Annotated in this window: 54 protein-coding genes and 1 pseudogene (2 of these 55 only partly in view); 37 read left to right on the top strand and 18 right to left on the bottom strand. The window is 68.3% G+C overall.

Going from position 1 to position 57,014, the window contains the following annotated elements:
- Positions 1–155, top strand: partial view of a ScyD/ScyE family protein gene (locus EV643_RS18285; RefSeq protein WP_166665484.1) — the end only. The gene continues 928 nt to the left of window position 1, outside the view; the window shows 155 of its 1,083 coding nt (coding positions 929–1,083); its start codon lies off the left edge, out of view; it ends in the stop codon at positions 153–155.
- A gap of 71 nt (positions 156–226) precedes the next feature.
- On the opposite strand, the gene EV643_RS18280 is transcribed toward EV643_RS18285, so the two are convergent.
- From EV643_RS18280 to EV643_RS18270, 3 genes are read right to left on the bottom strand one after another with little or no spacing between them, the layout of a single operon-like run.
- The gene (locus EV643_RS18280; protein WP_133801498.1) at positions 227–1,153 is read right to left on the bottom strand and encodes a COX15/CtaA family protein; all 927 of its coding nucleotides are present in this window, start codon (positions 1,151–1,153) and stop codon (positions 227–229) included.
- Between the two features lie 28 nt (positions 1,154–1,181).
- On the bottom strand, positions 1,182–1,961 hold the full coding sequence (locus EV643_RS18275; protein ID WP_133801289.1) for an ABC transporter permease: 780 nt from the start codon (positions 1,959–1,961) through the stop codon (positions 1,182–1,184).
- Positions 1,958–2,671, bottom strand: coding sequence for an ABC transporter ATP-binding protein (locus EV643_RS18270; RefSeq protein WP_133801497.1), 714 nt, complete (start codon positions 2,669–2,671; stop codon positions 1,958–1,960). The genes EV643_RS18275 and EV643_RS18270 overlap by 4 nt, the downstream gene beginning before the upstream one ends.
- Before the next feature lie 150 nt (positions 2,672–2,821).
- Here EV643_RS18270 and EV643_RS18265 point away from each other — a divergent pair, with 150 nt between their 5' ends.
- From EV643_RS18265 to EV643_RS18225, 9 genes are all read left to right on the top strand, one after another.
- Complete coding sequence (locus EV643_RS18265; protein ID WP_238165654.1) at positions 2,822–3,547, top strand: helix-turn-helix transcriptional regulator; 726 nt, start codon at positions 2,822–2,824, stop codon at positions 3,545–3,547.
- The gene (sufB, locus tag EV643_RS18260; RefSeq protein ID WP_133801288.1) at positions 3,544–4,956 is read left to right on the top strand and encodes a Fe-S cluster assembly protein SufB; all 1,413 of its coding nucleotides are present in this window, start codon (positions 3,544–3,546) and stop codon (positions 4,954–4,956) included. Before EV643_RS18265 ends, sufB begins: the two co-directional genes overlap by 4 nt.
- Positions 4,956–6,149 carry a Fe-S cluster assembly protein SufD gene (sufD, locus tag EV643_RS18255; RefSeq protein WP_133801287.1) on the top strand — a complete coding sequence of 398 codons (1,194 nt, stop codon included), beginning with the start codon at positions 4,956–4,958 and terminating at the stop codon, positions 6,147–6,149. The genes sufB and sufD overlap by 1 nt, the downstream gene beginning before the upstream one ends.
- Positions 6,146–6,481: a non-heme iron oxygenase ferredoxin subunit gene (locus EV643_RS18250; RefSeq protein ID WP_133801286.1), complete on the top strand. Its 336-nt coding sequence runs from the start codon at positions 6,146–6,148 to the stop codon at positions 6,479–6,481. Before sufD ends, EV643_RS18250 begins: the two co-directional genes overlap by 4 nt.
- 24 nt (positions 6,482–6,505) lie before the next feature.
- On the top strand, positions 6,506–7,270 hold the full coding sequence (gene sufC, locus EV643_RS18245) for a Fe-S cluster assembly ATPase SufC (RefSeq protein WP_133801285.1): 765 nt from the start codon (positions 6,506–6,508) through the stop codon (positions 7,268–7,270).
- Complete coding sequence (locus EV643_RS18240) at positions 7,267–8,526, top strand: cysteine desulfurase (RefSeq protein ID WP_133801284.1); 1,260 nt, start codon at positions 7,267–7,269, stop codon at positions 8,524–8,526. Before sufC ends, EV643_RS18240 begins: the two co-directional genes overlap by 4 nt.
- Positions 8,526–8,984, top strand: coding sequence for a Fe-S cluster assembly sulfur transfer protein SufU (gene sufU, locus EV643_RS18235; protein ID WP_133801283.1), 459 nt, complete (start codon positions 8,526–8,528; stop codon positions 8,982–8,984). Before EV643_RS18240 ends, sufU begins: the two co-directional genes overlap by 1 nt.
- Entirely contained in the window at positions 8,977–9,366 is a 390-nt protein-coding gene (locus tag EV643_RS18230) for a metal-sulfur cluster assembly factor (protein ID WP_133801282.1), read from the top strand. Before sufU ends, EV643_RS18230 begins: the two co-directional genes overlap by 8 nt.
- 431 nt (positions 9,367–9,797) lie before the next feature.
- Positions 9,798–10,415, top strand: a complete 618-nt coding sequence (locus EV643_RS18225) for an acVLRF1 family peptidyl-tRNA hydrolase (protein ID WP_202869606.1) — start codon at positions 9,798–9,800, stop codon at positions 10,413–10,415.
- Positions 10,416–10,478: 63 nt separating this feature from the next.
- On the opposite strand, the gene EV643_RS18220 is transcribed toward EV643_RS18225, so the two are convergent.
- Genes EV643_RS18220 through EV643_RS18205 form a run of 4 tightly spaced genes read right to left on the bottom strand, consistent with a single transcriptional unit; the run spans position 10,479 to position 18,848 of the window.
- Positions 10,479–11,024 carry a hypothetical protein gene (locus tag EV643_RS18220; protein WP_133801281.1) on the bottom strand — a complete coding sequence of 182 codons (546 nt, stop codon included), beginning with the start codon at positions 11,022–11,024 and terminating at the stop codon, positions 10,479–10,481.
- On the bottom strand, positions 11,024–11,563 hold the full coding sequence (locus tag EV643_RS18215) for a hypothetical protein (protein ID WP_133801280.1): 540 nt from the start codon (positions 11,561–11,563) through the stop codon (positions 11,024–11,026). Before EV643_RS18215 ends, EV643_RS18220 begins: the two co-directional genes overlap by 1 nt.
- Entirely contained in the window at positions 11,560–18,654 is a 7,095-nt protein-coding gene (locus tag EV643_RS18210; protein ID WP_133801279.1) for a hypothetical protein, read from the bottom strand. Before EV643_RS18210 ends, EV643_RS18215 begins: the two co-directional genes overlap by 4 nt.
- Positions 18,651–18,848: a hypothetical protein gene (locus tag EV643_RS18205; RefSeq protein WP_133801278.1), complete on the bottom strand. Its 198-nt coding sequence runs from the start codon at positions 18,846–18,848 to the stop codon at positions 18,651–18,653. The genes EV643_RS18210 and EV643_RS18205 overlap by 4 nt, the downstream gene beginning before the upstream one ends.
- 163 nt (positions 18,849–19,011) lie before the next feature.
- Here EV643_RS18205 and EV643_RS18200 point away from each other — a divergent pair, with 163 nt between their 5' ends.
- From EV643_RS18200 to EV643_RS18140, 13 genes are all read left to right on the top strand, one after another.
- Positions 19,012–19,530, top strand: coding sequence for a hypothetical protein (locus EV643_RS18200; RefSeq protein ID WP_133801277.1), 519 nt, complete (start codon positions 19,012–19,014; stop codon positions 19,528–19,530).
- A 78-nt stretch (positions 19,531–19,608) separates the two neighbouring features.
- Positions 19,609–20,334, top strand: a complete 726-nt coding sequence (locus EV643_RS18195) for a hypothetical protein (RefSeq protein WP_133801276.1) — start codon at positions 19,609–19,611, stop codon at positions 20,332–20,334.
- Positions 20,334–21,206, top strand: a complete 873-nt coding sequence (locus EV643_RS18190; RefSeq protein WP_133801275.1) for a CpaE/TadZ family protein — start codon at positions 20,334–20,336, stop codon at positions 21,204–21,206. The genes EV643_RS18195 and EV643_RS18190 overlap by 1 nt, the downstream gene beginning before the upstream one ends.
- A complete protein-coding gene (locus EV643_RS18185; RefSeq protein ID WP_133801274.1) occupies positions 21,203–22,513 on the top strand; it encodes a TadA family conjugal transfer-associated ATPase in 1,311 nt (436 codons plus the stop codon). Before EV643_RS18190 ends, EV643_RS18185 begins: the two co-directional genes overlap by 4 nt.
- Before the next feature lies 1 nt (position 22,514).
- Positions 22,515–23,420 (top strand): type II secretion system F family protein, encoded by a 906-nt coding sequence (locus tag EV643_RS18180; RefSeq protein WP_133801273.1) that lies wholly within the window; start codon positions 22,515–22,517, stop codon positions 23,418–23,420.
- Positions 23,417–24,337 carry a type II secretion system F family protein gene (locus EV643_RS18175; RefSeq protein ID WP_133801272.1) on the top strand — a complete coding sequence of 307 codons (921 nt, stop codon included), beginning with the start codon at positions 23,417–23,419 and terminating at the stop codon, positions 24,335–24,337. The genes EV643_RS18180 and EV643_RS18175 overlap by 4 nt, the downstream gene beginning before the upstream one ends.
- A 101-nt stretch (positions 24,338–24,438) precedes the next feature.
- Entirely contained in the window at positions 24,439–24,651 is a 213-nt protein-coding gene (locus EV643_RS18170) for a hypothetical protein (RefSeq protein WP_133801271.1), read from the top strand.
- Between the two features lie 4 nt (positions 24,652–24,655).
- A complete protein-coding gene (locus EV643_RS18165) occupies positions 24,656–25,096 on the top strand; it encodes a TadE family protein (protein ID WP_133801270.1) in 441 nt (146 codons plus the stop codon).
- A 7-nt stretch (positions 25,097–25,103) separates the two neighbouring features.
- Positions 25,104–25,556, top strand: a complete 453-nt coding sequence (locus EV643_RS18160; RefSeq protein WP_133801269.1) for a TadE/TadG family type IV pilus assembly protein — start codon at positions 25,104–25,106, stop codon at positions 25,554–25,556.
- Positions 25,540–26,274, top strand: a complete 735-nt coding sequence (locus tag EV643_RS18155; RefSeq protein WP_133801268.1) for a TadE/TadG family type IV pilus assembly protein — start codon at positions 25,540–25,542, stop codon at positions 26,272–26,274. The genes EV643_RS18160 and EV643_RS18155 overlap by 17 nt, the downstream gene beginning before the upstream one ends.
- A 32-nt stretch (positions 26,275–26,306) precedes the next feature.
- The gene (locus EV643_RS18150; protein ID WP_238165653.1) at positions 26,307–26,963 is read left to right on the top strand and encodes a hypothetical protein; all 657 of its coding nucleotides are present in this window, start codon (positions 26,307–26,309) and stop codon (positions 26,961–26,963) included.
- A 100-nt stretch (positions 26,964–27,063) separates the two neighbouring features.
- On the top strand, positions 27,064–27,996 hold the full coding sequence (locus tag EV643_RS18145; protein ID WP_133801266.1) for a hypothetical protein: 933 nt from the start codon (positions 27,064–27,066) through the stop codon (positions 27,994–27,996).
- A gap of 27 nt (positions 27,997–28,023) precedes the next feature.
- Positions 28,024–31,014, top strand: coding sequence for an AfsR/SARP family transcriptional regulator (locus EV643_RS18140; RefSeq protein ID WP_133801265.1), 2,991 nt, complete (start codon positions 28,024–28,026; stop codon positions 31,012–31,014).
- A gap of 62 nt (positions 31,015–31,076) precedes the next feature.
- On the opposite strand, the gene ypfJ is transcribed toward EV643_RS18140, so the two are convergent.
- A complete protein-coding gene (ypfJ, locus tag EV643_RS18135) occupies positions 31,077–31,985 on the bottom strand; it encodes a KPN_02809 family neutral zinc metallopeptidase (protein ID WP_133801264.1) in 909 nt (302 codons plus the stop codon).
- A gap of 105 nt (positions 31,986–32,090) precedes the next feature.
- On the opposite strand from ypfJ, the gene EV643_RS18130 reads away from it, so the two are divergent.
- The 4 genes from EV643_RS18130 (at position 32,091) to EV643_RS44185 (ending at position 36,767) form a co-directional block, all read left to right on the top strand.
- A complete protein-coding gene (locus tag EV643_RS18130; protein WP_133801263.1) occupies positions 32,091–33,689 on the top strand; it encodes an ABC-F family ATP-binding cassette domain-containing protein in 1,599 nt (532 codons plus the stop codon).
- Between the two features lie 81 nt (positions 33,690–33,770).
- Positions 33,771–34,541, top strand: coding sequence for an enoyl-CoA hydratase/isomerase family protein (locus tag EV643_RS18125; RefSeq protein WP_202869605.1), 771 nt, complete (start codon positions 33,771–33,773; stop codon positions 34,539–34,541).
- A gap of 49 nt (positions 34,542–34,590) precedes the next feature.
- Positions 34,591–36,504 (top strand): ABC transporter ATP-binding protein, encoded by a 1,914-nt coding sequence (locus EV643_RS18120; RefSeq protein WP_238165652.1) that lies wholly within the window; start codon positions 34,591–34,593, stop codon positions 36,502–36,504.
- Between the two features lie 86 nt (positions 36,505–36,590).
- Positions 36,591–36,767 (top strand): hypothetical protein, encoded by a 177-nt coding sequence (locus tag EV643_RS44185; RefSeq protein WP_166665483.1) that lies wholly within the window; start codon positions 36,591–36,593, stop codon positions 36,765–36,767.
- A 75-nt stretch (positions 36,768–36,842) separates the two neighbouring features.
- Here EV643_RS44185 and EV643_RS18115 read toward each other — a convergent pair whose 3' ends face one another.
- A complete protein-coding gene (locus EV643_RS18115; protein WP_133801261.1) occupies positions 36,843–37,346 on the bottom strand; it encodes a hypothetical protein in 504 nt (167 codons plus the stop codon).
- A 148-nt stretch (positions 37,347–37,494) separates the two neighbouring features.
- On the opposite strand from EV643_RS18115, the gene EV643_RS18110 reads away from it, so the two are divergent.
- Complete coding sequence (locus tag EV643_RS18110; RefSeq protein ID WP_133801260.1) at positions 37,495–38,559, top strand: ATP-dependent DNA ligase; 1,065 nt, start codon at positions 37,495–37,497, stop codon at positions 38,557–38,559.
- Between the two features lie 143 nt (positions 38,560–38,702).
- On the top strand, positions 38,703–39,236 hold the full coding sequence (locus tag EV643_RS18105) for an FHA domain-containing protein (protein WP_133801259.1): 534 nt from the start codon (positions 38,703–38,705) through the stop codon (positions 39,234–39,236).
- A gap of 66 nt (positions 39,237–39,302) precedes the next feature.
- On the opposite strand, the gene hemB is transcribed toward EV643_RS18105, so the two are convergent.
- The 5 genes from hemB to EV643_RS18080 form a co-directional block, all read right to left on the bottom strand.
- Complete coding sequence (gene hemB / locus EV643_RS18100) at positions 39,303–40,298, bottom strand: porphobilinogen synthase (RefSeq protein ID WP_440589968.1); 996 nt, start codon at positions 40,296–40,298, stop codon at positions 39,303–39,305.
- Positions 40,299–40,510: 212 nt separating this feature from the next.
- A complete protein-coding gene (locus EV643_RS18095; RefSeq protein ID WP_133801257.1) occupies positions 40,511–40,927 on the bottom strand; it encodes an excisionase in 417 nt (138 codons plus the stop codon).
- A gap of 40 nt (positions 40,928–40,967) precedes the next feature.
- Entirely contained in the window at positions 40,968–41,540 is a 573-nt protein-coding gene (locus EV643_RS18090) for a PIN domain-containing protein (RefSeq protein WP_133801256.1), read from the bottom strand.
- A gap of 13 nt (positions 41,541–41,553) precedes the next feature.
- On the bottom strand, positions 41,554–41,979 hold the full coding sequence (locus tag EV643_RS18085) for a hypothetical protein (protein ID WP_133801255.1): 426 nt from the start codon (positions 41,977–41,979) through the stop codon (positions 41,554–41,556).
- Positions 41,980–42,018: 39 nt separating this feature from the next.
- Positions 42,019–42,987, bottom strand: coding sequence for a LysR family transcriptional regulator (locus EV643_RS18080; RefSeq protein WP_238165651.1), 969 nt, complete (start codon positions 42,985–42,987; stop codon positions 42,019–42,021).
- A gap of 202 nt (positions 42,988–43,189) precedes the next feature.
- Between EV643_RS18080 and EV643_RS18075 the strand changes: the two genes are divergently transcribed.
- Positions 43,190–46,501, top strand: a complete 3,312-nt coding sequence (locus EV643_RS18075; RefSeq protein ID WP_133801254.1) for a M20/M25/M40 family metallo-hydrolase — start codon at positions 43,190–43,192, stop codon at positions 46,499–46,501.
- A 58-nt stretch (positions 46,502–46,559) separates the two neighbouring features.
- Here the strand turns inward: EV643_RS18075 and EV643_RS18070 are convergent, their stop codons facing one another.
- Positions 46,560–47,534, bottom strand: a complete 975-nt coding sequence (locus EV643_RS18070; RefSeq protein ID WP_133801253.1) for a zinc-binding dehydrogenase — start codon at positions 47,532–47,534, stop codon at positions 46,560–46,562.
- 145 nt (positions 47,535–47,679) lie between these two features.
- Between EV643_RS18070 and EV643_RS18065 the strand changes: the two genes are divergently transcribed.
- Positions 47,680–48,909 carry an ROK family transcriptional regulator gene (locus EV643_RS18065; RefSeq protein WP_133801252.1) on the top strand — a complete coding sequence of 410 codons (1,230 nt, stop codon included), beginning with the start codon at positions 47,680–47,682 and terminating at the stop codon, positions 48,907–48,909.
- A gap of 41 nt (positions 48,910–48,950) precedes the next feature.
- Here EV643_RS18065 and EV643_RS18060 read toward each other — a convergent pair.
- Positions 48,951–50,285, bottom strand: a pseudogene (locus EV643_RS18060) (GH1 family beta-glucosidase); the annotation flags it as partial.
- Positions 50,286–50,574: 289 nt separating this feature from the next.
- On the opposite strand from EV643_RS18060, the gene zapE reads away from it, so the two are divergent.
- The 5 genes from zapE (at position 50,575) to EV643_RS18035 (ending at position 55,055) form a co-directional block, all read left to right on the top strand.
- A complete protein-coding gene (gene zapE / locus EV643_RS18055; RefSeq protein WP_133801251.1) occupies positions 50,575–51,603 on the top strand; it encodes a cell division protein ZapE in 1,029 nt (342 codons plus the stop codon).
- Positions 51,604–51,793: 190 nt separating this feature from the next.
- A complete protein-coding gene (locus EV643_RS18050) occupies positions 51,794–52,324 on the top strand; it encodes a hypothetical protein (RefSeq protein ID WP_133801250.1) in 531 nt (176 codons plus the stop codon).
- A gap of 161 nt (positions 52,325–52,485) precedes the next feature.
- The gene (locus EV643_RS18045) at positions 52,486–53,211 is read left to right on the top strand and encodes a hypothetical protein (protein WP_133801249.1); all 726 of its coding nucleotides are present in this window, start codon (positions 52,486–52,488) and stop codon (positions 53,209–53,211) included.
- Positions 53,212–53,279: 68 nt separating this feature from the next.
- Positions 53,280–54,149, top strand: coding sequence for a PPK2 family polyphosphate kinase (locus tag EV643_RS18040; protein WP_133801248.1), 870 nt, complete (start codon positions 53,280–53,282; stop codon positions 54,147–54,149).
- Between the two features lie 105 nt (positions 54,150–54,254).
- Positions 54,255–55,055, top strand: a complete 801-nt coding sequence (locus EV643_RS18035; RefSeq protein ID WP_133801247.1) for a hypothetical protein — start codon at positions 54,255–54,257, stop codon at positions 55,053–55,055.
- Positions 55,056–55,147: 92 nt separating this feature from the next.
- Here the strand turns inward: EV643_RS18035 and EV643_RS46915 are convergent, their stop codons facing one another.
- Both EV643_RS46915 and EV643_RS18025 read right to left on the bottom strand, forming a co-directional pair.
- Positions 55,148–56,239, bottom strand: coding sequence for a Clp protease N-terminal domain-containing protein (locus EV643_RS46915; protein WP_370452302.1), 1,092 nt, complete (start codon positions 56,237–56,239; stop codon positions 55,148–55,150).
- The gene (locus EV643_RS18025) at positions 56,239–56,466 is read right to left on the bottom strand and encodes a ribbon-helix-helix protein, CopG family (RefSeq protein WP_202869604.1); all 228 of its coding nucleotides are present in this window, start codon (positions 56,464–56,466) and stop codon (positions 56,239–56,241) included. Before EV643_RS18025 ends, EV643_RS46915 begins: the two co-directional genes overlap by 1 nt.
- Positions 56,467–56,712: 246 nt before the next feature.
- Here EV643_RS18025 and EV643_RS18020 point away from each other — a divergent pair, with 246 nt between their 5' ends.
- Positions 56,713–57,014, top strand: partial view of a hypothetical protein gene (locus EV643_RS18020; protein ID WP_133801246.1) — the 5' portion only. 67 nt of this gene lie beyond the right edge of the window; the window shows 302 of its 369 coding nt (coding positions 1–302); its start codon is at positions 56,713–56,715; the stop codon falls past the right edge of the window.

Here is a 57,014-nt window from a genome sequence, read left to right as displayed (position 1 = left end):
TCCAGTGGCCCGGCAAGTGGCACAAGGCCGGTCCGCGGAAGGAACTGGCCCGCGGCAAGCTGACGCTGCCGGCCGGTACCGCGATCAGCAAGTCGGGTCGGATCTACGTCTCCTCGCCGATCTTCGGTCCAGGGGCCGTCTATCGGGTCTGGTGAGGTAACCCGGTCAACCCGGGGCGTCCGGTCGTCTCACCCGGCCGGGCGTCCCGGGTCTTCACTGCCCTGTACTACGTTGCGGGCGTGCCGCGTTCGCCGTACACGGCGGTGACGAGCGCGATCAGTACCGCGGCGAAGAACATGTGGATCAGCACCAGCACCCAGGGGAGCCCGGTGAAGTACTGCGTGAAGCCCACCACGCCCTGCATCAACTCCGCCGCCAGCAACCACGCGGCCAGCTTCCGCAGCGTGCGCGAGGTCGCCGTCACCCGGGTCGCGATCACCAGGGCGATCGTCACTCCGAGCAGCGCGAACACCACATCCGCGTGCAGCTGACTGATCACCGTCTCGTCGAATCCGTTCCGCCCGGTGTCCGGATCACCCGAGTGCGGCCCGGCCCCGGTGACAAGGGTGCCGAGGGCAACGGCAAGCCAAACGGCTACCACCGAAGCGGTTGCCAGCGCGCGGACCACCGGGGGAGTGTGTGGATAAGGGCTGGTCCGGGACCGCCGCATCATCGCCACGGTCAGCGTGATGATGACCGGTGACACCAGGAAGTGTGCCGAAACGATCCACGGGTTCAGGCCGGTCAGCACGCTGACTCCGCCGATCACGGCCTGCAGCGGTACGCCGAGCGCGGCCGCGGTCGCGAGTCGGCGCAGGTCCCGGCGCACCGGCCGGTAGCGCATCACCGCGAGCCAGGTGCCGATCGCGATCACCGCGACCACGAACCCGAGCATCCGGTTGCCGAACTCGATCGCGCCGTGGATCCCGAGCTCGCTGTGCGGCACGTACGACGAATCGGTGCACTGCGGCCAGGTCGGGCAACCCAGGCCTGACCCCGTCAGCCGGACCAGCCCACCGGTCACCACGATGGCGATGTTCGCCACCACGGACGCCCAGCCCCAGCGCCGAACCACGTCCAGGCTCGGTTCGGGCACCAGTCGCCAGAATCCGGTGACGGGTTCGGTCTCGTGGGGCGGAGTTTCGGTGGTCATCACCGGCACACTCTAAAGAAGGCCTCGCTCAGTCCCATCGGAAGGTCCGGGAGACCAGGTAGCCGAGCACGCCCGCCCACAGCGCCAGGGACAGCGCGGCCGCCCACGGTACGACGCCCTCCAGGGTCGCGTTCGCCAGTCCGTTCGCCAACGCCGCACTGGGCAGCAGCCGTACGACGCCTTGCAGGCCGTCGGGGTACTCCTCGACCGGAGTCATGATCGCGCCGCCGACCAACAGCAACAGGTACAAGAGGTTCGCGGCGGCCAGCGTCGCCTCGGCGCGTAGTACGCCGGCCATCAGCAACCCGAGCGAGGCGAACGCCGCGGTCCCGCACACCACCATCAGGATCACGCCGAAGACCGTGTCGAAGCCGCCGGCCGGATCCCAGCCCAGCGCGAACCCCGTGCCGATCAGCACGGCCAGCTGGATCAACTGGATCGCGAGCACCGAGCCGATCTTCCCGGCGAGCAGCCCGGTCCGGGACAACGGTGACGCGCCCAGCCGCTTGATCACGCCGTACCGCCGCTCGAACCCGGTCGCAATCGCGAGCGACGTGAACGAGGTCGACAGGATCGCCAGCGCCAGCACCCGCGGAACCGCCAGATCCACGGCCGGCCCGTCACCCAGCGGCAGCCGATCGCCCAGACCGGTCCCGCCCAGCAACAACAGCAGCCCGAGCGGGATCACCAGGGCAAGGAGGAGCTGTTCGCCGTTCCGCAGCAGGAGACGGAATTCCATCCGGGCGTGCGCGAGCACCTTCCGTGGCCACGGCGCCGATCCCGGCTGCGGGGCGTACGTCGTACTCATCTGGTCTCCCGGGCGGGGGGCGCCGTCAGCGCAAGGTAGACATCCTCGAGCGACTTGGTGCCGTGCTCGGTGAGTACGTCGGGGCTGCCGGCCGCGATCACCTTGCCGGCCGAGACCACGAACACCTGGTCGGAGAGCTGTTCGGCCTCGTCCATCCCGTGCGTGGTCAGCACCACGGTGACGCCGTCGTCGCGCAGGTCGCGGATCAGCTGCCAGATCTCCCGCCGGCCGTGCGGGTCCAGCCCGGTGGTCGGCTCGTCCAGGAACGCGATCTCCGGCCGACCGACGATCGCCAGCGCGAACGACAGCCGCTGCTTCTGCCCACCCGACAACCGCCGGTACGGCGTCCGCCCGCAGCTGCCCAGATCGAGCCGGTCGATCAGGCCCGGCAGATCCAGTGGGTGCGCGTGCAGTGTCGCCACGTAGCGCAACATCTCCAGCGCGCGGACCCCCGACCAGGCTCCGCCCTCCTGCAGCATCACCCCGATCCTGGGCATCAGCCGCTCGTGGTCCGCGACCGGGTCGAGCCCGAGCACCCGGACCCGTCCGGAATCCGGCCGGCGGAAGCCTTCGCAGCTCTCGACGGTGGTGGTCTTGCCGGCTCCGTTGGGGCCGAGCACGGACGTCACTGTTCCGCCGGTTACGGTGAGACTCAGCCCGTCGACCGCGGCCTTCTCGCCGTACCGCACGACGAGGTTGTCGATCTCCACCGCGACTGGCACGGGAGCAGTCTACGAACGGACCCGACGTGACGCTGCTCACGGTCCCGCTCGGGTTCAGGCGGGGACGGCGCGGAAAGCGATTGTCGGGTTAGGTGAGCCTTATTTGAAGGCCTCGGTGAATTACGCGACACTGATGTTGTGAAAACTCCTGCGTCGACCGATCGGGTGCCTACGGGTGCCCATGTCGCGCGGGACGAGTCCACCCGGGACCGGGTAGCCCGCTCGATTCTGACCAACGGCCCGTCCAGTGCGGCGGTGCTCGCTGAGCGGCTTGAGCTGACCCCGGCGGCGGTCCGCCGGCACCTTGACCACCTGCTGGACGAGGGGCTGGTCGAAGCGCGCGAAGAGCGGGTCTACGGCCCGCGCGGCCGCGGCCGCCCGGCCAAGGTCTTCGTGCTGACCGACACCGGCCGGCACGCGTTCCACCAGGCGTACGACGCCCTGGCGACCACGGCGTTGCGCTTCATTGCCGAGGCCGGCGGGGAGCAGGCCGTGGCGGACTTCGCCCGGCGCCGCATCGCCGAGGTGGAGGAGCGGTACCGGGCGCTCGTGGACGCGGCACCCGAGGGTAAGAAGGCAGAGGCACTCGCCCAGGCGTTGACCACGGACGGGTACGCCGCTTCCACCCAGCAAGCCGGTACCGGCGAGCAGCTGTGCCAGCACCACTGCCCGGTCGCGCACGTGGCCGAGCAGTTCCCCCAGTTGTGCGAGGCCGAAACCGAGGTGTTCGCCCGGGTGCTCGGCAAGCACGTCCAGAGATTGGCCACCATCGCCCACGGCGACGGTGTCTGCACGACGCACATTCCTGGCCACACGCCAGTTACCCCTGTATCCGACGGCGAATCTGCGAGGACTGCACGATGACGCAAACCGCTCACCCCGAGCTCGAAGGCCTCGGCACGTACAAGTTCGGCTGGTCCGACAGTGACGCTGCCGGTTCCGTCGCGAAGCGCGGGCTCAGCACCGATGTGGTGCGGGGTATCTCGACGCTGAAGAACGAGCCGGAGTGGATGCTGGACCTGCGGCTGAAGGGCCTGAAGCTGTTCGACCGCAAGCCGATGCCGTCCTGGGGTGCCGACCTGTCGGGGATCGACTTCGACAACATCAAGTACTTCGTCCGCTCCACCGAGAAGCAGGCCACGAGCTGGGACGAGCTGCCCGCGGACATCAAGAACACCTACGACAAGCTCGGTATCCCGGAGGCGGAGAAGCAGCGGCTGGTCGCGGGTGTCGCCGCTCAGTACGAGTCCGAGGTCGTCTACCACCAGATCCGCGAGGACCTGGAGGCGCAGGGCGTCATCTTCCTGGACACCGATACCGGCCTGCGCGAGCACCCGGATCTGTTCAAGGAGTACTTCGGCTCAGTGATCCCGGTCGGCGACAACAAGTTCGCCTCGCTCAACACGGCGGTCTGGTCCGGCGGCTCGTTCATCTATGTGCCCAAGGGCGTCAAGGTGGACATCCCGCTGCAGGCCTACTTCCGGATCAACACCGAGAACATGGGCCAGTTCGAGCGGACCCTGATCATCGTCGACGAGGACGCCTACGTGCACTACGTCGAGGGCTGCACTGCGCCGATCTACAAGTCGGACTCGCTGCACTCCGCGGTGGTCGAGATCATCGTGAAGAAGGGCGCCCGCTGCCGCTACACGACGATCCAGAACTGGTCGAACAACGTCTACAACCTGGTCACCAAGCGCGCCACCTGCGAGGCCGGCGCGACGATGGAGTGGATCGACGGCAACATCGGTTCGAAGGTGACCATGAAGTACCCCTCCGTCTACCTGATGGGTGAGCACGCCAAGGGCGAGACCCTGTCGGTCGCGTTCGCCGGCGAGGGCCAGCACCAGGACGCAGGCTCGAAGATGGTGCACAACGCGCCGTATACGTCCAGCTCGATCATCTCCAAGTCGGTCGCCCGCGGCGGTGGCCGGACGTCGTACCGGGGGCTGGTCGAGGTGGCGCCGGGTTCGCATCACAGCAAGTCCACGGTGCGCTGTGACGCGCTGCTGGTCGACACCATCAGCCGATCGGACACCTACCCGTACGTCGACGTCCGCGAGGACGACGTGGCGATGGGGCACGAGGCGACCGTGTCCAAGGTCAGCGACGACCAGCTCTTCTACCTGATGAGCCGGGGCATGGCCGAGGACGAGGCGATGGCGATGATCGTCCGCGGCTTCATCGAGCCGATCGCCCGCGAACTCCCGATGGAGTACGCGCTGGAACTGAACCGACTGATCGAGCTTCAGATGGAAGGGGCCGTCGGCTGATGACCGCCACCGAGACCCTGGTTGCCGCCGGCAACCGGGCGCACTCCCACGGACCGGGTTCGCCGGTGCCGTTGCAGGCCCGGAGCGAGCGCACCACGTCGTACGACGTGGCCGACTTCGCGGTGCCGAACGGGCGCGAGGAGGACTGGCGCTTCACGCCGGTCAAGGCGCTGAAGGCGTTGTTCGCCGACGAGGCCGGTACCGAGACCGTCAAGGTCGATGTGCAGGCGCCCGAGGGCGTCGTGTTCGAGCCCGTCGCGGCGGACACATTCAAGATCCTCAAGCCGCAGGACCGTTCGGCGGCCGTCGCGTGGAAGCACGCCGATAAGGCGCTCGCGGTGCGGATCCCGGCTGACGCCGAGCTGTCCGAGCCGGTTCACGTCAACGTCGAGAGCCTCGGCGGCCGCGGCTTCGGTCACCTGGTGATCGAGGCTGGCCGGCACAGCCGGGCCATTGTGATCGTCGACCACACCGGCGCAGGCGAGCTCGGCACGAATGTCGAGATCAGCGTCGGTGACGGCGCCGAGCTGCGGATGGTGACGATCCAGCAGGGTGACGGCGAGTCCGTCCACCTGGCGCAGCACGACGCGCTGGTCGGCCGGGACGCCAAGCTCAACCATGTGGCCGTCACCCTAGGCGGCAAGGTTGTCCGGGTAGCTACGAACGTCCGGTACGCGGGACCGGGTGGCGACGCCGTGTTGCTCGGGGTGTACTTCGCGGAGGCGGGCCAGCACCAGGAGCACCGGCTGTTCGTCGATCACGAGGCGCCGCACTGCCAGAGCCACGTGACCTACAAGGGCGCGCTGGCCGGCGAGTCCGCGCACTCGGTCTGGATTGGTGACGTGCTGATCCGCGCTGCCGCGGAAGGCACCGACACGTTCGAGCTGAACCGGAACCTGATCCTCACCGATGGTGCGCGCGCCGACTCGGTGCCGAACCTGGAGATCGAGACCGGCGAGATCGTGGGCGCGGGTCACGCCTCCGCGACCGGGCGGTTCGACGACGAGCAGCTGTTCTACCTGCAGGCCCGCGGCATCGATGAGGACGAGGCCCGGCGACTGGTGGTGTCCGGCTTCTTCAACGACATCATCGGCAAGATCGGCGTCCCGGAGGTGGCCGAGCACCTGCACGACGTGATCGAGCAGAAGCTGGCCCGGACGGCGGCTTTGACCGAGGCCACCGCGGCACAATGAGCGATTCGTTCGAGCGCGCCTGTGCGTTGGCCGACGTACCGGACGAAGGCGTGATCCCGGTCGAGGTCGGCGGCGTGGAGGTGGCGATCGTGAAGAGCGAGGGCCAGGTCTTCGCGGTGCGGGACGAGTGCTCGCATGCGCAGATCATGCTGTCCGAGGGTGACGTCGAAGGCTGCGAGATCGAGTGCTGGCTGCACGGCTCGCGGTTTGACCTGCGCACCGGTGAGCCGACCAGCCTGCCGGCGTACGAACCGGTCCCGGTGTACCCGGTCCGGCTGGACGGCGACGACGTGTTCATCGATGTCAAGAACCCCCTGAATCAAGCTTCCTGAAGACAACGGAGATAGAAGAACCTCATGGCGACACTCGAGATCCGCGACCTGCACGTGTCGGTTGACACCGAGAACGGCCCGAAGGAGATCCTGCGCGGCGTCGACCTGACCATCGCCGGTGGTCAGACGCATGCGATCATGGGCCCGAACGGTTCCGGCAAGTCCACGCTGGCGTACTCGATCGCCGGCCACCCGAAGTACAACATCACCTCCGGAACAGTGACGTTGGACGGTGAGGACGTCCTCGCCATGAAGGTCGACGAGCGCGCCCGGGCCGGCCTGTTCCTGGCCATGCAGTACCCGGTCGAGGTGCCCGGTGTGTCGGTGTCGAACTTCCTGCGGACCGCCAAGACCGCGATCGACGGCGAGGCCCCGAAGCTGCGCACCTGGGTCAAGGACGTCAACAAGGCGCTGTCCGACCTAGAGATGGACGCGGACTTCGGCCAGCGCAACGTGAACGAGGGCTTCTCCGGTGGCGAGAAGAAGCGTCACGAGATCGTCCAGCTGGAACTGCTGAACCCGAAGATCGCGATCCTCGACGAGACCGACTCCGGCCTCGACATCGACGCGCTGAAGATCGTCTCCACCGGCGTCAACCGGTTCGCCGAACAGGGTGACAAGGGTGTCCTGCTGATCACTCACTACACCCGGATCCTGCGCTACATCCACCCGGACTTCGTGCACGTATTCGTCGACGGCCGGATCGCCGAGGAGGGCGGACCGGAGCTGGCCGAGGAGCTCGAGGCCAACGGCTACGAGCGGTTCGTGAAGGCAGGCGCCAAGTCATGACCACCACCCGGACCACGTTCAGCAGTCCCCTGGACCTGCAGTCGGTCCGGGCTGACTTCCCGATCCTGTCCCGCGAACTTGCGGGCGGTTTCCCCTTGGTCTACCTGGACTCGGCGAACTCGTCGCAGAAGCCGCGCCAGGTGGTCCAGGCCATCGAGGACCACTACCTCATCCACAACGCGAACGTCGCCCGGGCCATGCACCAACTCGGCGCTGAGGCGACCGCGGCGTACGAGGGTGGCCGGGACAAGGTGGCCGCGTTCATCGGGGCGACCAACTCCGACGAGATCGTCTTCACCAAGAACGCCTCCGAGGCGCTCAACCTGGCCGCGCACACCCTCGGCGCCTCGCTGAAGCCGGGCGACGAGGTGGTGATCACGGAGATGGAGCACCACAGCAACATCGTCCCGTGGCAGCTCGCCTGTGAGCGGACCGGCGCGACGCTGAAGTGGTTCGGCGTGACCGACGAGGGCCGGCTCGACCTGAGCAATATCGAGGAGCTCATCACCGAGCGGACCAAGGTCGTCGCGCTGACCTGGGTCTCGAACGCCCTCGGCACGATCAACCCGATCACCGAGATCGCGGCCAAGGCACACGCCGTCGGCGCGACCGTGGTGGTGGACGCCTCCCAGGCCGTGCCGCAGCTGCGCGTCGACGTGTCGACGCTGGGCGCGGACCTGCTCGCCTTCACCGGCCACAAGGTCACCGGGCCGACCGGGGTCGGCGTGCTCTGGGGCCGGTACGACCTGCTCGCCTCGCTGCCGCCGTTCCTCGGTGGGGGAGAGATGATCGAGATCGTCCGGATGACCGGCTCGACGTACGCGCCGCCGCCGGCCCGGTTCGAGGCCGGGACGCCGCCGATCGCCCAGGCGGTCGGGCTCGGTGCGGCCCTGGACTACCTGTCCGGGATCGGGATGGACAAGATCGCCGCCCACGAGCACGCCATCACGGCGTACGCGTTGAAGGGTCTGAAGACTGTTCCCGGGGTGACGATTCTCGGTCCGGCCGAGGCGGTCGACCGGGGTGGGGCCATCAGCTTCGAGCTCGATGGGGTTCACCCGCACGATGTGGCGACCGTGCTGGACACCCGCGGAATCGCAGTACGGGCCGGGCATCACTGTGCGCGGCCGGTGCACGAGCGGTTCGGCGTACAGTCCTCGACGCGGGCGTCCTTCTACCTGTACACGACGCCGGAGGAGATCGACGCGCTTGTCGACGGCCTCGGCTTCGTCCGTTCATTCTTCAAGGTGGCTTGATGCAGCTGGATTCGCTGTACCAGGAGATCATCCTGGACCACTACCGCAGCCCACACCACTCGGGCCTCGCGGAGCCGTACGACGTCGAGGTGCACCACGTGAACCCGTCCTGCGGGGACGAGGTCACCCTGCGCGTCGAGCTGGACGGCGACGTGGTGACCGCGGTGACGCACGACAGTGTCGGCTGTTCGATCAGCCAGGCGTCCACCTCGGTGATGAGCGACCTGGTGATCGGCAAACCGGTCGCCGACGGGATGGCGACGTACGAGAAGTTCCTCGAGCTGATGCAGGGCCGGGGGAATGTCGAACCGGACGAAGAGGTTCTGGAAGATGGCGTCGCCTTCGCGGGTGTCGCGCAGTTCCCGGCCCGGGTGAAGTGCGCGCTGCTGGGCTGGTCGGCCTGGCGGGACGCGACCGCCCAGGCGCTGGCCACGAAAGAAGGAGTCCACAATGCCTGACCAGACCGACGAGAAGATCGAGTTGCCCGAGGTCGACCTCGAGGCCGCTGCGAACGGCACGGCTGGCACGACGCCGGCGGCCGTGGAAGACGTGAACGAGGCGCTGAAGGACGTCGTCGACCCCGAGCTCGGGATCAACGTGGTCGACCTCGGCCTGATCTACGGCATCACGGTCGACGACACCAGCACCGCGATCATCGACATGACCCTGACGTCGGCGGCCTGCCCGCTGACCGACGTGATCGAGGACCAGACCCGGATGGCACTGGACGGCCTGGTCAACGACTTCCGGATCAACTGGGTCTGGATGCCGCCGTGGGGCCCCGAGAAGATCACCGACGACGGCCGCGACCAACTCCGCGCACTCGGCTTCAACGTCTGAGCGTCACCATTTCGCAAAGCCCGGGTCAGGTGGCCCGGGCTTACGCACGCCCGGGACTGAGTTCGGCGACCTTGAGCACCGTCCAGTCGTGTTATGGCCCGAAGTGTGACTGGCGGGTGCTCAAGGCGACACCGTGAACGCCTTGGGCGGCCGGGACGGCGGGACCGTGACCAAGAAGCGGGGACTTCGGACAGGAAAATGACCTGTCCGAAGTCCCCACATGGTGACCGACCTCCCCAGATGTTGTCCGAGGTCTCTGCTGTGCGAGGTCCCCGAATGGTGTCCGAGGTCCCCGAATGTTGTGGGAGGTCCCCGGCTGTCGTCCGTTGTCCGAGGTCCTGGGATGTGGTGCGAGGTCCTGGGATGTGGTGCGAGGTCCCGGAATGGTGTCTATGCCCCTGGCCGAACGGGGTTGGCGTTAGCGTCGGTGGGTGACTCGGATTGTGTCGGTGGCGCCGGAGCGGCTTGAGCGGTGGTTGGCCGGGTTCGGCGAGCGTCATGGTGACGTCTCGTACGACGTGAGGCCGATGCGGTTCACCGCGTCGGCGGAGGACGGATCGCGGGCGGAGATCGACGTGCCGTTCGGGCCGCTGCACGACCTCACGCGGGACGGGTTGATCGCGCATGTTTTGGCCGAGCGGCGGCTTGGGGTGTTGCTGGTACGGCGTGGTGGTTATGGCGCTGGTGTGTTCGCCGGGACCAGGCTGGTCGACTCCAAGGTCGGGTCGCGGCATGTTCAGGGGACCACGAAGGCCGGTGGGTGGTCGCAGCAGCGGTTTGCCCGGCGGCGCGACAACCAGGCGCGCGAGGCGTTCGCGGCGGCCACGGAGGTCGCCGTACGGATCCTGGCGCCCGCCCACCTCGACGTCCTCGTCTGCGGCGGCGATCGAAAGGCCATCGACACCGTGCTGGAGGACCCTCGGCTGAAGGACCTTCGCCTCCTCGTCCATCCGCCTTTCCTGGGCGTGCCCGACCCGAAGCAGAAAGTACTGGAGCAGGCCGGAATCGACGCCCGAGCGATCCGGATCGAGATCACCGATCCGGACTGATACCGGGCCGCCGGCCCCCACGCCGGGGGATGATCCTGTACGCCGTCCTCGGGTGGAGCGTGATCAGGGCCGGCCGTATAACGAGCGGAAGTCGGCGAGGGTGTCGCGGTAGTACTCGTAGTCCTCGGTGAGCTTGGCCCGGGTGAACAGCTCCGGGTTGCGCTCGTAGGTGCGGACGCCGAGCTCGGTCCAGAACGCGTCGGCGGGGATCGCGTCGGCGCCCTCCGGCAGGAACTTCAGCGCCTCCGCCATCCCGTCGCGGGCGAACTCCCAGTTGACCTCGACCCGCTCGCGGCTCTGCCCGGGCTGACCGGTGTACTCCAGGTCCGCGTCGAGCGCACGCTGGGCCCAGACCGAGGCCAGCTGCACCCAGTCGCCGGCGTCGAGCAGCAGGGAGACACCGAGGCCGAACCGTTCGCCGAGCTTGCGGGCCTCGTCCTCGGTCCGGAACGGCACCTCGACATCGCCGACCGATGAGCTGATCGTCCAGCTCGACTCGCCCTCGGTCCGGGTGGTCCCCGGCGGCGTACTCGCATCCGGCGCGTCGTCCGCGGCGGCGAGCACGCTCAGGTAGACCTGTGCCTCGGCCAGGGTCCGTGCGGTCAGCATCAATTCGCTCCTGTATGGCTGTAGCTGTCTCTGACGACGAGCAGTCGCTCCAGCCGGAACCTACCCGGTTCCGCGTCCCGGAGCTGCCGACCCTCCGACGTCCAGAACGCCTCGTCCGGAACAATCTCAGCACCGGCCGGGACGAACTTGATCACTTCCTCGACCGCGGCCCGCGCGACCCGCAGTACGACGGCCGCCTCCTCATCCAGGTCCTCGTCGGCGGGCACGGATCCGGCTGCCTGGTCGGCCACCCCCAACCACTGTCCGGCGTCGATCAGCTCCGATGGTTCGGCGCCGCCGAAGTGAGGGAACGGGCCGACCGACTCCTGCTCGGGCAGACCGAAGAGGTACTCGCGTTCCGCACCGCAGTTCGCGCACGTCCCGGTGTAGCTGATCACCAGCTCGCCGTCGTCATCGGTCAGCCCGTGCTCCCACGGGATGTCGATCGAGCCGCAGTCCTCGCACGGATGCAACTCCAGGTAGAGCAGGGTCTCGTCACCAGTCCGCGCGATCGCGTACTTCGGGTCGTACTCGCTCACTGCACCCCTATCCCGGTCCCGGCCTTACCAGCTGCGTTCCGACCGACGTGCTGCTTGGCGCCGTCCGGCCGGGCCGCCTCGGCCTCGTCGGCCTTTGCCGCAGACAGCGTATGGTCCAGCTGAGTCAGGGCCGAGGCTGGAATGTCTTTGTCCTGCAAGGCTTTCACCACCGTACCGGTGAACCGCCCGTTGTGCCCGCCCTCGTCGTACAGCTCCCGCAGGTTGACTCGGCCTTCGGCCAGCACCGCGAGCTGCGGATGCAACGTGGCGAACGCCGCGCCGAATCCGTTGTCGTCCTTGCCGGTCATCGTGCCGTCCGGCTTCGCCCGGTAGATCTGCTTGGTCCCATCCTTCTGGTGCATGGTCAGCACCACCGTCACGTTCTCCCGCCGGGCCTGGGCGAGCGCGGCCACCATCGGCCGGTACGGGTGCAGCTCCTCGGCGCCACTGTCGGTAGGGACCACCTCGTGGCCGCTGACCCGCCGCTCGGGGACCCGACGGGTCGCCTCCGCGATCCGGGACGGATCCCAGCCCTGCAGCGGCGGCAGTCCCGCCTCCATCCGCGCCTGGATCGCCTCCAGCTCGTGCCGGAACATCGTCAGCGTCGCGACACCTGTGGCCGCGTTGTCGATCGTCCGCTCCTTGGTCACGGTGGCCTGGTTGTGCCGGTCGTACTTCAGCCGCCGTACGTCGAGGTGGAAGTTGACCTGTAGTTCCACGGTGACCAGTTCGCCGGACTCGAAGCTGCTGGTCTCGTTCCGATTGCCGGTGGTGTCGGTGTCCTTCTCGCTGACCTGCTCGCCGAAGGAGACGCCTCCCTTGATGCCGGTGACCGGGTCCTTGCCGCCGATGGTCTTACTGGTCGGCAGCAGCTTGGTGCTCTTCGTCGTGGTCTGGGTGATGCCCTGCTCACGATTGACCTCACCGAGCTGGCCCTTGTCACCGGCGGCCGGATCCGAGATCACCTGCAGACCGGACAGATCCGCACGCAACCGCACCGACACCGCCCGCGATCCGTGCCCCGGGACCGGCAGGGCGGTGGTCCACGGACTACCCTCGCCATCCGCCCGCTCGAACGCGATCCGCCGGGTTGCGGCCGACAACTGCTTGCGCAGTGTCGCCTTGTGCAGCTGTACGCCGGCCGCCGTCAGCATGTCGCGCTGTCCGAGCCCGGCGCACGCGGCCTTGACCAGTTCGTCGTCGTAGTTCTGGTCCTCGATCGTCTGCCCCTCGTCAGGCAGTTGACCGTCCGCGTCGTGCAACTGGATGCCGCGAAGGAAGTAGTAGTTCGGCAGCGGGACCGTGCGGTGGTCCACAGCTTCCGGACGGACCACATCGGGCGGATTGATGTCGGAGCTGGGCACCGACAAGGTCAACTTGCCGGCAGCCTCACGGCGTAGCGGCGGCTTCTGGTCGGTACTGCGCTGCGCCATCCGCTGACGCAGTACGCCCTTCGTGTCGGCGCCGACCACCGGCGGCTCGTCGACGTCGATCACCAGCCGGAAGCCGCGCTCGACGCTCTTCGTCCGCTGCCAGAGCGCGCGGCTCATCCGGGTGTTCTGCTCGGTGCTGCTCGCGGTCTGCGAGGTGCTCGCCTCGGTGCTCAACCCGGCCGACCCGGCATCGCCCTGGGTCAGCTCGCCGCCGACGTTGGCGCCGTAGCCGACCGTCGTGGTCGCGCTGCGGCCCTCCTCGGTGTAGTCGTACCCCTGGACGATGTTGAAGTTGTTCTCGGTCTTGCCGGCCGCCGGGTCGTCTTTCGCCCCATCGGTGCTGGGCGGACCGTCGTACACGATCCGGATCCGGACCTGGAGATTGCGCGGCGGCGGCATCTCCGGGGCGCGGTCGCCGAACGGGTAGTCGATCGTGTACCCGGCCGGGTCGAGGATGTCGTCGATGTGACCGCGCCAGCGGGTGCCGCCCAGTTCGCTGCGCAATGCCTCGGCCACCGCGGGATCCAGCAGTGCGTCCGGGACCCGGTCGGCGATCGCGGCCCGGACCTCGGCCAGCATCTCGGTCTTCTCGCCGTCGGCGTTGACGAACTCGTCGCGAGCGATCAATGCGGCGCCCATGGTGGTCCGGTAGTGGTCGGGCAGCCGGGCCTCGACCCGCTCCTTGGCGATCTTCTCCGCGTCGGCCGCTACCTGCTCGAAGTTCGCCGGCCGGGCGTCGGGCTTGGTCACCTTGACGATCTCGTGCAGCTTGTCCCGCAGCCGCTCGGTGGTGTGCCCTTCGGCCAGGCCGCCGGTCACCCCGGCCTTCTCCTGCTGGTACCGCCGGAGCAGGGCCGAAGTGGTTCGACGATCCAGGCTCAGGTTCCCGTCCAGCAGCCGCTCGACCGCGTCGGACACCTTCTCCAGCGGCAGGTGGAAGTCCTTGTTCATGCCGTAGTGCTGGAGCGCGTCCCGTTCCGGCATGGTGAGCATGACCGCGCCGTCCGGCAGTTCGATCGTCTTTGGCTCGGCGAGTCCGGCGGCCTTGATCTCGGCGACCAGGATCAGGTCGCCGACGAACTGGTAGTGCTGGCCGTCCTTGATGTTGAGCCGCTCGACTCCGCCGATCGTGGTCTCGGTGCTGGCGGCCGACGTACTGCTCGCGCGTGCGAGGCCGGCCGTCGCGTTCCAGCCGTCGCCGTCGGTCTCGACCGCACCGGAGCCGCCGCCGATGCCGATGTTCTGACCGGAGGAGCTGCCCGCGGTGAAGCTCGAGCTGCCGAGGGTCAGGTTGATGTCGCCGATCACCGGGTGCCCGCTGCCGACGTACCGGAGGTTCTCGACCCGGGCGGTCAGGTTCACGCTGGCCTGCCTCGGTCGCAGGCCGCGCTGGGCGATGGCCTGCTCGACGTTCGACGGCATCGGGCTGATCGCGAAGCCGGTGCCGTACTGCGCGGTCAGCAGTTCGGGGTGAGCGCACAGGTTCCGCGAGTTCAGCAGGGCGTTGAGATGCTGGCGGGCGGTGGAGTCGGTCCGGGCCGCCGCGGGCAGCTGGTCCAGGATCCGCGGCACCGGATCGCCCATGTCGACGTGCTGCCAGGTGGCGGTCTGCAGGATCGACGGCGCGACCTCGCCGGCCATCGCGACCACCTGCCGCTCGCCCCGATCGCAGAACTCGCTGTCGATCGAGACCCGGGCGCTGCCGTCGACCTCGACGATCGGCTCCGAGTCACCGTCGGGGAACACCTCGGTGATGGTCAGCTTGTGCGGGATCTCGAACTCCGCCAGCGGCGCGGTGCTCTCGGTCAGCGACACGTCGTTGACCGTGCTGCCAGTCGCCCAGGCGAAGAACCGGCCGAGCGACGACCGCCCGTAGGTGGGGCCGGCGTCCGGCGTACTGCCCGCCTCGTTCTTGTCTGGTTTGTCGCTGAAGCCGAACCGGGCCAGCCAGGGCAGACCCTTCGAGCGGCTGCGGGACCGGACCGTGGTGTTCGACCCGATGTGCAGGTTGGTCGCGGTCTGCGACGTGTTCAGGCCGAGTGGCTTGGCCCGCTTCACGTCCTGCTCGAGGTGGATCCGGAAGGTGTGCTCCTGAGGCGGGTGACCGGTCCGGTGCTTGGTCAGCGCGAACTCCACGCCACCCTGACAGGCCAGGTCGTAACCGGTCTCCAGCCGGTGCCGGGCGACCTGCTGGCCGACTCGCTCGAAGTTCTCCAACTGGCTCGCGACCAGGGCCGGATCCTTGCCCCGCAACTCCTTCATCACGGGCCGGAACTTGGCGTCCAGCGGCGGCACCATGCCCTGCTCGCTGAGGTGCCGCACGAACGCCTTGTAGGCCGGGTCGGCGCCCTTCAGCTCCTGGACCAGGGCCGCCCCGGCGCCGCGGAGCTGGCCTTTGCCGTCGCCCATCCAGACCGGCGGCTTCAGCACCTCCTCGGTCGGTTGCGGGTCGCCCTTGGTGAGGACCCGGCCGTCGAGACCGCGCTGGATCCGGTCGTCGGCGTCGAGGACGAGTTCCTTCTTCGGGATCGGCAGGCCGTACCGGAACGCGGCGTTGGCCGGCATCCGCAGTACGGCGTCGCCCTTGCCGTCGACGGTGAACGACTCGTCCTTGTCGAGCCGGTGGATGGTGAGCCGGTGCCGGAGGTGGATCTTGTAGCCGACGGTCCGCTCGGTCCGCTGCACGCTCGGGTGGATCGCCACGTCACTGACGTTCAGGCTGTCCTCACGGGACACGTTCCGGCCGGCCTTGACGGTCGGCCCGAAGTCGACCGTCGAGTTGCCGAGGTCGTTGAGCGCGGTGCCGCCGTAGCCGATGGTCGCGGCGGTGGCGCTGTTGGCGTTGAAGGCCTGGCCGCCGGAGGCGCCGGAGAATCCGACCCGGAGCCGCTCGATCTTGTGATCCGGCGAGCTGTCGCTGAGCAGCTCGACTTCCTCCAGCTCGACGAACGTCTCCAGCTGGGCATACGCGACCGGCCGGCCGCCCTTGCTGATCAGCCGCCCGATCCCGCCCGGTTTGGTCGTCTCGTCCAGCCGGCTCGGCGCGTCCTCGATCAGCAGGCCGCGGAGTTGGTCGTGCCCGACCCGGTCCAGGCCGTCCAACCTCGCCGCCAGTCCGGCGACCGCCTCGTCGGCCATGTCGTTGAGCCCGTCGACCCGGGAGGCGACGTGCTCGGGCAGCTCGGTCTCGCGTTCGGCGGCCAGGCCGAGCTGCTCGAGGGTGACCGTGTCGGTCGGCGGCGGGACCGTGTACGTGTGCCCGACCCCGACGTCCAAGTGGCTGTTGTCGTGCGGATCGCCCATGTCGACGACCTGCTTGTCGGACCAGCCGGCGACGGCCGAGGTCCGCATCTGCCAGCTCCAGCTCGGCGTCTCGCTCCGGTACCGGAGGATCTCGCCGTTGAGCAGCTCGACCCCTCCACCGAGTCCGTACTCCGTTGCGTTGCCGCTGACCGAGTGGCTCTGGCCGACGGCGTACTCGAGACCTGGGTTGACGACCTGCGAGACCGCCAGCAGGGCCGGGTCCGGGAAGACGGCCATCACGGCCTTGAGGCCGAACCCACCGTTGTAGGTGAGGGTGTCCGTGGCCGTGGTCGAGAGACTGTAGCCGCCTTGCTCGAGCTGACCGAGCATGCCCTCGTCGAAGGTGATCGGCGAGTCCAGTACTTCGCTCAGCTCTCCCGGACGCAGGTGGAGCTTGAACTGGGTCAGCTCGGACACGTCAGCGCGCGGATCGTTCCCGACTGTGATGACCACGCCGTCCGGCGACAGCATCCGCCGGGTCTCCGCACGCAGCCGCCGATGCAGCACTTCCGGAGTGAAGCGGAAGGGGTGCTTCTTGTCTGCGAGCGCCTGGTTGAGTTCGCGGGTCAGCGCGGCGAGGTGGGGGAGCCGCCCGGACGTGATGACCGCGTGCTGCACCTCCTTTGACGGCAGTGTGGCTTCCACGCCGCCGCGGTACGCCTCCACCTTGTCCGCGGCCGTCTGCGCGAGTACGGCGACGTCCTGATCGGGCCGCTGCCCACTGGACTCGACTTCGTCCAGCTTGGTGAGCAGTGCCTGGTAGGCGACGATCGCTTCGTTCGCCTGTTGTACGGCGGTGTCGCAGGACTCCGCGATCGTGGTGTGCCGCTCCGCCTTCGCAGTAGCGCTTGCCGCGCTCACCCGGAGCTTGCGGCCGCGTTCCGGGGCGGCCGAGTCCTTGCGGCCCTCCTCGGTCTCCGCCTCGGTGATGGTCTTCGCCGCCAGAGCCGTTGCCGCGGTCGCGCTGGTCCGCTTGGCCGCAGCGCGTTTCTCCAGTTCGGTGACGGCCTTCTGCAGTCCGGCGATCTCGGCCTGCACGCGCTCCCTCAAATGGGCGGGCGTGTTGGTCGCGGGCTGGGTCATGAGGGTGCGGTCCGGCGCGATCACATGCCGGGCTTCGGTTGTCCATGGCAACGTCGGGACCGGTTGCCGCTTCCGCTGGATCGCGGTGGCGAGGCCCTGGAGTTGCTGCTGCAGATCGGCCAGCCAGTCGCCGTCCGGGGCCGGCTGGAGCTGCTCCTCTCGCCACTGCCTGCTCAGCAGCCGGAACTCGTCGTACTGCGCTGTCGCGTCACGGCCGCGGAAGTTGCTCAGGGCCGAGCGGAGCCGGCGGAAGATGTTCGCGGGAGCGGCCGCCCGAGCCTCGACCTGCTGCAGCGTCCGGCTGACCTGGTTCGCCCAGACGCGGGGGAGCTGGGCGTTGGGGACGCCAGGAGAGATGTGGATGACGTGCGGGTCGGCCAGGGTGCCCGCGCGAACGTCCGTCTGCGCCACCAGGCGTCGGGGCGGCGGGTTGGTGACATCCACCCGGAAGTACTGCGGACCGTGGGCTGTGGTGACCACGCCGAGCTTGGGGCGGTCCAGCTTCTGCGTGGGAGCGGTGATGCCCCCGGACAAGTCGTTGGGCTGGACCTGGAGGAGTGCGTCGAGCGCCTCGTCCTCGGTGAGATTGGGTTGGGGCCGGCCGTCTCGGGTCAGGCCCGCTTCCGCCCGCGTCCCGGCCGTGCGGCCCTGGCCGGAGGATCGGCCGCCCACTCGACGGTGCCCACCACCTCGGCGTACGAGGGCCGGGGGAGCGGCGAGGTGGGTGAGGACCTGGGCTTCGCGCTTGATCTCCTGCGCGGCCTGGATGGAGTCGGCGACCAGGGGTGGGCGGTCGGCGGCCCGCTGGGCGGCCCGTTCCGCGGCGAGGCGGCGGGTGGCCGACTCGGTGGTCAAACGGTTGGTCTCGAGGACGTTCCGGAGTAGCGCTTGTGCCTCGGTCTCCGTTGCCTGCGGCAGATTCGGTACGTCGAGGAGTTGGTCCAGAGCGGCTGTGGCTCCATCGGCCGGGGACGAGCCGCCACGGGCATGGTCCACCTCGGCGCCGAGCAGGGCGACCGCGTCGGCGACGAGTCGTTCGTCGGACACCTGTCGCGCTGCCAACTCGGTCAGCCGGGTGTCGAGGCGCTCCATCGCGTCCCGCTCCAGCAGGTCCGCGCTGGTCGTCAGCCGGACCCGGCCGTCCTGCAGCGCGATCGCCTCAGGCGCGACCACACCCAGTGCGACCCCGAGAACCGCCCGGGCGCGTCTCGCCGCCTGGGTCTGCTGCGCTTGCAGGTCGGCCTCCGACTGCTGCTGTATCGGCGTACTCACGAGACCACCAGGTTCTCGCCGTACTCCGTCTGCCCGAGACCACCAGGTTCCAGGGAAGACGTTCCTCGCGGCGCCTCACCGGGTGGTCCGGCGGACCGTCGCGCCTTGCCCGGATCCTCCGCGGGTGGCCGGATCCTGCGCGACCCGGCCTGCGCCCTTGTCGTGGTCTCCAACAAGCGGCCCCCGTTCCTCATCGATCCAGTGTGACGGCAATGTGACCGCAAGGTAACCGTTCGGGTTCCCTCAGGCAACAAACTGACGATCCCAATGTGAAGTCGGTTGCTCACTGACCTGTAACGTCTGGGAAACGGTCCCCTCTGTCGCTCACCCGGGGGTCGCCATGACAGGCTTGGCCCGATGAATGCCGAGCTTTCCCCATCAGCGTGGACCGTTTCCCAAGCCCGTAGCCTGACCGCCCGACTGCGTCACGTCGCGACCACCACGGTGGAGTACGACGGACTGGAGCTCTTCGGCGCGCTCACCGAGTACCTGGACCAGCTGTACGGCGGGACGGGGTTCGACCGGTTGCTTCCGGAGCAGGACCGGGCCGCGATGGCCGCCCTGATCCGGCGGATCCGGGGCCGCTCGGCGTCGGCGGAACCACTCGAGCTCGACGTGGACGGCGTACCGATTGATCCGTCGGTGGGTGCGGATCCGCGGCTGGATCAGCCGGTGAACGCGTCCGTCACGCTGGTGGAGGGACGGCGGCTGGCGGCCGCGCTGGCCGCGACCGAAGAGTGGCAGGCCGAGGTCGGTAAGGCGTTGCAGGCCCTCTACGCCTACCTGGACGAGCTGTACGGCGGGCCGGGGACGTTCATAGAGTTGCTGACTCCGGAGGAGAGGGAACAAGTTGCCGCCGCCGCGCCGGGTCACTGACGGTCGCGCCTGTTACAGCCACGCCACGGGGTGGACCTGGGCGAGCGGTTGGCACCTACTGGCGATTACGGTAGGCCAGTGAGCTTCTCCAACCGTCCCCCGGCAGCCGGCGCGCGTGCAGCAGGCAAGACGCCGGTCAGTGGTTCCACGCGTCTCCCCAGTGGCCGTGAGCGCAGGCCCGCGTTGGCTGCCCTCGCGGTCATCCTGATCCTGCTCGGTGCGGCCGGCTCCGCGCTGATCGCGCTGCGCAGCGGGGACCGGCAGGACTTCGTCGCGATCTCCGACGAGGCCATCGCGCCCGGGCACAAGATCGAGAAGAAGGACCTGGCCCGCGGCGACCTGGCCGGGGCGACGGGCGGGCTGGTGCTGTGGTCCGAGGCTGAGAAGCTCGTCGACCAGTACACGACGTCCTGGCTGTACCCGGGCCAGTTCGTCACCAAGGAGAACTTCACCTCCCAGCCGATCCCGCCCGGCGGCGCGCTGGTCGGCGTGAGCCTGGAGAGCGGCCGCGCGCCGTCCGAGCCGATCATGCCGGGCGACATCGTCCGGGTGATCCGTGTCCCCGCCGCGAACCAGGACGGCGCCGTTCCCGCGGTACTGGTCGGCGCTGCCGAGGTGACCGGTAGCGCGGGCGCCATCACCGACTCCAAGACGAGCGCGAACACCACCCTGAACGTCACCGTGCTGGTGCCGACGGAGCGGTCGACCGCGGTCGCGGCGGCGGCTGCCGCGAAGACGCTGGTGCTGGTGAAGCTGTCCGGAGGGACCAAGCCGGAGATCTCCCGCAGTACCGGGGGGAATTGATGGCGCTGGTCGCGTTGGCGAGCGCGAAGGGCTCGCCGGGGGTCACGACGGCCAGTCTGGTGCTCGGTGCGCTCTGGCCGCGGCAGGTGCTGCTGGCCGAGTGCGACCCGTCCGGCAGCGACGTGGCGATCCGGATGACGGCGCCCGGCGGCCAGCCGCTCAACTCCGACCGCGGTCTGGTCAGCCTGGCCGCGGCCAGCCGGAAGGGTCTCGGCGACGAGGTGATCCTGGCCCACAGCCAGCAGCTCGACGGCGGCCTGGACGTGATGCTCGGTGTCCGCGCGCCCGAGCAGGTCGGCGGTATGGGCGGTCTGTGGTCACCGCTCGGCCTTACCTTCAACCAGATGCAGAGCGCCGACGTACTGGCCGACTGTGGCCGGATCGGGGCTTCTTCGCCGCAGCTGCCCGTCATCCAGGCGGCCCGGCTCGTCGTACTGGTCTGTACTGCGACCGGGTCGTCGGTCGCACATCTCCGGGAGCGGCTGTCGACCCTGATCCACCACGTCGACGCGCGGCTGGGCGTGATGGTCGTCGCGGACCCGAAGCGGCGTGACGGGGTCAAGCAGGTGTGGTCCGTGCTGGACGCGATGTCGGTGCAGATCCAGCACCGCTGGCACCTCGCGTACGACCCGGTCGGCGCCGCCTTCTTCGACGGTCGCGGCCACGGCCGGCTGGATCGTACGGCGCTGATCCGGACGGCGGGCGACATCGCGGGCGAGATGGCCGCTCTGGTCGCTTCGCCGATGCAGCACGAGTTCGACATGGCGCAGGCTGCCTTCCCAGAGGGACAAATCGGATACAGCCCTGATGGGCAGATGGGATACGGCTCGGAGGGGCCCGGCTCTCCGAGTGAGTGGGAGGGGCGGCGGTGACCACCGATCAGGAGTTGGTCCGAAAACTGCGTGTCCAGGTCGCCGAGCGGCTGAACGAGCAGCGCCGCCGCGACCAGGTGAACGGCGTCCCGCCGATGAGCGCCGAGGACGAGCGGGAGTACGCGCGCTCGCTGATCGTCCAGGTGCTCGAGGACCACGCCCGGTACGAGCTGGCCGAGGGCCGGACGCCGCCGACGCCGGACGACGACGCCCGGATCGCCGGCGCGATTCACTCCGCGCTGTTCGGCGTCGGCCGGTTGCAGCCGCTGATCGACGACCCCGAGGTCGAGAACATCGACATCAACGGTTGCGACCAGGTCTTCGTCCAGTACGGCGACGGCCGCGAGGAGTACCCGGGTCCGGTCGCGGAAAGCGATGAGGAACTGGTCGAGCTGATCCAGGTGCTGGCCGCGCACGCGGGTCTGACCAGCCGGCCGTTCGACTCGGCCAACCCGCAGCTCGACCTGCGGCTGCCGGACGGCTCCCGGTTGTCGGCCGTGATGGGTGTGACCGCGCGGCCCGCGGTCTCGATCCGGCGGGCCCGGCTGGGCCGGGTGTTCCTGAAGGACTTGGTGGCCAACGGCACCTTGTCGGAGGACCTCGGCTCGTTCCTGCGGGCGGCGGTCGCGGCGCGTAAGAACATCATGATCGCGGGCGCGACCAACTCCGGGAAGACGACCCTGCTGCGGGCGCTGGCCAACGAGATCCAGCCGCACGAGCGGTTGATCACCGTCGAGCGGTCGCTCGAGCTCGGCCTCGGCGAGTTCAAGGAGCTGCACCCGAACGTGGTCGCGTTCGAGGAGCGGCTGCCGAACTCCGAAGGCGTCGGCGCGGTGAGCATGGCCGACCTGGTCCGCCGCTCGCTGCGGATGAACCCGTCCCGGGTCATCGTCGGTGAGGTCCTCGGCGACGAGATCGTCACCATGCTGAACGCGATGAGCCAGGGCAACGACGGCTCGCTGTCGACGATCCACTCGAACAGCTCGATGGAGGTGTTCAACCGGATCAGCACGTACGCGATCCAGGCGTCCGAGCGGCTGCCGATGGAGGCGACCCAGATGCTGATCTCGGGAGCCCTCGACTTCGTCGTCTTCGTCCGCAAGGTCAACGACTACCAGCAAGGCGGCACCATGAGCCGGTACGTCGAGAGCGTCCGCGAAGTGACCGGCTGGGACGGCCGGGTGCTGTCCGGCGAAGTGTTCGCCCCGGGGACCGACGGTCGCGCCGCGGCGCACGCCCCGATTGCCTGTATGGACGAGCTGGAGTACTACGGCTACCAGCCGCTGGTGCACGGACGGTGGGCATGAGATGAGTGATCAGGCCTTACTGGCGCTGCTCAGCGGAGCGGTGGTCGGTGGCGGGGTTCTGCTGCTGATCATCGCGATCCGCGGCACGGTCCCGAAGGACGAGACTCCGTCGCTGTTCAAGCGCAGTGGCAGCGCCGACGGCCGCAAGCAGCTGACCCGGTTCGCTGCCGGTGTGGGTGTCGGTCTGCTCGTCCTGGTGGTCACCCGTTGGCTCGTGCTGGCCGTTGCGCTCGGCCTGCTGGCCGGGCTGGCGGACCGGTTCTTCGGCGGTGCCGGTGAGGAACGCCGGGCGATCGACCGGCTGGAAGCCCTGGCCACCTGGACCGAGGCGTTGCGCGACACCATCGCCGGCGCGGTCGGCCTGGAGCAGGCGATCCCCGCGACCGCGGTGAACGCGGCGCCCGCGATCAAGCCCAGCCTGAACCTGCTGGTGGACCGGCTGCGGATCCGCGAACCGTTGCCATCGGCCCTGATGCGGTTCGCCGACGACCTGAACGACCCGTCGGCCGACCTGATCGTCGCAGCCCTGGTGCTGAACGCCCGGCTGCGCGGCCCCGGTCTGCGCGAGGTGCTGAGCGCCCTGGCCGACTCGGCCCGCGAGGAGCTCGACGTACGCCGGAAGGTCGCGGCCGAACGGCGATCCACCCGGCGAAGCGTCCAGGTGGTCGTCGCGATCACGTTGCTGGTCGCCGCCGTCCTGGTGCTGTTCAACGGAGCCTACGTCGAGCCGTACACCAGCTTCATCGGGCAGTTCGTGCTCTTCATCGTCATCGCCCTGTACGCCGTGGGGCTGGTGTGGCTGCGCAAGCTGGCCAAGATCGAGGTGCCCGAGCGGTTCCTGATCGGCGGCAACGACAAGCGGGCCACCCGGGCCGGCGACGACCGGATGGAGGTGGTGAACCGATGACGTGGCCTTTCGTCACGGGTGGTCTGGTCGGGTTGGGCGTCTACCTGCTGGTGCGGATGTTCATCAGGCCGTCGGCCAACGTGCTGTCCACCATCGCGCGGATCGATGCGGGCCGGTCCGGCTACACCAGCGCCTCGACCGCCAGCGCGGCGGGCGAGCGGGTGCTTGGCGGCGTCGACAAGGCCCGCGAAACGCTGGGCCGGCGGCTCGAGGCCGAGGCCAACCTGCGCGGCTGGAAGTTCGGGCGGCTGCGTCGGGACCTCGCCGTGATGAACCAGCCGTTCGCCGCGATGCTGGCGACCAAAGTGTTCTTCGCGCTCGGGGCGATGGTCTTCATCCCGATCGTGCTGTTCCTGTTCGCGATGCTCGGCCTGTCCGCCCCCGGTGCGACTCCGGCGGTGGTGACGCTGGCCGCGATGGCATTCGCGTTCTTCCTGCCCGACCTGGCGCTGCGCCAGGAGGCGGAGGAACGGCGACGTGACTTCCGGCATGTCGTCGGCAGCTTCCTCGACCTGGTCGCGATGAACCTGGCGGGCGGCCGTGGCCTGCCGGAGGCGCTGATGACCGCGTCCACGATCGGCGACCACTGGGCGATGGCCCGGATCCGGCAGGCACTCGCGAACGCCCGGCTGATCGGTATCACCCCATGGGACGCGATGGCCCGGCTCGGCGAGGACCTCGGCGTCGACGAGCTCCGCGACCTGGCCTCCGCACTCGCGCTGGCCGGCGACGAGGGCGCCAAGATCCGCGCCTCGCTGCTCGCCCGCGCCGCCTCGCTGCGCCGCAAGGAACTCGCTGACGTGGAAGGAAAAGCAGGCGAGCGCTCCCAGTCCATGCTGGTCGCCCAGTTGGTCATGTGTGCCGCCTTCATGCTCTTCCTCGGCTACCCGGCCGCCGCCAAGATCCTGGGAAGTTAGCCGCGCCGATTGTTGGGCAAGAGGGATCTGTGGGCAGAGATGGTCCGTCGTACAGGGCATACTGAGGCCGGTTCGGGCTCTCATGAATGGAAGGCAGTCGGATGAGCGTTGAGGTCGTGCGGGTGATGGTCGGGTACGCGCTGGCGCGGGCCCACAATCAGCGGGCCAAGGCTCGCCGGGGTGAGAGCCAGCTCGGCGCGTCGGCGCTGGAGTGGGCGATCATCTCCGCCATCCTGGTCGCCGCCGCGCTGGCGATCGGCCTGGTGGTCCGGAGCGTGATCGACAAGCGCACGGGCGAGATCCAGAAGGGCTGATCCGTTGCCGCGGGGACGCCACCGGTCCACCAGGCGGCGGCGCACGCAGCGGGGCGCCAGTTCGCTGGAACTGGCGATCCTCGCGCCGTCGATCCTGGCGCTGATCTTCATCTCGATCCAGACCGCGCTCTGGCTGTACGGCCGGTCCGTCGCGCTGAACGCGGCGCAGGAGGGGGTGTCCCGTCTGCGCCTGGTCCAGCCACCGCTGTACACCGAGGCGATCGGCGAGAAGGTCCGGGTCGACATCGAGGCGTATGCGCAACAACTGGGCGGCAATTCCCTCGGCGATGCCAAGGTGCTGCCGCCGTCGTACAACAATCCCGAGGGACAGGTGTCGTTCACGGTCACCGGCGAGACCATTTCGCTGGTCCCGGGCCTGCACCTGGAAGTGAACCGGACCGCCACCGGACAGATCGAGCAGTTCGAAGCCGACGACGACAATTGAGTGAGGCATGAAGATCCTGGGGAAGCTGCGCCGCGCGAAGCGGACGGAGCACGGCACGATGGCGCTGGAGATGGTGATCCTCGCGCCCATCCTGCTGATTCTCTTCATGTTCCTGCTCGCCTGCGGCCGGTACTTCCAGACCTCGTCGCTGCTGGAGAACGCGGCCCGCGACGGCGCCCGCGCGGCCAGCCAGTCGCGCTCCCTCAACGAAGCCCAGATCCGCCTGGACGACGCCGTCACCGGCACCATGGGGCAAGCCGTCGAGTCCTGCAAGCAGACCGCCGAGGGGAGCATCACCTCCGCCTTCACCGCCGGTACTCCGCTGTCCGTCGAGGTCACCTGCACCATCAACTACCAGGACCTCGGCCTCCTCGGCCTCGGTGGCGACACCAAGATCACCAAGAAGTTCTCCTCCTCACTGGACCCGTACCGGGGCATCCGCGATGGCAACACACCCTGACCGCGGCCTGCTCGCGTTTCTGCGAGTAGATGCCCCCCGCAACGACCGTGGTGCCCTCAGCCCAGCCGTCGCCATCCTCGCCGTGATGATCTTCACCCTGGCAGGCCTCGTCATCGACGGCGGCCGCCAACTGGGTGCCAAGTCCCGAGCCATCGGCTACGCCCAGGAAGCCGCCCGCGCCGGCGTCGGCACGATCGACTTCAACTCCGCCGAGGCCAAGATCGACATCACCAAGGCCGGCGATGCGGTCTCGGAGTTCTGCGCCCAGGTGACGGCGAACGATCCCGCGGTGACCAGCTGCGGAACCAGCGAGGTCGACGACGAGCACCTGAAGGTGAGCGTCCAGATCGCCAACCAGACCAGTTTCCTGGGCATGATCGGTATCCAGACGCTGATCGCGAACGGCGAAGGTGAGGCGCACGCCGAGCAGGGCATCAAGAAGGCCGACGAGACCCCGCAGATCCCACCGATCGTGGTGCAGACCTCCGGCGACGGTCCCGGCGTCACCGTCCAGCCGACCGCACAGCCGCCGACGATCGACCTGCCCTGCCCGATCTGGACGATCGGATCGCCGACGCCGACCTGGGATCCGCCGATCCCGGTGCCGTTCCCGGCGTCATGCACCCCGAGCGTGACCCCGAACCCGACCGAGACCGGCCCGTCGGGAAGCCCCACGTCGCCGAGCCCCACCCCGCCGACATCCAGTGGAGGTGGCTGATGAGCACCGTTCGTCCGTCGAGGAGCACTGTCGTGTCTGTGAAGCCTTTCGCCAGTGTCGTCGTGGGTGCGGCTGCTCTGGCTCTCGTCGCCGGATGCAGTGGCGGTGAGACGAACAAGGGCGGCATGCCTGTCGGCGAAGGGTCGGGCGGCCGGACGGTCACGCTGGGAACGCCGACGCCAGAGCCGAGCACGACGGGAACGCCCAAGCCGACCGCACCGGCCAAGACGACCGTGGCACCGCCTGCGGCGCAGATCACCATCGTGCCAGGGAGCTTCGCCTCCAAGCCTGCTGTCCAAGGGCTCGTGGCCAAGTACCCGCTCTACTACCAGGCGCTGGTCCAGCGGAAGTCCGACATCATCAAGACGAGCTTTCCGGCCTTCTTCTACGCCGACACGGCCGTGAACATCGAGGCGGCCCGGCAGAGCGGCTGGGTGATGCGTCCGCCAGGCAGCGTCGTCGTGGTCGGTACGGCGAATCGGCCTGACGGTGTGATCCGGGTGAACCTGTGCCGGTCACAGCGCATGCAGTGGTGGAACCCCAAGACCCGCAAGTGGGTCATCGTCGCGCCACGGGGGACCGCGGAAGCCATCGACATGGTCCGCACCGGGCTCGGCTGGACGATGTACCGGATGGTGCGACCGGTGCCGAAGGGGATCAACTGCTCAGCCGTGCGTTATCCGGCCTAGCCCAGAACGGTGGCACGCGGTAGCCAGACCACGTCAGAACGGGCATGATGCCCCCGACCAGCGATAACCTGCTACGAGGACCAGTGTCAGGAGTGTGAGGATGCGCAACCGGTTAGCCCGTGGGTTCATTGCCCTGAGCACCGTGCTCGCTCTTCTCATCGCGATTCCCGCGCCGACCGCGACCGCCGAGACGATTCACAGCGGCGACCGGGTGTGCAGCATGTATGTGAACTCCAACGGCTTCGGGGCGTACTGCAGCAACGGCCAGGTCTACCTCGGTGCGTCGCCGCCGCCGTGGCGGGACCGGCTCGGCCCGGGCCAGATCTTCATCCCGTGCCGGGATTTCCCGGTGCCGAACGGGATCGAGCTGCCGCCCCCGCCCGAGGGCAAGACCTGGGTGCTTCGGCTCACGATCGTCGACTACGACCTCGATTCGAACTACGGCGGCGAGGACGCCCACATCGAGCGCGCGATCGTCCCCGTGACGGACGAGGAACGCGAGCAGTGCCGGCGAGAGCCGTACATGGACCAGTTCTGGACCTACTTCGACGAGAGCTACCCGGACCCGATCCTGCTGGTGAAGCCGACGTACACGCCGCGGGTCAACGTCCCGGCGTACTTCGCGCTCGCACCGGAGACGTCGTACGTGCTGAAGAACTTCGGCAACGCGGCGGACCTCGACATCGCGTACTACGGACCGGGCCAGCGGCTGACCATGCGGGCTGTGGTGACCAAGCTGACGGTGGATCCGGGTGACGGTACGGGCCCGTTCGTCTGCCTCGGCGGAACGCTGCCGATCGGCTCGGACGGGTACGACGAGGCGCAGGACCCGTTCCACCAGGCGAGCACGTGCAGTCATGTCTACAAGCGGTCGAGCGCCAAGGAACCGGACGGGATGTACACCGTCAAGCTGACGATTCACTGGGAAGTGTCCTACTGGCGGAACCTCCAGGACTGGACGCCCGTCGGTCAAGCTGAGGTACACGCGGTGCAGCGGTTGCCGGTGCAGGAAGTGCAGGCGATCGGTGGATGACCTGGGTGGGGTTATGGAGGGACGACGATGGTGAAGACAGGTGAACCGGCGCGGTCGGCTCGGTTGCCGCAGCGGCGGTCGGGGAGTGCGGCGGCGGATCGGCTGAAGGGGTTCGTGTCGCTGCTGGCGATCCTGGCGATCGTCGGCGGGGTGCCGTACGTGCTGCTGACCTTCTTCGGCAAGCCGTGGCCCGACGAGATGCCGAACCGGGACGTGCTGTTCAGCGAGCTGAGCATCGAGACCGTGCTCGGCATCATCGGATTCTTCATCTGGGTCGCCTGGCTGCACTTCGTTGTGTGCCTGATCGCCGAGGCGGTCGCCGAGATCCGTGGGCACGGGTTGTCGCCGCGGATCCCGTTGGGCGGCGGCTCGCAGTCGCTCGCGCGGCGACTCGTATCGGGCGTCGTGCTGATGGCGGCCGCATCCAGCGTGACGTTGCCGATGGCAAACGCCGTGACGACCACATCCGCAGCGGTGCCGACGTCGATCAGCGTGACGCAGGGTGGCGACCAGTCCCAGGGGACCAACTTCCGCGCGACCGAGTCCCGTAGCTCGGTGCTGAGCGGTGGGACGCACACCGGCGTCCGGACGAACAACGACCAGACCGGTCAGGTGATCAAGTACACCGAGGTCAGGCCGCCGGAAGGCCGGAACTACGACTGCCTGTGGGACATCGCCGAGCGGTACCTGGGCGAGGGCCGTCGGTACAAGGAGATCTACGACCTCAACAAGAACAAGCTGCAGCCTGACGGCCGCCGGCTGACCAACCCGGACCTGATCCTGCCGGGCTGGCAGGTCCGCCTGCCCGCCGACGCCAAGGGCCCGGGCGTGCACACGGTCCGCGTCAACGTCGACAACCCGACGTCGACCAAGACGACAACGACGACCAAGACGACCACCGGCAAGCCGGTTGTGAAGCCGGTGGCGAAACCGTCGGTGGAGACGCCCGCCAAGCAGGACTCCGGCGGTCCGAGCCGGTGGTTCGAGGAGCAGGGCGTCGAGAAGCCGTCGTCGATCGACATCGGCAGCGCCAAGAACGACCCGACCGCCAAGAACGAGAAGCCCGACCAGCCGGGGATCGCGGTCAACCCGCACGAGCCCCGTACGACGGACGCGCGCGCCGGCGACCCCGCGGCCGGTGGGACGAAGGTGCCGGATGTCGTCGAGGCCCCGTCCGACGGTGGTATCGACCCGGTCCAGGCGGGCATCTACGGATTCGGCGCGACCCTGCTGGCGGCCGGGATCGCGCTGGCGCTGAAGCGTCGTCGCGGCTGGGCCCAGGGTCCCGGACCGAAGGCGGCCGGCAACCGGCAGACCGAGATCGGCCTGCGTCTCGCGGCCGACGTACCGACGGCTCAGTTCGTCGACAACTCGCTGCGGCAGCTCGCCGCGACCATGGCCCAGGTGGGCCGGTCGATGCCGACCGTCGTCGCCGCGCTGGTGACGGATCGGGCGCTGACGCTGGTGCTCAAGCCGGGCCAGTCCCACAACCCGCCGCCGGGCCCGTGGCAGGTGATTGCCGACGGCTCCCGTTGGGTGCTGCGGCGTGCGTACGCTCCGGCGGGCGAGGTCAGCGCGCCTTCGCCGTACCCGACGCTCGTCACGATCGGCCAGAACGCGGACGGCGCCACGGTCCTCGTGGACCTGGACAGTGCGGACGGGATCGTCAGCTTCGGCGGCGTCACGAACGCCTCGCGCGACGTGGTCGGTTCGCTCGCGGCCGAGCTGGCCACCAACCTGTGGTCCGAGGGCGCGCACGTCCGCATGGTCGGCTTCGGTGACGACCTGTCGGCGCTGGCCCCGAGCCGGTTGAGCTACTGGACCCGGCTGGACGACGCGCTGAACGAGGTGACCAACCGGACGGAGGCACAGGTCCAGGCCTGTGACCGCCGCAACGCGGACTCGGTGGCCGCCGCGCGGACGGCGTACCCGGATCCCTTGCTCTGGGGGCCGGAGATCATCTTCATGTCGGCGCCGCCGTCGCCCGAGGAGGAGCAGCGGCTGAACCGGCTGGCCGCGGATCCGAAGCGGTGTATCGCCGTGGTCATCGTCGGCGATGTGCTGTCGGCTCCCTGGCGGTTCGTCGTGGACGAGAAGAACCAGGCGGTCTGCCGGCTGCTCGGCCTCGAGGTCGATGCCCACAGCATCAATCCGGCGCAGTTCGCGGACCTGGTCGCGCTGTTCGAGGTGGCCGAGTCCGAGGCGATGGACAAGCGGCGGGCGGAGCAGGACATGCCGGCGTACGAGTTCTCCACGATGGATCTGAGCCAGGCGGCGCCGGTCGAGGTCGACCTGCTCGGCCCGGTCGAGGTGGACGCGCGCGGCACGATCGACGGCGGCCGGATCCAGCTGGCCACCGAGATCGTGGCGTTCTTGGCCAGCCAGGACTACGGCGTACACCCGAACGTCCTCGCCGGTGCGATCTGGCCGCGCGGGATCAGCCAGGAACTGCGCGACGCCGCGCTGGAGCACACCCGGGCCTGGGTCGGCCAGGACGCGATGTACGCCGACGAGTCCGGCCGCTGGATGCTGAACCGCAGTGTGGTCCGGGTCGACTGGGACGTGTTCCGCACGCTGGCGAAGCAGGCGGAGCTGACAGACGACCCGCGCGCGCCGCTGTCGACGGCGCTCAGCCTTGTGCACGGTCAGGCATGGTCGAATCTGCCGGCCGGGCGGTACTCGTGGCTGGCCGCGTCCGGTATCGAGCGGCGGATGGCCGAGTCGGTCGTCGACGCGGCGCTGAAGCTGGCGGAGGCCAGCCTGCGGCACAACGACGGCAACCTGGCCCGGACGGCGTTGCAGACCGGGCTGAGCTTCTCGCCGGCGTCTGAGGACCTGTGGCGCGCGACGCTGCGGCTGGCGGCGCACTTCGGTACCACGAGCGACGTCACCAACGTGGCGAGCCAGATGTACTCGGCGCTCGCTCGGCACGGCGGTCCTCGCGGCGCGGAGGCGGAGACCGATGCGCTGGTGGACGAGCTGCTCCCAGGCTTCCGCCGCCCGGCCGCGGTGGCATAACCCAGTCAGGCAAGGAGAAACCCGCTCGGATGCTGCATCCGAGCGGGTTTCTTGTTGCTTGATCAGAGGTCGCGGGTGGACCAGGTGTCGCAGGCGGACATGTCGCCGGAGTCCATGCCGGTCTTGAACCACTTCATCCGCTGCTCGGCGGTGCCGTGGCTGAAGTTCTCCGGCGTGACCCGGCCCTGGGTCTGCTGCTGGATCCGGTCGTCGCCGACCGCGGCGGCCGCGTCGAGCCCGCGGGCGATGTCGTCCTCGGTGAGGCCCTCGATGAAGGTGTCGCCGTCCCGATCGGGCACGGTGGTCGCGTGGTTGGTCCAGATCCCGGCGAGGCAGTCGGCTTGCAGTTCGGAGCGGACCGCGTCCGAGGTCGGTCCCTGGCGGGTCTTGATCCGCGCCAGATAGCCGTACAGGTTCTGGATGTGGTGGCCGTACTCGTGCGCGACGACGTACGCTTCGGCGAAGTTGCCGCCGCGGGCGCCGAGCTCGGTCTGCAGGGTCTCGAAGAAGCCGAGGTCCAGGTAGACGCGCATGTCGGGCGGGCAGTAGAACGGGCCGACCGCGCTGCTCGCGGCGCCGCAGCCGGTGTTGACCGAGCCTTCGAAGACCCGCATCGGCGCCCGGGTGTACTTCTTACCGCGGCGCGGGAGCTCAGCGGCCCAGAAGCCCTGGATCGAGTTCTGGTAGAAGACGAAGCGGCAGTCCGGGTTGTTCGCCAGGTCCGTGCCCTTCTGGCAGGAGGCCAGGTTGCCCGGCGCGGTGTTCTGGCCGGTGGGCGCTTCCGCCCCGCTGCCGCCGACGCCGGGGATGCCGCCGTTGAGCAGGAGCACGATGACGAGCAGGATGATGCCGCCGATCCCGCCACCGACCGGGATGCCCATCCCACCGGGGATCAGGCCACCGCCTCCGCCGCTGCCACGCGTGTCCTCGACACCGCTGGTGTCCAAGTCGGCGTCCGGGTTGAATTTCACAGCACTTACACTAGACCTCGGTGCGGAATACGAGCCGTCTTGTGATGCTGCGTCGCCGTACTACTACCGCCACACTCACCCGATCCTGAGGACCTCTGCGCCGCGATGATCACCGTCTCCAACCTCGAGGTCCGTGTCGGCGCTCGGCAACTGCTGGCGCCTGCCTCATTCCGGGTCGGACCGGGGGACAAGGTCGGCCTGGTCGGGCGGAACGGCGCCGGCAAGACCACGCTGACCAAGATCCTCGCTGGTGAGGGCCTGCCCGCGTCCGGGACGGTCACCTCGTCCGGGGTGATCGGGTACCTGCCGCAGGACCCGCGCACGGCCGACCTCGAGATCCTGGCGATGGACCGGATCCTGGCTGCCCGCGGCCTGGACGAGGTGGTCCGGCGGTTGCGGAACGCGGAGAAGGCGATGGCCAGCGCCGACGAGAAGACCCGGACCAAGGGCATGCGCCGGTACGAGCGGGCCGAGGCGGACCTGCATGCGGCGGGCGGCTACGCGGCCGAGTCGGAGGCGGCCCGGATCGCGGCGAACCTCGGCCTGCCGGATCGCGTCCTCAGCCAGCCGCTCGGCACCCTGTCCGGCGGTCAGCGCCGCCGGGTCGAGCTGGCCCGGATCCTGTTCGCGCAGGCCGAGACGCTGCTGCTGGACGAGCCGACCAACCACCTGGACGCGGACTCGATCGTCTGGCTGCGCGACTTCCTCAAGTCGTACGCCGGTGGCGTGATCATGATCAGCCACGACGTGAACCTGCTCGAGGAGACCGTCACCCGGGTGTTCCACCTGGACGCGAACCGGGCCGAGATCGACGTCTACAACGTCGGCTGGAAGGCGTACCTGACGCAGCGCGAGACCGACGAGCGGCGGCGGAAGCGCGAACGGGCGAACGCGGAGAAGAAGGCCGGCCAGCTGGTCGAGCAGGCGAACAAGATGCGCGCCAAGGCGACGAAGGCGACCGCCGCGCAGAACATGCTGAAGCGGGCCGAGCGGCTGATGGCTTCGCTGGAGGACGAGCGCTCGGCCGACCGGGTCGCGAAGATCGCCTTCCCGACCCCGGCGCCGTGCGGGAAGACCCCGTTGATGGCGCGCGAGCTCTCCAAGTCGTACGGATCGCTGGAGATCTTCACCGACGTGGACCTGGCGATCGACCGTGGTTCACGGGTCGTGGTGCTGGGGTTGAACGGTGCCGGCAAGACCACCCTGCTGCGGGTGCTGTCGGGGCTGGAGAAGTCCGATACCGGCGAAGTGATCGACGGTCACGGGCTCAAACTCGGGTACTACGCCCAGGAACACGAGACGCTCGACATCGACCGGACCGTGCTGGAGAACATGAAGTCGGCCGCACCGGACCTGAACGAGACCCAGGCGCGGTCGGTGCTCGGGTCGTTCCTGTTCACCGGGGACGACTCGGACAAGCCGGCCCGGGTGTTGTCGGGTGGTGAGAAGACGCGGTTGGCCCTCGCGACGCTGGTCGTGTCGGCGGCGAACGTGCTGCTGCTCGACGAGCCCACGAACAACCTGGATCCCGCGTCGCGCACCGAGGTGCTGAACGCGATCCGCTCGTACCAGGGCGCGATCGTGCTGGTCACCCACGACGAGGGCGCGGTCGAGGCGCTCGAACCCGAGCGGGTGTTGTTGCTGCCGGACGGTGTCGAAGACCTCTGGACCAACGATTACGCGGATCTGGTGTCGCTGGCCTGATCCTCTTCGCCTGGGGTGCTGTTTTCCACAGGTGACGAAGACCGCGCGGAAAGTCGTGCCGGAACGCGTATGTTCACAGGCATGACAGATCTTGGACTGCGGTTGACGGTGGATGGTCCGGTGGCCCGGGTGGTGCTGGACCGGCCGGAGGTGCGTAATGCGCAGACTCCGGCGATGTGGCGGGCGCTGGCCGAGTTCGGGGCGGCGCTGCCGTCCGAGGTGCGGGTGATCGTGGTGTCGGGGGAGGGGCCGTCGTTCTCGGCCGGGCTGGACCGCCGCTTGATCATGGGTGAGACCATCGAAGGTGAGGAACCACTTCTCGCGCTCGGTGCCCGGCCGGCTTCGGAGGTGCATGCGGCGATCGCGGGGTTCCAGGAGGGCTTCTCCTGGTTGCGCCGGCCGGAGTTCGTGAGTATCGCGGCGGTTCAGGGGCACGCGATCGGGGCGGGATTCCAGCTAGCGCTGGCGTGCGATCTGCGGGTCGTCGCCACGGACGCCAAGTTCAGCATGCGTGAGCCGGCGCTTGGGCTGGTGCCGGATCTGGGCGGGACGCAGCCACTGGTCCAGCTCGTCGGGTATTCGCGAGCGCTGGAGATCTGTACGACCTCGCGGTGGGTGGAGGCCGGCGAGGCTCGCGAGTTCGGGTTGGCCAACATCGTCGTCCCGGCCGAGGAGCTGGCGGGGACGGTGAAGGATCTGTCCGAGGCGTTGCTGGGTCCGTTGCCCGGTGCGATCCGGGAGACGAAGGCGTTGCTGCTGGGCGCGGCCGACGCGTCGTACGAGGAGCAGTTGAAGGCGGAGCGGGAGGCGCAGGCGCGGAGACTGACCGAGTTGCTGGGAAGTTTGGGTTGACCTCGACTGTTGTCAAGGTTGACGGGGTGGCGGAAGCGGAGGAGACCGGATGTCATCGGGAATGATGCGGGTCGGCGGTGGCATGGGCGGCGGCATGGGCGCGGGCGGCTGGCGGCGGCAGGACGCGTCCGTGGTGAACCAGAAGCTGGCCAAGGGCACGGTGCGCCGGATCGTCCGGTTCGCGAAGCCGTTCCGCGCACAGATCACGCTCTTCCTGGTGCTGGTGGTGATCTCGGCGTTCCTGGTGATCGCCTCGCCGCTGCTGTTCAAGAAGATCGTTGACGACGGCATCAGCAAGGGCAACGCCGGCCTGGTGACCGGGCTGGCCTTGCTGGTCGCGCTGCTTGCGGTGATCGAGGCGGGGCTCGGGTTGTTCCAGCGCTGGTTCTCCGCGCAGATCGGGGAGGGGCTGATCTTCGACCTGCGGACCAAGGTGTTCGCGCACGTTCAGCAGATGCCGGTGGCCTTCTTCACCCGGACCCAGACCGGTGCGCTCGTCTCCCGGTTGAACACCGACGTGATCGGCGCCCAGCAGGCATTCACGTCGACTCTATCCGGAGTCGTGTCGAACATCATCAGCCTGATCCTCGTGATCGGCGCGATGCTGTTGCTGAGCTGGCAGCTCACGGTGGTGGCGATCCTGCTGCTTCCGGTGTTCCTGGTTCCCGCACGGATTCTCGGGCGGCGGCTGGCGGCGCTGACCCGGGAGCAGATGCAGCTCAACGCGGACATGTCGACGGCGATGACCGAGCGCTTCAGTGTCGGCGGCGCGCTGCTGGTAACGCTGTTCGGCAAGCCGGAGCTCGAGAACAGCGACTTCGGCGAGCGGGCCGGCCGGGTCCGTGACCTCGGCATCCGGACCGCGATGCTCGGCCGGGTGTTCTTCACCGCCCTGACCTTGGTCGCATCGCTGGCAACGGCTCTCGTGTACGGCGTGGGCGGCAACCTCGCCGTCCGGAGCAGCCTGACGATCGGGACGCTGTTGGCGCTCGTGGCTCTGCTCGGGCGGCTCTACGGTCCGCTGACCGCCCTGTCCAACGTCCGAGTGGACGTGATGACCGCGCTGGTGTCGTTCGAGCGGGTCTTCGAGGTCCTCGACCTGGAACCGATGATCCAGGACGCGCCCGACGCACCGGATCTGCCGGCCGACGCGGCGACGGTTTCGTTCGACCACGTCGCCTTCTCCTATCCGACCGCCGATCAGGTCTCGCTGGCGAGCCTCGAATCCGTCGCCGTGCTGGACAAGCGGGCCTCGGCGCAGGTGCTGGAAGACATCAGCTTCACCGTTGAACCGGGTCAGATGTTCGCCCTGGTCGGCCCGTCCGGCGCCGGTAAGACCACCATCACGAACCTGGTCGCCCGGCTGTACGACGTGACGGGTGGTTCGGTGCGCGTCGGTGGTCAGGACGTCCGCGACGTGACCCTGCGATCGCTGCACGACGCGATCGGGTACGTGACCCAGGACGCGCACATGTTCCACGACACGATCCGCGCGAACCTCGCCTACGCGAAACCCGGCGCGACCGACGAGGAGATGATCGACGCGTTGACCTCGGCGCAGGTGTGGGACCTGGTGTCCTCGCTGCCCGACGGCCTCGACACGGTGGTGGGGGATCGCGGCCATCGCCTGTCGGGTGGCGAGCGGCAGCGGCTGGCGATCGCGAGATTGTTGCTCAAGGCACCCCACATCGTGGTCCTGGACGAGGCGACCGCACATCTCGACTCCGAGTCGGAGGTCGCGGTCCAGCAGGCCCTCGACACGGCGCTGGAGGGCCGGACGTCGCTGGTGATCGCACACCGGCTCTCCACCGTCCGCAACGCCGACCAGATCCTCGTGGTCGACCGCGGACGCATCGTCGAACGCGGCACGCACCTCCAACTGCTCGCCCTCGACGGTGAATACGCGGACCTCTACCGGACCCAGTTCACCCAGTCCGCCTCCTCCACCGCCGCCGGGGTCTGACGGTTCGCCGTACCGGGTTGGTCGGCTATCACCAGGGGTAATGTTGATAGCTGGGAACATTGTCCGGACGTGAGGGAGGACGCGGAATGTTCAAGCTCGCACTCGTCCTGGGCGCGGGGTACACCGGCTTCCGCCTCGCCTACCAGTCCGAAGACGGCATCCACTACGGCAAGGTCGGCGACCAAACCCTCCGCACCGGCCTCTCCCTCTTCTTCGCAGCACTGTCGGCCGGCCTGACCTACGCAGCCCTACTCCTACCCTGACCGCACCCGCCCCCGAGCTTGTCCGGCTCTGCGCCTACGCGGCGCTGAGCTCGGCGGTGGGGCCTTGGGCAACGGTTACTTCTTGGCCTTCTTCTGCTCCTCTTGTTCGAGGAGGTGGAGGACGGGGACACCCAGGTGGCGACGGGCGCTGTTGGTCCAGTCGAGGTGGAAGAACTCGGCGACGATGTGCGGCCTGGTGAGGATGATGACCTCCCGTCCGCTGACCTTGTTCACGGTCGCGGTGAGAGCGTCGATCGGGCGGTCGTGGGTGATCCCGCCCTCGGCCTGTTGATCGAGGTCGCGAAGCCGCTGGACGCTCCGGCTGGTGCAGTCCTTTGCTTCGCTGTCGATCGCGCGCTGGGCCTCGGCGAGCTCTTGGCGTTGGTCGATCAGGCCGGCGCCGTAGAGGTCCGCGGTACCGAGGGCGCTGATCGACGCCTCGACCCCGGCCTCGGCGTTGTGGCAGGGCACCAGCACGTGGTACTTCACCGGTTCCGGCATGTCCTGGTGCAGCGCGACGACGCGCTTGGCGTCCGGCTCCGACAGTTCCTGTTCGACGAGCAGTACGACGTCGTACATCTCGGTACCTCCGGTCCTACCAGTCGGTATGCCTCCATGATGCCGCTACCAGGCCCTGAGGGAACCGATTCTCGGGCGAAAGTCTGGAAAACTCCGTCGCCCGGTCCGGCGGGTCGGCAGTGATCGCCGCACGATGCAGAATGGCGGCATGCAGCTACCCGTGATGCCGCCGGTCCCGCCGATGTTGGCGAAGGCGGTGAAGCAGATCCCGGACGGTGACCTGAGCTTCGAGCCGAAGTGGGACGGTTTCCGCTCGATCGTGTTCCGCGACGGCGACGAGGTCGAGATCGGCAGCCGGAACGAGAAGCCGATGACCCGGTACTTCCCGGAGCTCGTCGAGGCGATCAAGGTTAACCTGCCGGAACGCTGCGTGATCGACGGCGAGATCGTCCAGGTCGGTGAGTCGGGCGACCGGCTGGAATTCGAGCTGCTGCAACAGCGGATCCACCCGGCCGCGTCCCGGGTGAAGATGCTCTCGGAGACGACGCCGGCGAAGTTCGTCGCGTTCGACCTGCTCGCGCTGGGCGACACCGACTACACGGACCGTCCGTTCGCCGAGCGCCGCGCCGCCCTCGAGGAGGCGCTCGCGCCCGCGAAGGCGCCGATCCACCTGACCCGGACGACGACCGACAAGTCCCTGGCGACGGAGTGGTTCCACCAGTTCGAGGGCGCCGGACTCGACGGCGTGATCGCCAAACCGCTGGCCGGGCTGTACGAACCGGACAAGCGGACCATGTTCAAGGTCAAGCACGAGCGCACCGCGGACTGCGTGGTCGCCGGCTATCGCCTGCACAAGAGCGGCCCGAACCGGATCGGCTCCCTCCTCCTCGGCCTGTACGACGAGGAGGGCGTCCTCGCCAGCGTCGGCGTGATCGGGGCGTTCCCGCTGGCCCGGCGCGAGGAACTCTTCGAGGAGATGCAGGAACTCGTCACCGACTTCGACAACCACCCCTGGGCCTGGGCGAAGCAGGAAGAGGGCACCCGCACCCCACGCAACGCCGAAGGCAGCCGCTGGCAGGCCGGCAAGGACCTCAGCTTCATCCCGCTCCGCCCCGAGCGCGTCGTCGAGGTTCGCTACGACCACATGGAAGGCGTCCGCTTCCGCCACACCGCCCAGTTCGTCCGCTGGCGCCCCGACCGAACCCCCGAATCCTGCACCTACGCCCAACTAGAAGAACCCATCAAATTCAGCCTGACCGACGTCCTCGGCTGACCGGCCGCGCGGACCGGCCGGCGTACTGCGCGGTTCGGGCTGCTGATGTACGCCGACGCCGGCCGGGCGCTCCGTCGTACCGGACTAGGCCTGTTGACTGTCCGTGCTGGACTTTGAACCTGACGGCAGCGGACAATTCCCGCATGGCATCCGGACTGGGATTGACGCGTCCCTCGGACGCCGAGCGGGACCGTGCCTTGGCGATCCTCCGCGAGGGCGCCGGCACCGGCCGACTGTCCCACGACACCTTCGTCCGCCGGATGAACTTCGTACTCCACGCCCAGAGCCGCCGCGAACTCGCCGCCGCCACCCACGACCTCCCCGGCCGCGAACCCCGCGTGATCGACTGGTTCCGCCGACTGGTCGACCGCATCCCGCGGCTCACCGTCACCAAGCGCGTTCAACTCCCCGGCCTCGCCCTCCCACCACCCGGTTCCCCAACCGTCCGCATCGGCCGCGGCCCCGGCGCGACCCTGCGCATCCCGCACATCTCGGTCTCCCGCTACCACGCCGAACTCCGCCACGTCGACGACGGCTGGCTGGTCCGCGACCTCGGCTCGATGAACGGCACCCACCTCAACGGCCTCCGCATCACCACCCCCACCAAAGTCCGCCCCGGCGACCATCTCCAATTCGGCGCCGTCCCCTACCTCCTAACCTGGACCGACAACACCTAGCCCTCACCAGTGGGGCTCGCTCGCTGTTTCCTCACCACTGGCAGCCTTGCGCCGAGGTGTCCTCGCTCAGCGCTGGTTCAGCCAGCCGGCCGCCTCCACTGCCCAATAGGTGAGCACGATGTCGGCGCCCGCGCGGCGAATCCCGGTGAGCGTCTCCAGCACCGCGCGGTCCCGGTCGATCCAGCCGTTGGCCGCTGCGGTCTCGATCATCGCGTACTCGCCGGAGATCTGGTATGCGGCCACGGGCACGTCCGCGATGTCCTTCACCGCTCGGATGATGTCCAGATACGCCATGGCCGGCTTCACCATGACCATGTCGGCGCCCTCGTCCAGGTCCAGCCTGGCCTCCCGCAAAGCTTCACGCGCATTGGCCGGATCCTGCTGGTAGGTCTTGCGGTCGCCGATGAGCTGCGAGTCGACCGCCTCGCGGAACGGTCCATAGAAGGCGGACGCGTACTTGACCGCATAGGCGAGCACGGCCGCTTCGGGATGACCCGCCCGGTCCAGCGCGGCACGGATCGCGGCCACCTGGCCGTCCATCATGCCGCTCGACCCGACGACATGCGCCCCGGCTTCGATCTGCGCCACGGCCATCTCACCGTAGATCCGCAGCGTGCGGTCGTTGTCCACCTGGCCGTGCTCATCGAGCACCCCGCAGTGACCATGGTCGGTGAACTCGTCGATGCACAGGTCGGACATGATCACCGTGCCGTCGCCTACCTCGGCCCGCACATCGCGCAGCGCCGCGTTCAGCACGCCATCCGGGTCGAGGCCGCCGGTCCCGTCCGCGTCGTACTCGACCGGAATCCCGAACAGCATCACGCCGCCGATACCCGCTTCCACGGCTTCGACGACCGCTTTGCGAAACGAGTCACGGGTGTGCTGAAAGACGCCGGGCATCGAGGTGATCGGGATCGGCTCGGCGGCGCCTTCCTTGACGAACATCGGCAGCACCAGCTGACGCGGCTCCAGGCTGGTCTCGGCGACCAGTCGCCGCAGGGCAGGGGTACGCCGAAGCCGTCGCGGGCGCTGTTCCGGAAACACCGATGTCCTCCTTGAGATCGACTGTCTTGCAGCCTACGACCGCGTCGGCGACTGGTCGGAAACCACCCTCTGTGAGTCACGCACCAACGCGCAGTACCCGAGTTACTGCTCGTCGTAGGCGAGGGTCAGGAGAACGTCGGTGGTCAGCTGGCCACGCAGAACGTTCGCGTCCAGAAACGCTCGCCGACGGTCTGCCACTGTGCTCCTCAGTTCTCCGAACGCGGGGTGGATCAGTCACCGGTCTGCTCGTCCCAGAGATCCTCGCTGAGTAGTTCGTCGAGGGCTGCGCGGCTCTCGGCTTTCAGACGCGCCTTGAGCTCGACGACATCGGCGAGCTTGACCCAGTCGACGTACTGGCTGGAGCGGAAGGGAATCCAGCCTTCCGCGACATAGGCCCGCAGTTCGTCGCGCGGCATGTCGACGGCGTCGGCGGCCTCGTCGATCGGCAGCTCCGGACGCAGCGGCGTCACCTTGACGGCCTGGTTGTGAGCGAGCACGGATTCCACGAACCTGAGGACCTCGAAGACCTTCGGCGGAATGTCGTGGCGGGTGCCGTCAGGCCCGATCAACGCGGGGCCGTTCGGTGCGAGGAACCGCGATGCCTCGTCGAGCTGAAAGACCTGTGGCTGTGTCGGCTTCCTCTCCATGAGTGGAAGGCTATTGGCCCCGGAGCTCGCGCGATCGGATTCAGTCATCGCGTGGTTCCTCCGAGCGCCGGGTGCCGTCAGGACCGAAGAGCGCTGGACCGTCCGGCACGATTCGGCGGTCGGCATCCTCGGGCAGAACGTCCGCTACTTCTCTTTTGCGGTCGACCATCTTGTTCATCGCTGAGGTCACCCGATCCGGGCTCTCGGTGAGCAAGCGGTTGAGGAAGGCCGACGTCCGCTCCACCTTCATCGCGTTGGAGCCGCTGGAGGGCGGGTCGAAGTCCTTGGTGTTCTCGGTAACCAACACGGTCGACTTCGAGTGCACCGCGGCGGCGAGGACGTGTTTGTCCTTCTCGTCCGCCTGCATCTCCGGCATCAGGCGCTCGTAGCCGGAGGTCATCGCCGCCGGAAACACCTTGTTCATCTGGTCGAAGCGTGCGTCGATCTTCGCCTCGCTGACTCCATCAGGGCGGTTGCGCTTGACCTCGGCGAGGACCTCCTGTGACCAGCGCGGGCTGAAGAGACGCTCGTGAGCAAGCGTCAGCAGGACGTCCGTGGTCAGTTGGCCACGCAGAACGTTCGCGTCCAGGAAGGCGCGCGGGCGGTTTGCCATGGTCGGAGGATCCTCACCGTTCCGTTGTGGATCCGCCGTCGTCCCAGGACTCTTCTTCGGCCAGGGTCTGCAAGGCTTGTTCTCGGTCGGCGTTGAGGCGTGCGTTGAAGGCCAGTACGTCGGACAGCTTCACCCAGTCGACGTACTCGTCGGAGCGGAACGGGATATCGCCTCGGCCGGCGAACAATCGCAGCTCTTCGCGGTCCATCTCGATCGCGTCGGCGGCCTCGTCGATCGGCAGTTCGTCACGCAGGGGCGTGACCTGGACCGCGTACCCCTTGAGCATCGCGGCCTCCACGAAGCGCAGTACCTCGTAGACCTTCGGTGGGATGTCCCGGCGCCCACCGTCCGGGCCGACAAGTGTGGGTCCGTCGGGAACGAGTCGCCGGTCGCTGTCGGCCAGGAGGAAGATCTCCGGGCGGCTGGGCATCACATCCATGCCGGAAGTCTAGGGCGGTGGGGCGTTCGGGGGTGGGAGTTATGCACAGGGGGCGTGGATGGTGGGGTGGGCGGTGGGGGTGGTTTGCCACCAGGGGTGGGTGGTGGCGTTGTCGGCGATGGTGGCGCGGTAGGTGTCGATGAAAGCCTGGTGGATGACGTTGATGTCGGCGCGGCTGATGGTTTCGGGGCGCCAGCGGAGGGCGCGGCGCCAGATGACGGGCTGGCCGGCGAGGGGGCGGATGACCGTGGTCGGGATCGGGCGGACGGTGGGTGCGCACAGGCAGATGCCGCGGCCTTCGCCGATGAGTTGCTCGATCTCGGCGCTGTCCAGGTTCGGGTAGCGGACCTGTGGGCTGAATCCGACTGCCTCACAGGCCTCGCGGAGGACGGCGAGGTCGCCGTCCTCCTTGCCGGCGGGCGGGATGATCCAGGTGTCCTCGGCGAGGTCCGCCAGCTGGATCTCGTCGCGCGACGCCAACCGGTGGGTGGCCGGCAGCGCGACGGCGAACGGTTCCGGGTAGACCATGGTCTGCTCGACGGCCCGGGCTGGACACGGTGGGGCATGCGCATCGTCGCACCGGCCGAGCATGATCACGTCGACGACGTCGGCCGCAAGCAGGTCAGTCAGTACTGCGCACGACGTGTCCACCTGCGTCGTGATCTGACGGTCTGGCAGTAGTTCCTCGAGACGGGACAACCAGGCACCGAACATGACCGTCCGGACCGAACCGAGTCGCAGCGGTCCCGGTCGTGCCGAATAGCGCCGGCTGGAACCGAGCAGGTCGTCCATGTCGGCGAGCATCGCGCGCGCTCTGCCGAGTACGTGTTTGCCCAACGGCGTCGGCAGTATGCCGAACGGGCTGCGCTCGAACAGCGGGCCGCCGATCGTGTCCTCGATCCGGTGGAGCTGCGCGGTCAGGGACGGCTGGGAGACGCCGAGCGCGGCCGCCGCCTTGGAGACGCTGCCGCTGTCGGCCAGTCGGCAGACAACTCGCAGGTGTCGCATTTCCAGCTCTATAGCGGCGAGGCTATGCCCTGCTGAGATATCACAGCCAGCACTCGGCGGTGCCAATCTCGTTGCCTAGAGGACGCCGCGAGTTCATCCGCCTGCCCAGGAGCCCACGGTCTCCTCACCACGTCACCCGCCGGTCCGCTGCAGCCCCCGGCCGGTGGCGGGGGTCCCGCCCCCCTCAGTGAGGAAGTGTCCCGTGAATCGCACCGTCCTGCGCACTGTCGCGGCCGGCTGCGTCCTGAGCCTCGCGGCGGTCACCGCATCGGTGATCGCCACCCGGCTCCCCGCAGCAGACGCACAGGCCGATCCACCGGTGAATCCGCGTACCGCCGCCATCCGTACGGCCGAGCGGCTGGTCGAAGGCCGTGCCGCCGAACTCAAGGCCGGCACCGGCGACCAGTTCATCCGCCAACCGGAGATCAGCACCCCCTGGGGTCTGCAGTACGTCCCGTACCAGCGCACGTACTACGACCTGCCGGTGATCGGCGGCGACTTCGTCCTCACAACCGATGCCAAGGGCAACGCCCGGGGGATCAACATCGCTCAGCGGCAGCCCATCGACGTCAACCGGCATCCGGTGATCAGCAAGGCCACAGCCAAGCGGACAGCGACAAAGGCGATCGACCAGGGCAAACCGGCCAACGGTGATCCCACACTGGTCGTGTACGCGGGCGGCGCCAAGCCCGTGCTCGCCTGGGAGACGATCGTGCAGGGCACGCACGACGACGAGGCGAGCAGGCAGCAGGTGTACGTCGATGCCCGGTCCGGCAAGGTCGTCCACTCGATCGAGCAGACCGCATCCGGCACCGGTACGGGTGTGTGGAACGGCGCGAACCTGTCGTTCGGGACGACCCAGAGCGGTTCGCAGTACACGATGAGCGACCCGGGCCGCCCCAACCTGCGGTGTGCCGACTACAGCACCGGGACCGTGTACTCCGGACCGGACGACGTCTGGGGGAGTACCTCCAAGACCGACAAGGAAGCCGGGTGTGTCGACGTTATGTACGTCGCGGCCGGCGAGTGGAACATGCTCAAGGACTGGTACGGGCGCAACGGCCTTGACGGGCAGGGGCGCTGGGCCGACGCCCTGGTCGGACTGGGCGACGTCAACGCGTACTGGGGTCACCAGAGCAACCCGGACGGCGTGGTGTTCGGCTACAACAACAGCCGGCAGTGGATCACCGGGACCGACGTGGTCGCGCACGAGTACGGGCACGGCCTGGACGCCAAGACGCCCGGTGGGATCTCCGGCCATCCGTCCCAGGAGTCGGTCGCGGACATCTGGGGCACGCTGACCGAGCACTACCTGAACAACCCGAACGACCCACCGGACTACGAGGTCGGTGAGGAGATCAACCTGCAAGGCAGCGGCCCGATCCGGTACATGTACGAGCCGGCCAAGATCTCCGGTCATCCGAACTGCTACTCCACCAGCCTGCCGTCGTCCGTGCACGCCGCGGCCGGCCCGATGAACCACTGGTTCTACCTGCTCGCCGAGGGGAGCAACCCGGGCAACGGCAAGCCGGCCAGCCCGACCTGCAACAACAGCACGATCACCGGTATCGGTCACCAGGAAGCCTGCAAGATCTTCTACAACACGATGCTCGCCAAGACCTCCAACATGAGCTACCCGGAGTGGCGGGTGGCGACGCTGGCGGCGGCCAAGAACCTCGACAGCGGCTGCGCCCTGCACGCGAAGGTGAAAGCGGCCTGGGACGCGGTTGCCCTGGGCACCCACTCCGGGGAGAGCACCTGTACGGCGACCGGCAACGACTTCACCATGTCCGTCTCGCCGGCGAGTGGTTCGGTCAAGCCGGGGGAGTCCGTGACGGCGACGGTGAACACCGTGATCGGCAACGGCTCGGCGCAGACCGTCCAGTTGAGTGCGACCGGTCTGCCGTCGGGTGCGACCGCATCGTTCGAGCCCTCGTCCGTGCAGTCGGGCAACTCGTCGACGCTGACGATCAGCACAACGTCCAGCACGCCCGACGGCAGTTACGACGTACAGATCACCGGTGACGGAACGGCCGTCGACCGGACCGCGACGTACCGGCTCACCGTCGGCGGGACCGCCCCGCCCGCCGGCGTACCGGACCTCGATGTGGAGAAGGTGAAGGCGCATGTCGCCGCTCTGCAACAGGCCGCTGACAACAACGGTGGGCATCGCCGGGCGGGTAGTGCGGGCTACACGGCGTCTGTGAACTACGTTGAGCAGAAGCTGCGCGATGCCGGGTTCACCGTCGTGAAGCAGCGTTGCACGAACTGCGTCTACCCGTCGGACAACGTGATCGCCGACTACCCGGGTGGTGACGCCAACCAGGTCGTGATGCTCGGCGCACACCTGGACGGCGTGAGTGCCGGTCCGGGGAGCAACGACAACGCGACCGGTTCGGCCGTGATCCTCGAGACGGCATTGGCGCTCGCGGCGAAGAACCCGGCGCTGGCCAGGCACGTGCGGTTCGGCTGGTGGACCGATGAGGAACAGGGGCTGAACGGCTCGGAGTACTACGTCGGCCAGCTGTCCTCGGCCGATCGGTCGAAGATCAAGGCGTACCTGAACTTCGACATGGTCGGATCGGTCAACGCCGGCTACTTCGTCAACAACATCAGCACCGAGACCGGCCAGGTGCTGAAGGCGTTCTACGACGGGCTGAACCTGCAGCCGGAGGAGAACACCGAGGGCGCCGGACGGTCCGACGACGCGTCCTTCAAGAACGCCGGGATCCCGACCAGCGGGGTCGCCTCGGGTGCGAGTGCACGCAAGACGACGGCGCAGGCACAGAAGTGGGGCGGTACTTCGGGTTCGGCGTATGACCCGTGCTACCACGCCGCGTGTGACAAGTATCCGGCGAACGTCGCCTCGACGGTTCTGGACCGCAGTGCCGACGCGGCGGCGTACGGGTTGTGGAAGCTTGCCGTGAGCGACAACCCGCCGTCGGACGACGACTTCTCGCTGTCGGTGAGCCCGTCCTCGGGATCCGTCGCGGCCGGCAGTTCGGTGCAGACGACAGTCAGTACTACGACCGTCAGCGGCGACCCGCAAACGGTGCAGTTGTCCGCGATCGGTCTGCCGACGGGTGCGACGGCCACGTTCTCGCCGTCTTCGGTGACTTCAGGTGATTCGTCGAGGCTCACCTTGGCGACGTCGACGTCGACTCCGGCCGGGACTTACCAGGTGACGGTGAAGGGAACCGGGGCGGTCAGCCACGAGGCGACGTACAGCCTGGCTGTGACGGGGACGTCGACCGGGACGGTGACTGTGCAGAACCCGGGCAACCAGTACGGATTCGTCGGTTGGCAGAGCTTCCCGCTGCAGATCCGGGCGACCTCGAGTACGGGACGGCCGATCACTTTCCGGGCGACCGGGTTGCCTGCCGGTCTGTCGATCAGTTCGGCCGGGGTCATCTCGGGGACGCCGACCAGCCGCGGCTCTTACACGACAACAGTGACTGGGACCGACAGTGGTGGGGCGAGCGGCAGTACCACTTTCGGCTACACGATCTGGTAAGCCCGCAGCTGCAGCAGCCCTTCCGGTGGCGGTGAAGGGCTGCTGCAGCTTTCGTACGTTACGGAAGTAGCACGACCTTGCCGGTGGTTTCGCGGTTCTCCAGGGCGCGGTGGGCGTCGGCGGCCTTGGCGAGGGGGAAGGTGGTGGTCAGCGGTGACCAGCGGCCTTCGACGGACTCGGTGAGGGCGGCTGATTCGAGGGCGCGGAGCCGGTGCATCAGTTTGGGGCCGATGGCCCAGGTCGCCGTGAGGCCTCGGCTCATCAGGTCGTCCGTGGTCAGCTGGATCGGGCCGCCGCCGGACCAGCCGAACATCAGCAGCCGGCCGCCGACCCCGAGGAGATCGAAGGCGCGTTGGCCGCTTTCGCCGCCGACGCCATCGAGCACGACGGTCACCGCGCGGTCGCCGAGGTACTCGCGGACCCGGGCGCTCCAGTACAGCTCGGTGTAGTCGACGGCTAGGTGTGCGCCGAGTCCGCGGACCAGGCGGGCCTTGTCGGGTCCTCCGGCCAGGCCGATCACCGTTGCGCCGGCGTTGCGGGCGTACTGGACGAAGAGGCTGCCCATCCCACCTGCCGCCGCGGTGATGAGGACGACGTCGTCGGCGGTGACGGCAGCCTGCTCGAGAATGCCGATGGCAGTCCGGCCGGTACCGATGGTCGCCACGGCCGTCGCGGCGTCGAGATGGTCAGGGATCTCGTAAAGCGACTCGACCTTGGCGACCGCCTTCTCCGCGTAGCCGCCCGGCACCGGTCCGAGGTGCACCACGACCCGCTTGCCGATCCAGGCCTGGTCGACGCCCTCGCCAACGGATTCCACCCGGCCCGCGACTTCGCGACCGGGAATCGTGGGCAACTCGGGCGGCGGCACCGGCCCACCGCCGGCCGTCCCCGCACGGAGTACTGTGTCGAGCAGATGGACCCCGGCCGCCTCGACGACGATGAGCACCTGACCAGCGGCCGGTACGGGATCCGGCACCTGTTCGAAGACCAGATTCTCCGCCGGACCGAACTCGTGCAGCCTGATCGCGCGCATCACTTCTCCTCTGAATCTCGACCTCCGCGCCCGCTCCGAGCACCCTGGAAACGCTAGGACCTCAACAAGACTTGAGGTCAACTCAGAGCAGGAGTGCCCACTTCCTTACGTTGTGTACTAAAGTTCGCCCAGGGAGGGAGCTCAGGTGGCGAAGATCTTGAAGGGCGCGACCGCGCAGGAGACGCACAGCGCGATCCTGGACCTGATCCGGTCCAGTGGCACCGCCACGCGGGTCGAGCTGGCCCAGCGGTCCGGACTGACCGCGGCCTCGATCTCCCGGGTGGTCAAGCAGCTCCTCGCCGACGGGCTGATCGTCGAGACCGGCCCGGGCGACCCGACCGGCGGCAAGCGCGCGACGCTGCTGCAGTTCAACCCCCGCGCCCGGCACGCGGTCGGCATCTCGATCGACACCCTCAGCATCACCTACGTCATCACCGACATGAACGGCCGCGTGATCGAGCAGCTCGCCTCCCGCGGCATCGGCCGCGACACCCCCGCCACCGCGATCAAGCGAATCGTCAACGAGCTGGAAGACCTTATCCACAAGGCCGACGTCGAACCAGCGACCCTCGTCGGCGTAGGCGTCGCACTGGCCGGCCGGCAAGGCGCGGGAGAGAGCCTGCTGAGGTCCCGGGCGAACCGCTACGCCTGGGAACCGTTCGCAGTCATGGGCAAGCTGAGCGGTGCGATCGAATACCCGGTCGTGGTCGAGAACGACTCAACCTGCGCGGCGATCGGCGAGTTCTGGGCCGGCCGGATCCCGTCCGTCAACGACTTCGCCACCGTCTACCTGGCCGCCGGATTCGGCCTCGGCCTGGTCACCAACGGCGATGTGTACCGCGGTTCCTCGTCGAACGTCGGCGAGATCGGCCACATGGTGCTCGACGTCAAAGGCCCGAGCTGCTGGTGTGGCGGGTTCGGGTGCCTCGAGGCCCTGGCCGCGCCCGCGCGAGTGGTGTTCCTCGCCGGTCAGGACGACGGCCTGGTGCGCGATCTCGGCCTGCACGGCCGCAACAGTGCGATCCGCGCGGACTTCGCGAAGATCGCCCGTGGGGCCGTCGCCGGCGACCAACGTTGCCTGGCCCTGATCGAGAAGAGCGCCTGGTATCTGGCGAAGGCACTGCTCTCGATCACCAACCTGCTCGATCTCTCCCAGATCATCCTGGCCGGCCCAGGTTTCAGCGAGGCCGGCGAGATCTACGCCCGCGTCGCCTCCAACGAGCTCGGCCGCCTGTCCTTCGTCCGGGCGATGCACTCGACCCGGGTCGAGCTGTCCAAACTGGGTCCGAGCGCCGCCGCCCTCGGCGCCGCGTCCCTGGTCCTGCACAGCCGGCTGACGCCGCATCAGACCTCCAACCGGGCGCTCACCAGCTGACGGGCCTGCGGTGGATCAGCAACCACCGCAGGCGCCGTAACTCACAAAGAGCTGAGGAACGACTTCAGCCAAAGCCCGCTGTTCTTGACGATCCGCTCCTGCGTCGCGTAGTCCACGTAGACCAACCCGAACCGCCGGCTGAACCCGAACGACCACTCGAAGTTGTCCAGCAACGTCCAGGCGAAGTACCCCTTCACCGGCAACCCTTCCGCGATCACCGCACCAACCATCGCGATGTGCTGCTCCAGGTACTCCTGCCGCTTCACATCCTCGACCATCCCGCCGTCCGTCAGCTCATCCGGGTACGCCGCGCCGTTCTCGGTGATGTACAACGGCATCTCCGGCGCCAGCTCATTGATCGCCTTGAGGATGTCCCGCAACCCGCTCGGCTGGATTCCCCAGCCCATCTGGGTCTTCTCCAGACCGGTGTCGACGGCAACGATGTTCTCGCTGCCCGGCTGCGTCGTCGGCGTCCCCGGAGCCGAGATCGGCCCGTCCGGCGCCGCGACTGTCGACGGGCAGTAGTAGTTCACCCCGATGAAGTCCAGCGGCGCCGAGATCAGCCGGAGATCGTCGTCGTACTGCGCGAACCACTCGGTCATACCGGTGTCCTCGAGCACATCGGCCGGATACTTCCCGAGCAGCAACGGATCCAGGAACATCCGATTCCGCAACCCGTCGACCCGCCGGGCGGCATCCCGATCCGCTTCTGACGGCGAAGCGGCGTACACGGGCGCCGGGTTCAGCGCGATCCCGACCGTGTTGTCCGATTGCTTGATCGCCTGCAGCGCAAGTCCGTGCCCGAGCAGCAGGTGATGGACCGCCTTCATCGCGTCCGCGCCCTCGGTCCGCCCGGGCGCGTGCTCACCGTTGCCGTAGCCAAGGAACGCCGAGCACCACGGCTCGTTCAGCGTCATCCAGTCCTTGACCACGTCGGAGAGCGCTGCCTGGGTGATCGCCGCGTAGTCCCGGAACCGCTCGGCCGTGTCGCGCACGAGCCAGCCGCCGGCGTCCTCCAGCGGCTGGGGGAGATCCCAGTGATACAAGGTCGCGTACGGCGTGACGCCATTCTCCAGACAGGTCTCCCCGATCCTGCGGTAGAAGTCCAGTCCGGCCTGGTTCGCGGCCCCGCTCCCGCTCGGCACGATCCGCGGCCACGCGATGGAGAACCGGTACGCCGACAGCCCAAGGCCCGCCAGTAACCGGATGTCCTCGGCGTACCGGTGATAGTGGTCGTCGGCAACATCACCGGTCGTCCCGTCCGAGATCCGCCCCGGTGTGTGCGCGAAGGTGTCCCAGATGCTCGGCCCGCGCCCGTCCTCGGCAACCGCTCCCTCGACCTGGTACGACGCGGTCGCCGCGCCCCAAACGAATCCGGGCGGAAAAGTTCGTCACGCTGTCTCCTTCTCGGTACTGCGGGTCATGCGGTTCCGTCCAGCCGGGTCATGCCGTACTGGCTGGTGATCCGCCGTCGGACCTGACCAAGCTCTCCGCGCCCGGCGGGACACCCGTGTACGGCTCTACGAAACCCCGATGACAACTTCCTAACGTAAAGTAAGAAAGCGGTCAAGGTGACAGCAAACTTTCCAGTCATTCCCAGATCCCCAGCTGCCGAGGTTGGGCTGTGGGGGAGTAGGTAAGTGGGAACGTCGTAGGGTTGGCGGCATGCCGATCCGTCTGACCGAGCGCCGGCCGGAGGTCAGTCCGGACCGGTTGCTGTCCGAGTGTGTTCCGCCGCCCCGGTTCGCGCCGGTCCGGTTCGAGACCTACCGCCCGGATCCCGCCGAGCCCAGCCAGGCCGAAGCGCTCGCACTCCTGATCGAACGCGGCAACGCCCTCGCCGAACCCCGCCGTACCACCAAACCCCGCAGACTCGGCCGCCTCTTCCGTGGCCGCAAGTCAGAGCCACAAACCAAACCCGGCATCTACCTGGACGGCGGCTTCGGCGTCGGCAAGACCCACCTGCTCGCATCGCTCTGGCACGTCTCAGCCGGACCGAAGATGTACTGCACCTTCGTCGAGCTGACCAACCTGGTCGGCGCCCTTGGGATGCGCGAGGCGGTCGCTGCGCTCTCGCAGTACCGGCTGATCTGTGTCGACGAGTTCGAGCTCGACGACCCCGGCGACACGATGCTGATCTCCCGACTGCTCGGCCAACTCGTCGACGCCGGCGTCCAGCTCGCCGCCACCTCGAACACCCTGCCCGACAAGCTCGGCGAGGGACGGTTCCAGGCGAGCGACTTCCTCCGCGAGATCCAGGCCCTCGCCGCCCACTTCGACGTACGCCGCATCGACGGCCCCGACTACCGGCACCGCGGCCTCCCCGTCGCCCCCGACCCCTGGACCGACGACCAGGTCGAACGCGCCGCCGCCAACCACCCTGGCGCCTCCTGCGACCACTTCGTCGACCTGTATCACCACCTCGGCGAACTCCACCCTAGCAAGTACGGCGCATTCCTCGACGGCGTCGAAACCGTCGGCATCGTCGACATCCGCGAACTCACCGACGAGAACATCGCCCTCCGTGTCGTCGTCCTCGCCGACCGCATGTACGACCGCGACATCCCCCTCCTCGCCAGCGGCGTCCCCCTCGACCACATGTTCTCCCCGACCATGCTCAAAGGCGGCTACCGCAAGAAGTACCTCCGAGCCCTCTCCCGCCTGATAGCCCTAGCCCACACCGGCATGGCCTGACCGGGTAGGCTGCGGCGGCTTCGGCGCTGAGGGGTCCAGCGTCCCCAGTCGTCAGCAAGGAGACGTTCGCAAAGTGAGCCGCCGCCGTTCGATCTCGTCCGCCGTATTCGCCGCCGCACTGGTGGGAGGGGCCATCACCGCCACACCAGCTGAGGGAGGTCCGATGTGCACGCTGCACTCACCTGCCCGCGTGGCGATAGCCGTATACGCCAATCAGCTGACCCAGACCATGACCGGCGACTGCATCCGTGGGGTCTGGACGCTGAAGACCGCAAGCGGCAAGACGTTGGAGAGCACTGACTTCGAGAACGGCGGGATCTGGAGGGTGTCCGACAACCATCCGCTCGGCATTCAGACCTGGACGCCTGCCGGCGCCAGCGGATGGAACGGTCCGGTGCCACAGAACACCCTCAAGGTGGATATCCGGCTCGGTACCGGCGCCTGGATCTCGTCGTCCCGCAAGGGCGCTGTCGTCACACTTACCGGGACGGCACTGCTGTACTCGCAGGGCGACCACAAGTGGTTCAAGCGCTCAGCGGCCGGCGTCTTCCAATACCGCGACCGCGGCACAACCGCGTGGAAACCGCTCAAGGCGGTCCGCACGAGCTCGGCAGGAACCGTGACGATGGCGTACACCTACGCACCTACCCGCGACTACCGCTTCGCGCTGTACTCAACGCCGATCAGCTGGGACGTTGCCAGCGCTGTCACGACCCGCTGAGCGGACAACTGTTGCAGCTTGCTGCAAAATTCCAGGGCGAAACGCAGCAAATCGCTGGGCTCTTCACGATCCCGACCTCTGTATCGGTTAAGCTCCGCGCGGCAATCGGTGCTGAGGGGGGTCCCAGTGCCATCCGTGTATGACATCTAGGAGCACATCGAATGATTCGCCGTACCCTCACGGCCGCGATCGCCGCCATCGGCCTCGCCGCCGTGTCGCCGCTTGCGGCATCCGCCAGCCGTCCGTTGCCAGTGCTCCCCAAGGGCCCGGCCGCGTCGGCGCAGGCCGCTGGTACCTGCAACGTGTCCGTCCCGACCCGGGTCGCCATCAGCAGGCCGATCCTGGTTCTGCCGGGAAAGATCTCCGGTGACTGCGTCCGGGCGGGCAACAGCTCTGTCTGGGACTTGAACCACCCGTCCAAGGGCTATCAGAACTTCATCGGCTGGGACGACCGCGACCCGGAACTCGACGGGACCTGGTGGGTCTTCTCCGACGATGCGATCGGGAACCAGACGTTCCAGCCGGCTGGCAGCAAGAACTACAACGACGGCGTCACCTACACCCAGAACAGCGTTCCGGTGACCGTGAAGCTGGCCGCCGGTGCGTGGATCTCCTCGTCCCGCACGGCTGACGTGGTGACCCTGAAGGGCACCTCGCTGCTCTACTCCGTGTCCAACAACAACTTCTTCAAGCGGTCCGCTGCGGGTGTGTTCCAGTTCCGGGAGATCGGGTCGACGCAGTGGCAGACGTTGAAGGCGGGCGTGTGGACGAACTCCAAGGGTGAGGTCAGCATGGCTTACCGGTACAGCAAGACGCGGGACTACCGGTTCGCCCTGTACTCGACCTCGATCAGCTGGGACCTGGGCAGCGCGGCCACCCGTCGCTGACCAGCGCGTAGTACGGATCCTGCCCCGTCCTCACCGGAATGTCGGAGGGGATGGGGCAGGATGTTTCAATGGCGAAGAAGAAGGCAGGAGAGGCTGAGCCGAGCGGCAGGCTGCTGGACGCGTTGCGGGTGCCGGCCGGGGCGGTCGACCTAGGCAAATTCGACACGCGGGCGGCGACCGGGTTCAGCGGTACCAAGGAAGAGGGCAAGGTCGCGCTGGACGCGCTCGGCCCCGAGGTATCTGACTTCCAGGAACGCCTGTACGCCGAGGGTCGCAAGGGCAGCCGTCGTTCGGTCCTGCTCGTGCTGCAGGGGATGGACACGTCGGGCAAGGGTGGCGTGATCCGGCATGGCGCGGGGCTGATGGATCCGCAGGGTTTGCGGATCACCTCGTTCAAGGCACCGACGCCGACCGAGAAACGGCGTGGGTTCCTCTGGCGGATCCGGCAGGCGCTGCCGGGGCCGGGACTCGTCGGGATCTTCGACCGGTCGCACTACGAGGACGTACTGATCGCCCGGGTGCGGAACCTGGTCGCGCCACCGGTGTGGAACCGCCGGTACGAGCAGATCAACGAGTTCGAGGCGGAGCTGGCCGAGCAGGGGATCACGATGCTGAAGTGCTTCCTGCACATCTCGTCCGAGGAACAGAAGCTGCGCCTCGCGGCCCGGCTGGACGACCCGACCAAGCACTGGAAGTACAACCCCGGTGACGTCGACGAGCGGGAGTTGTGGCCGGCGTACACCGAGGCGTACGAGGCCGCGTTGGAGAATTGCAACGGCCCGGCAGCACCCTGGTACGTGATCCCGAGCGACCGCAAGTGGTACCGCAACTGGGCCGTCACCACCCTCCTCCTGGAAACCTTCCGCGACCTCGACCCCCAGTGGCCCAAGGCCGACTTCGACATCGAAGCCGAAAAGACCCGCGTCGCCGCCGACTGATCAACCGCCCTACAGCGGAACGACGGGCGGACGTACGAACGTCGTACACCCGGGTGGAACCCACACTGCGGGCTGCGGCGGCTGGCCGTTCCTGGGGAGGCGAACGTGCGACGGTTGCTGAGGTGGGTGCTCGTCGTCGGTCCGTGCCGGTTGTATCTGGCGGGTGAGGCGAGTGGTGGGTCTGTCCCGTGGGCGTTCATGGGTGGGCTGCTCGGTGTGGCCACCGCCTCGGGTGGACTTGGGGCGCTGGTCGCGCTGTTGGCGGGCGCAGATCCTGGTGATGTGTTCTGGCAGTGGGCACTGGTTGGCCTCGGCGCGGTCTTGGCGTGGAGCGTGTACTGCCTGCTCTTCCTCGTCGGCCTGTGGGTGAGGGGGCGATCGCCCCGATCGGTCCGCGGTGTCCGGCCGGCTGCTGATGAAGCGTCCGGCGCCGGACGATCCGTGAACGACGGGTGGCGTCGGGCAGGTCGGGATTCGTTGGTGCCGGGGGCGCTGGTGGGGTTCTTTTGTCTGCTGGCGCTGATCGGTTTTGGCGGCAGTGTGGTCGCGGGCTACGAGGAGCGGCAGTACGACGGACAGACGGCCGTGGTCATCGCTGAGGTATTGCGGTACGACGACGGCTGGTGGGGGATGGGGGATCGGAAGCTCGTCGTGCGCTACCCAGCAGGCGGCCAGGTCCTGACTGGAGCGGTAGCTGCTGACGAGTTGGGAGACGACGTCGCCGTACCGGCTGTGGGTGGGGCACTGGAGGTGGAGTGCCTGGTGACTGACCCGCGGCAGGTACGGCCCGCCGGAGCCAGCGAACAGGCGGCGGGGGATGTCGACTTCGGCCGGATCTTCGGGGGCGTGTCTGCTGGGCTGGGAATGCTGGCGGCGATCGTGTGGCTGGTCGAACGGCGGCGCTGATTTCGGGGAAGCGTTGCGGCGGTTGTGGGGCGGCCGCTCCAAAGTTGAGGTCCGAGGCGTGGCGGCCCTCGGCGGGCGCGTGACCGACGGATTCAGGTGTCGGGGTCGATGTCGTGGGTGCGGAGTTTGGCGCGGAGGCGGGTTACCTCCTTGCGGAGTCGGGTGGATTCTTCGCGGAGGTCGGCGGTTTCCGAGTGCAGGCGTTCGTTCTCGTCGAGGAGAGCGGTGAGTTCGGTGACGAGGTGGCGGTGGCGGATGTGCGGGCTCCGGGCGTAGGTGCCGCTGTGCTCGGCGTCTTCGGTGAGGAACCCGTGGACGGCGTCTTCGGTGCGCTGGCGGAGGTCGGTCTCAGCGGTGATCTGGCGACGGAGGCGGACGGGGTCGGCGCCGAGCTTCGCAAGAGCCTGTGCGGCGACACCTTTGCCCTCGGCGATCAGGCCGAGCAGGATGTGTTCAGGGCGGAACTCCTCGCTGCCGAGGATTCGGGCCTGGGTGCGGGTGAGTTCGAGGACCCGTTTGGTGCGGGGAGTGAACGGGAGGTGGTCGCCGGGCGCGGTCTGGCCGGGGCCGATGATCTCCAGGACCACGGTTCTGACCGCGGCGGCTGTGATGCCGGCCTCGGCGAGGTGTTTGGCCGCGGTGCCGCCTTCGTCGATCAGGCCGAGCAGGATGTGTTCGGTGCCCACGTAGTTGTGACTGAGCAGCCGTGCCTCTTCCTGCGCGAGCACGATCGCGCGGCGGGCGGAATCGCTGAACAACTCGAACATGGCGTCCTCCTTGTCGCCGACTGCTTCGAACCAGACCGGTCGCGAACGTTCACTGAGCACAGAGCGGATGAAGTCGGCGATCTCCCACCGTCCGAAGCGGCCGTCGGCGACGCGGTCGAAGAGGTCGTCGAGGTCCGCGCCCGGTTCAAGGCGAAGATCGAAGCCGTTGAGCCCGAGGAACTGCAGCAGCACGGCCAGTGCGACGAGCCGGTTGTCCCGCTCGAACGGCTGCTCCCGGACCAACCCGACGAATAGCACCGCCGCCGCTTCGGGTACCTCACCCGGGTTGTGGGCTCGGGCGGCGGTGAGGGCACGGTCGATCGCGTCGAGATCTGTACTGCGGACGACTGCGCCCGCGTCGATCCGGAGGACCCGGGCCGCGACCGCCAGCACGTCGTACAGGTCGAGGTGGACCATCAGTCGTCCTGGCGGAGCCGGCGGAGGGTTTCCTCGTGCCGGACGAGGTTCTCCTCCAGGAGCTTGCTGAACCGGCGGTCGGTACGGCGCTGCTCGACCAGGGCCGCGATCGCCTCGCGGGCGACGTCGGAGACCGAGCGGCCTTCGACCTGTGCGATCGCCTGCAGTCGCTCGGCCAGCTCGGGATCGAGTCGCAACAGGATGTTCTTCGTCGCTTCCTTCGCCATGGCTAGCAAGATATCACGATATCTGCGTGATCCGGACCATCCTCCTGGCCATCGCCGACGGCATTCTCGGCACCGGCGGCTGCACGACATCGACAGGAGTAGGTGGTGGGTTTGGTCTCCACCGCGGAATCTGAGGGGGTTGGGCCGGCGATCTGAGGGGGTGAGCACGATGTGGCGGCGCAGCCTGCGCGCCGACTGTGGAGGAGAGCGGCGGTCGCCGCCGTAAGGCCTTCAAGGGGAGGAATCATGAACCGCAGGTACTCAGCCCTCGCAGTATCCGCACTCGTGCTAGGCGCTGCCTCGCTCACCGCGATCGAAGCGTCGGCCATGCTGAAAGACCCGGGGTCCGGAACCAAGTCCCCGGACGCGCGGGTCCAGGCGTACGACTGGCCGGACGAAGGGTCCGGCTACCCGGGGTTCGGGGACACGACCCCGGAGTACAACTACCCGCAGTACAAACTCGACGTGCCAGCGTCGCCTACCGATCGGGTCCAGGCACCGGTGGACGACGCCGGGGTCGAGGCCCTGCAGGCGGGCGCCTCCGCGCT

It is taken from the genome of Kribbella caucasensis (assembly GCF_004361855.1).
GTDB lineage: Bacteria > Actinomycetota > Actinomycetes > Propionibacteriales > Kribbellaceae > Kribbella > Kribbella caucasensis.
Note: the sequence above shows the minus strand (reverse complement) of the source record. Positions and strands in the feature narration are given on the sequence as shown.

What these genes read in the sequence shown, in the direction of transcription:
- EV643_RS18280 (WP_133801498.1), bottom strand. Translation starts at nt 1,153, where the DNA reads ATGACCACCGAAACTCCGCCCCACGAGACCGAACCCGTCACCGGATTC.
- EV643_RS18275 (WP_133801289.1), bottom strand. Translation starts at nt 1,961, where the DNA reads ATGAGTACGACGTACGCCCCGCAGCCGGGATCGGCGCCGTGGCCACGG.
- sufB (WP_133801288.1), top strand. Translation starts at nt 3,544, where the DNA reads ATGACGCAAACCGCTCACCCCGAGCTCGAAGGCCTCGGCACGTACAAG.
- sufD (WP_133801287.1), top strand. Translation starts at nt 4,956, where the DNA reads ATGACCGCCACCGAGACCCTGGTTGCCGCCGGCAACCGGGCGCACTCC.
- EV643_RS18250 (WP_133801286.1), top strand. Translation starts at nt 6,146, where the DNA reads ATGAGCGATTCGTTCGAGCGCGCCTGTGCGTTGGCCGACGTACCGGAC.
- sufC (WP_133801285.1), top strand. Translation starts at nt 6,506, where the DNA reads ATGGCGACACTCGAGATCCGCGACCTGCACGTGTCGGTTGACACCGAG.
- EV643_RS18240 (WP_133801284.1), top strand. Translation starts at nt 7,267, where the DNA reads ATGACCACCACCCGGACCACGTTCAGCAGTCCCCTGGACCTGCAGTCG.
- sufU (WP_133801283.1), top strand. Translation starts at nt 8,526, where the DNA reads ATGCAGCTGGATTCGCTGTACCAGGAGATCATCCTGGACCACTACCGC.
- EV643_RS18230 (WP_133801282.1), top strand. Translation starts at nt 8,977, where the DNA reads ATGCCTGACCAGACCGACGAGAAGATCGAGTTGCCCGAGGTCGACCTC.
- EV643_RS18220 (WP_133801281.1), bottom strand. Translation starts at nt 11,024, where the DNA reads ATGCTGACCGCACGGACCCTGGCCGAGGCACAGGTCTACCTGAGCGTG.
- EV643_RS18205 (WP_133801278.1), bottom strand. Translation starts at nt 18,848, where the DNA reads ATGAGGAACGGGGGCCGCTTGTTGGAGACCACGACAAGGGCGCAGGCC.
- EV643_RS18200 (WP_133801277.1), top strand. Translation starts at nt 19,012, where the DNA reads ATGAATGCCGAGCTTTCCCCATCAGCGTGGACCGTTTCCCAAGCCCGT.
- EV643_RS18190 (WP_133801275.1), top strand. Translation starts at nt 20,334, where the DNA reads ATGGCGCTGGTCGCGTTGGCGAGCGCGAAGGGCTCGCCGGGGGTCACG.
- EV643_RS18180 (WP_133801273.1), top strand. Translation starts at nt 22,515, where the DNA reads ATGAGTGATCAGGCCTTACTGGCGCTGCTCAGCGGAGCGGTGGTCGGT.
- EV643_RS18175 (WP_133801272.1), top strand. Translation starts at nt 23,417, where the DNA reads ATGACGTGGCCTTTCGTCACGGGTGGTCTGGTCGGGTTGGGCGTCTAC.
- EV643_RS18170 (WP_133801271.1), top strand. Translation starts at nt 24,439, where the DNA reads ATGAGCGTTGAGGTCGTGCGGGTGATGGTCGGGTACGCGCTGGCGCGG.
- EV643_RS18160 (WP_133801269.1), top strand. Translation starts at nt 25,104, where the DNA reads ATGAAGATCCTGGGGAAGCTGCGCCGCGCGAAGCGGACGGAGCACGGC.
- EV643_RS18155 (WP_133801268.1), top strand. Translation starts at nt 25,540, where the DNA reads ATGGCAACACACCCTGACCGCGGCCTGCTCGCGTTTCTGCGAGTAGAT.
- EV643_RS18145 (WP_133801266.1), top strand. Translation starts at nt 27,064, where the DNA reads ATGCGCAACCGGTTAGCCCGTGGGTTCATTGCCCTGAGCACCGTGCTC.
- EV643_RS18140 (WP_133801265.1), top strand. Translation starts at nt 28,024, where the DNA reads ATGGTGAAGACAGGTGAACCGGCGCGGTCGGCTCGGTTGCCGCAGCGG.
- EV643_RS18130 (WP_133801263.1), top strand. Translation starts at nt 32,091, where the DNA reads ATGATCACCGTCTCCAACCTCGAGGTCCGTGTCGGCGCTCGGCAACTG.
- EV643_RS18125 (WP_202869605.1), top strand. Translation starts at nt 33,771, where the DNA reads ATGACAGATCTTGGACTGCGGTTGACGGTGGATGGTCCGGTGGCCCGG.
- EV643_RS18120 (WP_238165652.1), top strand. Translation starts at nt 34,591, where the DNA reads ATGTCATCGGGAATGATGCGGGTCGGCGGTGGCATGGGCGGCGGCATG.
- EV643_RS44185 (WP_166665483.1), top strand. Translation starts at nt 36,591, where the DNA reads ATGTTCAAGCTCGCACTCGTCCTGGGCGCGGGGTACACCGGCTTCCGC.
- EV643_RS18115 (WP_133801261.1), bottom strand. Translation starts at nt 37,346, where the DNA reads ATGTACGACGTCGTACTGCTCGTCGAACAGGAACTGTCGGAGCCGGAC.
- EV643_RS18110 (WP_133801260.1), top strand. Translation starts at nt 37,495, where the DNA reads ATGCAGCTACCCGTGATGCCGCCGGTCCCGCCGATGTTGGCGAAGGCG.
- EV643_RS18105 (WP_133801259.1), top strand. Translation starts at nt 38,703, where the DNA reads ATGGCATCCGGACTGGGATTGACGCGTCCCTCGGACGCCGAGCGGGAC.
- EV643_RS18095 (WP_133801257.1), bottom strand. Translation starts at nt 40,927, where the DNA reads ATGGAGAGGAAGCCGACACAGCCACAGGTCTTTCAGCTCGACGAGGCA.
- EV643_RS18090 (WP_133801256.1), bottom strand. Translation starts at nt 41,540, where the DNA reads ATGGCAAACCGCCCGCGCGCCTTCCTGGACGCGAACGTTCTGCGTGGC.
- EV643_RS18085 (WP_133801255.1), bottom strand. Translation starts at nt 41,979, where the DNA reads ATGGATGTGATGCCCAGCCGCCCGGAGATCTTCCTCCTGGCCGACAGC.
- EV643_RS18080 (WP_238165651.1), bottom strand. Translation starts at nt 42,987, where the DNA reads ATGCGACACCTGCGAGTTGTCTGCCGACTGGCCGACAGCGGCAGCGTC.
- EV643_RS18070 (WP_133801253.1), bottom strand. Translation starts at nt 47,534, where the DNA reads ATGCGCGCGATCAGGCTGCACGAGTTCGGTCCGGCGGAGAATCTGGTC.
- zapE (WP_133801251.1), top strand. Translation starts at nt 50,575, where the DNA reads ATGCCGATCCGTCTGACCGAGCGCCGGCCGGAGGTCAGTCCGGACCGG.
- EV643_RS18045 (WP_133801249.1), top strand. Translation starts at nt 52,486, where the DNA reads ATGATTCGCCGTACCCTCACGGCCGCGATCGCCGCCATCGGCCTCGCC.
- EV643_RS18040 (WP_133801248.1), top strand. Translation starts at nt 53,280, where the DNA reads ATGGCGAAGAAGAAGGCAGGAGAGGCTGAGCCGAGCGGCAGGCTGCTG.
- EV643_RS46915 (WP_370452302.1), bottom strand. Translation starts at nt 56,239, where the DNA reads ATGGTCCACCTCGACCTGTACGACGTGCTGGCGGTCGCGGCCCGGGTC.
- EV643_RS18025 (WP_202869604.1), bottom strand. Translation starts at nt 56,466, where the DNA reads ATGGCGAAGGAAGCGACGAAGAACATCCTGTTGCGACTCGATCCCGAG.